The sequence below is a fragment of the Amycolatopsis sp. NPDC104587 genome (assembly GCF_055583645.1).
On the sequence record NZ_JBVJNO010000004.1, the window covers coordinates 142,630 to 197,554 of the forward strand.

60 protein-coding genes and 1 pseudogene (2 of these 61 running past the window's edge) are annotated in these 54,925 nt (G+C 72.9%); 33 read left to right on the top strand and 28 right to left on the bottom strand.

What is annotated here, in order from left to right; all coding sequences use genetic code 11:
* The 6 genes from ACZ61C_RS12510 to ACZ61C_RS12535 all read left to right on the top strand — a co-directional run.
* Positions 1-962 carry the 3' portion of a ThiF family adenylyltransferase gene (locus ACZ61C_RS12510; RefSeq protein WP_465305920.1) on the top strand. 898 nt of this gene lie to the left of the window's left edge, so 962 of the gene's 1,860 nt are visible here — the last part of the coding sequence; its start codon lies off the left edge, out of view; it ends in the stop codon at positions 960-962.
* Positions 959-1,954 carry a 3-oxoacyl-ACP synthase III family protein gene (locus ACZ61C_RS12515; protein WP_465305922.1) on the top strand — a complete coding sequence of 332 codons (996 nt, stop codon included), beginning with the start codon at positions 959-961 and terminating at the stop codon, positions 1,952-1,954. The genes ACZ61C_RS12510 and ACZ61C_RS12515 overlap by 4 nt, the downstream gene beginning before the upstream one ends.
* 71 nt (positions 1,955-2,025) lie before the next feature.
* Complete coding sequence (locus ACZ61C_RS12520) at positions 2,026-3,099, top strand: sensor histidine kinase (protein ID WP_465305924.1); 1,074 nt, start codon at positions 2,026-2,028, stop codon at positions 3,097-3,099.
* Positions 3,092-4,258: a hypothetical protein gene (locus ACZ61C_RS12525; RefSeq protein WP_465305926.1), complete on the top strand. Its 1,167-nt coding sequence runs from the start codon at positions 3,092-3,094 to the stop codon at positions 4,256-4,258. Before ACZ61C_RS12520 ends, ACZ61C_RS12525 begins: the two co-directional genes overlap by 8 nt.
* Positions 4,243-4,893, top strand: a complete 651-nt coding sequence (locus ACZ61C_RS12530; RefSeq protein WP_465305928.1) for a response regulator transcription factor — start codon at positions 4,243-4,245, stop codon at positions 4,891-4,893. Before ACZ61C_RS12525 ends, ACZ61C_RS12530 begins: the two co-directional genes overlap by 16 nt.
* Before the next feature lie 168 nt (positions 4,894-5,061).
* Positions 5,062-5,682, top strand: a complete 621-nt coding sequence (locus ACZ61C_RS12535) for a hypothetical protein (protein ID WP_465305930.1) — start codon at positions 5,062-5,064, stop codon at positions 5,680-5,682.
* Between the two features lie 78 nt (positions 5,683-5,760).
* Here the strand turns inward: ACZ61C_RS12535 and ACZ61C_RS12540 are convergent, their stop codons facing one another.
* The 3 genes from ACZ61C_RS12540 to ACZ61C_RS12550 form a co-directional block, all read right to left on the bottom strand.
* Positions 5,761-6,669, bottom strand: a complete 909-nt coding sequence (locus tag ACZ61C_RS12540) for a hypothetical protein (protein WP_465305932.1) — start codon at positions 6,667-6,669, stop codon at positions 5,761-5,763.
* A complete protein-coding gene (locus ACZ61C_RS12545; protein ID WP_465305934.1) occupies positions 6,635-6,916 on the bottom strand; it encodes a hypothetical protein in 282 nt (93 codons plus the stop codon). Before ACZ61C_RS12545 ends, ACZ61C_RS12540 begins: the two co-directional genes overlap by 35 nt.
* Positions 6,917-6,984: 68 nt before the next feature.
* Entirely contained in the window at positions 6,985-7,560 is a 576-nt protein-coding gene (locus ACZ61C_RS12550) for a helix-turn-helix domain-containing protein (protein WP_465305936.1), read from the bottom strand.
* 65 nt (positions 7,561-7,625) lie between these two features.
* Between ACZ61C_RS12550 and ACZ61C_RS12555 the strand changes: the two genes are divergently transcribed.
* The 6 genes from ACZ61C_RS12555 (at position 7,626) to ACZ61C_RS12580 (ending at position 11,159) form a co-directional block, all read left to right on the top strand.
* Entirely contained in the window at positions 7,626-8,180 is a 555-nt protein-coding gene (locus tag ACZ61C_RS12555) for a class I SAM-dependent methyltransferase (RefSeq protein ID WP_465305938.1), read from the top strand.
* Complete coding sequence (locus ACZ61C_RS12560) at positions 8,177-8,356, top strand: hypothetical protein (RefSeq protein ID WP_465305940.1); 180 nt, start codon at positions 8,177-8,179, stop codon at positions 8,354-8,356. The genes ACZ61C_RS12555 and ACZ61C_RS12560 overlap by 4 nt, the downstream gene beginning before the upstream one ends.
* Complete coding sequence (locus ACZ61C_RS12565) at positions 8,338-8,649, top strand: MFS transporter (RefSeq protein ID WP_465305942.1); 312 nt, start codon at positions 8,338-8,340, stop codon at positions 8,647-8,649. Before ACZ61C_RS12560 ends, ACZ61C_RS12565 begins: the two co-directional genes overlap by 19 nt.
* Positions 8,559-8,834 carry a hypothetical protein gene (locus ACZ61C_RS12570; RefSeq protein WP_465307063.1) on the top strand — a complete coding sequence of 92 codons (276 nt, stop codon included), beginning with the start codon at positions 8,559-8,561 and terminating at the stop codon, positions 8,832-8,834. The genes ACZ61C_RS12565 and ACZ61C_RS12570 overlap by 91 nt, the downstream gene beginning before the upstream one ends.
* 120 nt (positions 8,835-8,954) lie before the next feature.
* Entirely contained in the window at positions 8,955-9,299 is a 345-nt protein-coding gene (locus ACZ61C_RS12575; protein WP_465305944.1) for a hypothetical protein, read from the top strand.
* Between the two features lie 39 nt (positions 9,300-9,338).
* Entirely contained in the window at positions 9,339-11,159 is a 1,821-nt protein-coding gene (locus ACZ61C_RS12580; protein ID WP_465306996.1) for a glycoside hydrolase family 5 protein, read from the top strand.
* Here ACZ61C_RS12580 and ACZ61C_RS12585 read toward each other — a convergent pair.
* Positions 11,102-11,494 carry a LysR family transcriptional regulator substrate-binding protein gene (locus ACZ61C_RS12585; protein WP_465305946.1) on the bottom strand — a complete coding sequence of 131 codons (393 nt, stop codon included), beginning with the start codon at positions 11,492-11,494 and terminating at the stop codon, positions 11,102-11,104. The genes ACZ61C_RS12580 and ACZ61C_RS12585 overlap by 58 nt on opposite strands.
* 185 nt (positions 11,495-11,679) lie before the next feature.
* Here ACZ61C_RS12585 and ACZ61C_RS12590 point away from each other — a divergent pair, with 185 nt between their 5' ends.
* Positions 11,680-11,910, top strand: coding sequence for a hypothetical protein (locus ACZ61C_RS12590; RefSeq protein WP_465305948.1), 231 nt, complete (start codon positions 11,680-11,682; stop codon positions 11,908-11,910).
* Here the strand turns inward: ACZ61C_RS12590 and ACZ61C_RS12595 are convergent.
* Positions 11,856-11,990, bottom strand: a pseudogene (locus tag ACZ61C_RS12595) (LysR family transcriptional regulator); the annotation flags it as partial. The gene ACZ61C_RS12590 and the pseudogene ACZ61C_RS12595 sit on opposite strands and share 55 nt — an antisense overlap.
* Positions 11,991-12,060: 70 nt before the next feature.
* Between ACZ61C_RS12595 and ACZ61C_RS12600 the strand changes: the two are divergent.
* Entirely contained in the window at positions 12,061-12,861 is an 801-nt protein-coding gene (locus tag ACZ61C_RS12600) for an LLM class flavin-dependent oxidoreductase (RefSeq protein WP_465305950.1), read from the top strand.
* Here ACZ61C_RS12600 and ACZ61C_RS12605 read toward each other — a convergent pair.
* From ACZ61C_RS12605 to ACZ61C_RS12615, 3 genes are all read right to left on the bottom strand, one after another.
* Positions 12,858-14,432 (bottom strand): succinic semialdehyde dehydrogenase, encoded by a 1,575-nt coding sequence (locus ACZ61C_RS12605; RefSeq protein ID WP_465305952.1) that lies wholly within the window; start codon positions 14,430-14,432, stop codon positions 12,858-12,860. The genes ACZ61C_RS12600 and ACZ61C_RS12605 overlap by 4 nt on opposite strands.
* Positions 14,433-14,445: 13 nt before the next feature.
* Complete coding sequence (locus tag ACZ61C_RS12610; protein ID WP_465305954.1) at positions 14,446-16,071, bottom strand: GMC family oxidoreductase; 1,626 nt, start codon at positions 16,069-16,071, stop codon at positions 14,446-14,448.
* 284 nt (positions 16,072-16,355) lie between these two features.
* Positions 16,356-18,629, bottom strand: coding sequence for a glycoside hydrolase family 3 N-terminal domain-containing protein (locus ACZ61C_RS12615; RefSeq protein WP_465305956.1), 2,274 nt, complete (start codon positions 18,627-18,629; stop codon positions 16,356-16,358).
* A gap of 166 nt (positions 18,630-18,795) precedes the next feature.
* On the opposite strand from ACZ61C_RS12615, the gene ACZ61C_RS12620 reads away from it, so the two are divergent.
* Positions 18,796-20,175, top strand: coding sequence for an alpha/beta hydrolase (locus ACZ61C_RS12620; protein ID WP_465305958.1), 1,380 nt, complete (start codon positions 18,796-18,798; stop codon positions 20,173-20,175).
* Here ACZ61C_RS12620 and ACZ61C_RS12625 read toward each other — a convergent pair.
* The gene (locus ACZ61C_RS12625) at positions 20,159-20,617 is read right to left on the bottom strand and encodes a hypothetical protein (RefSeq protein WP_465305960.1); all 459 of its coding nucleotides are present in this window, start codon (positions 20,615-20,617) and stop codon (positions 20,159-20,161) included. The genes ACZ61C_RS12620 and ACZ61C_RS12625 overlap by 17 nt on opposite strands.
* Before the next feature lie 178 nt (positions 20,618-20,795).
* On the opposite strand from ACZ61C_RS12625, the gene ACZ61C_RS12630 reads away from it, so the two are divergent.
* Positions 20,796-21,965, top strand: coding sequence for a sensor histidine kinase (locus ACZ61C_RS12630; RefSeq protein WP_465305962.1), 1,170 nt, complete (start codon positions 20,796-20,798; stop codon positions 21,963-21,965).
* 21 nt (positions 21,966-21,986) lie between these two features.
* Positions 21,987-22,637 (top strand): response regulator, encoded by a 651-nt coding sequence (locus tag ACZ61C_RS12635; protein WP_465305964.1) that lies wholly within the window; start codon positions 21,987-21,989, stop codon positions 22,635-22,637.
* Here ACZ61C_RS12635 and ACZ61C_RS12640 read toward each other — a convergent pair.
* A complete protein-coding gene (locus ACZ61C_RS12640; protein ID WP_465305966.1) occupies positions 22,530-23,084 on the bottom strand; it encodes an RDD family protein in 555 nt (184 codons plus the stop codon). The genes ACZ61C_RS12635 and ACZ61C_RS12640 overlap by 108 nt on opposite strands.
* A 160-nt stretch (positions 23,085-23,244) precedes the next feature.
* Between ACZ61C_RS12640 and ACZ61C_RS12645 the strand changes: the two genes are divergently transcribed.
* Positions 23,245-24,921, top strand: a complete 1,677-nt coding sequence (locus tag ACZ61C_RS12645) for an alpha/beta fold hydrolase (protein ID WP_465305968.1) — start codon at positions 23,245-23,247, stop codon at positions 24,919-24,921.
* On the opposite strand, the gene ACZ61C_RS12650 is transcribed toward ACZ61C_RS12645, so the two are convergent.
* From ACZ61C_RS12650 to ACZ61C_RS12670, 5 genes are all read right to left on the bottom strand, one after another.
* Entirely contained in the window at positions 24,908-25,744 is an 837-nt protein-coding gene (locus ACZ61C_RS12650) for a sucrase ferredoxin (protein WP_465305970.1), read from the bottom strand. The genes ACZ61C_RS12645 and ACZ61C_RS12650 overlap by 14 nt on opposite strands.
* Positions 25,745-25,880: 136 nt before the next feature.
* The gene (locus tag ACZ61C_RS12655; protein ID WP_465305972.1) at positions 25,881-27,068 is read right to left on the bottom strand and encodes a cupin domain-containing protein; all 1,188 of its coding nucleotides are present in this window, start codon (positions 27,066-27,068) and stop codon (positions 25,881-25,883) included.
* A gap of 11 nt (positions 27,069-27,079) precedes the next feature.
* The gene (locus tag ACZ61C_RS12660) at positions 27,080-27,208 is read right to left on the bottom strand and encodes a hypothetical protein (RefSeq protein ID WP_465305974.1); all 129 of its coding nucleotides are present in this window, start codon (positions 27,206-27,208) and stop codon (positions 27,080-27,082) included.
* A 103-nt stretch (positions 27,209-27,311) separates the two neighbouring features.
* On the bottom strand, positions 27,312-28,544 hold the full coding sequence (locus ACZ61C_RS12665) for a cytochrome P450 family protein (protein WP_465305976.1): 1,233 nt from the start codon (positions 28,542-28,544) through the stop codon (positions 27,312-27,314).
* Between the two features lie 74 nt (positions 28,545-28,618).
* Positions 28,619-29,176, bottom strand: a complete 558-nt coding sequence (locus ACZ61C_RS12670) for a flavin reductase family protein (protein ID WP_465305977.1) — start codon at positions 29,174-29,176, stop codon at positions 28,619-28,621.
* A 173-nt stretch (positions 29,177-29,349) separates the two neighbouring features.
* Here ACZ61C_RS12670 and ACZ61C_RS12675 point away from each other — a divergent pair, with 173 nt between their 5' ends.
* On the top strand, positions 29,350-29,505 hold the full coding sequence (locus tag ACZ61C_RS12675) for a hypothetical protein (RefSeq protein ID WP_465305979.1): 156 nt from the start codon (positions 29,350-29,352) through the stop codon (positions 29,503-29,505).
* Positions 29,506-29,541: 36 nt separating this feature from the next.
* Here ACZ61C_RS12675 and ACZ61C_RS12680 read toward each other — a convergent pair whose 3' ends face one another.
* Complete coding sequence (locus ACZ61C_RS12680; RefSeq protein WP_465305981.1) at positions 29,542-30,441, bottom strand: aldo/keto reductase; 900 nt, start codon at positions 30,439-30,441, stop codon at positions 29,542-29,544.
* Between the two features lie 83 nt (positions 30,442-30,524).
* Here ACZ61C_RS12680 and ACZ61C_RS12685 point away from each other — a divergent pair, with 83 nt between their 5' ends.
* From ACZ61C_RS12685 to ACZ61C_RS12725, 9 genes are all read left to right on the top strand, one after another.
* Positions 30,525-31,091: a TetR/AcrR family transcriptional regulator gene (locus ACZ61C_RS12685; protein ID WP_465305983.1), complete on the top strand. Its 567-nt coding sequence runs from the start codon at positions 30,525-30,527 to the stop codon at positions 31,089-31,091.
* Between the two features lie 53 nt (positions 31,092-31,144).
* On the top strand, positions 31,145-31,999 hold the full coding sequence (locus tag ACZ61C_RS12690; RefSeq protein WP_465305985.1) for an STAS domain-containing protein: 855 nt from the start codon (positions 31,145-31,147) through the stop codon (positions 31,997-31,999).
* Positions 31,999-32,409, top strand: a complete 411-nt coding sequence (locus tag ACZ61C_RS12695; RefSeq protein ID WP_465305987.1) for an STAS domain-containing protein — start codon at positions 31,999-32,001, stop codon at positions 32,407-32,409. Before ACZ61C_RS12690 ends, ACZ61C_RS12695 begins: the two co-directional genes overlap by 1 nt.
* Positions 32,406-32,819 carry an anti-sigma regulatory factor gene (locus ACZ61C_RS12700; RefSeq protein WP_465305989.1) on the top strand — a complete coding sequence of 138 codons (414 nt, stop codon included), beginning with the start codon at positions 32,406-32,408 and terminating at the stop codon, positions 32,817-32,819. The genes ACZ61C_RS12695 and ACZ61C_RS12700 overlap by 4 nt, the downstream gene beginning before the upstream one ends.
* Positions 32,816-33,847 (top strand): SpoIIE family protein phosphatase, encoded by a 1,032-nt coding sequence (locus ACZ61C_RS12705; RefSeq protein ID WP_465306998.1) that lies wholly within the window; start codon positions 32,816-32,818, stop codon positions 33,845-33,847. The genes ACZ61C_RS12700 and ACZ61C_RS12705 overlap by 4 nt, the downstream gene beginning before the upstream one ends.
* On the top strand, positions 33,844-35,604 hold the full coding sequence (locus ACZ61C_RS12710; RefSeq protein WP_465305991.1) for an ATP-binding response regulator: 1,761 nt from the start codon (positions 33,844-33,846) through the stop codon (positions 35,602-35,604). The genes ACZ61C_RS12705 and ACZ61C_RS12710 overlap by 4 nt, the downstream gene beginning before the upstream one ends.
* The gene (locus ACZ61C_RS12715) at positions 35,601-37,160 is read left to right on the top strand and encodes a SpoIIE family protein phosphatase (protein ID WP_465305993.1); all 1,560 of its coding nucleotides are present in this window, start codon (positions 35,601-35,603) and stop codon (positions 37,158-37,160) included. The genes ACZ61C_RS12710 and ACZ61C_RS12715 overlap by 4 nt, the downstream gene beginning before the upstream one ends.
* A 116-nt stretch (positions 37,161-37,276) precedes the next feature.
* Positions 37,277-37,639 carry an STAS domain-containing protein gene (locus ACZ61C_RS12720; RefSeq protein WP_465305995.1) on the top strand — a complete coding sequence of 121 codons (363 nt, stop codon included), beginning with the start codon at positions 37,277-37,279 and terminating at the stop codon, positions 37,637-37,639.
* An 88-nt stretch (positions 37,640-37,727) separates the two neighbouring features.
* On the top strand, positions 37,728-38,162 hold the full coding sequence (locus ACZ61C_RS12725; RefSeq protein ID WP_465305997.1) for an ATP-binding protein: 435 nt from the start codon (positions 37,728-37,730) through the stop codon (positions 38,160-38,162).
* A gap of 33 nt (positions 38,163-38,195) precedes the next feature.
* Here ACZ61C_RS12725 and ACZ61C_RS12730 read toward each other — a convergent pair whose 3' ends face one another.
* The gene (locus ACZ61C_RS12730) at positions 38,196-39,005 is read right to left on the bottom strand and encodes a SigB/SigF/SigG family RNA polymerase sigma factor (protein WP_465305999.1); all 810 of its coding nucleotides are present in this window, start codon (positions 39,003-39,005) and stop codon (positions 38,196-38,198) included.
* 149 nt (positions 39,006-39,154) lie between these two features.
* Between ACZ61C_RS12730 and ACZ61C_RS12735 the strand changes: the two genes are divergently transcribed.
* Positions 39,155-39,532 (top strand): STAS domain-containing protein, encoded by a 378-nt coding sequence (locus ACZ61C_RS12735; RefSeq protein ID WP_465306001.1) that lies wholly within the window; start codon positions 39,155-39,157, stop codon positions 39,530-39,532.
* Between the two features lie 27 nt (positions 39,533-39,559).
* On the opposite strand, the gene ACZ61C_RS12740 is transcribed toward ACZ61C_RS12735, so the two are convergent.
* Positions 39,560-40,231, bottom strand: a complete 672-nt coding sequence (locus tag ACZ61C_RS12740; RefSeq protein ID WP_465306003.1) for a TetR/AcrR family transcriptional regulator — start codon at positions 40,229-40,231, stop codon at positions 39,560-39,562.
* A 130-nt stretch (positions 40,232-40,361) separates the two neighbouring features.
* Here ACZ61C_RS12740 and ACZ61C_RS12745 point away from each other — a divergent pair, with 130 nt between their 5' ends.
* Positions 40,362-41,264: an SDR family NAD(P)-dependent oxidoreductase gene (locus ACZ61C_RS12745; protein ID WP_465306005.1), complete on the top strand. Its 903-nt coding sequence runs from the start codon at positions 40,362-40,364 to the stop codon at positions 41,262-41,264.
* Between the two features lie 590 nt (positions 41,265-41,854).
* The gene (locus ACZ61C_RS12750) at positions 41,855-44,689 is read left to right on the top strand and encodes an AbfB domain-containing protein (protein WP_465306007.1); all 2,835 of its coding nucleotides are present in this window, start codon (positions 41,855-41,857) and stop codon (positions 44,687-44,689) included.
* A gap of 3 nt (positions 44,690-44,692) precedes the next feature.
* Here the strand turns inward: ACZ61C_RS12750 and ACZ61C_RS12755 are convergent, their stop codons facing one another.
* The 6 genes from ACZ61C_RS12755 to ACZ61C_RS12780 all read right to left on the bottom strand — a co-directional run bounded on the left by ACZ61C_RS12755 (position 44,693) and on the right by ACZ61C_RS12780 (position 48,725).
* On the bottom strand, positions 44,693-45,844 hold the full coding sequence (locus tag ACZ61C_RS12755; protein WP_465306009.1) for a cytochrome P450: 1,152 nt from the start codon (positions 45,842-45,844) through the stop codon (positions 44,693-44,695).
* Complete coding sequence (locus ACZ61C_RS12760) at positions 45,841-46,353, bottom strand: MarR family transcriptional regulator (RefSeq protein ID WP_465306011.1); 513 nt, start codon at positions 46,351-46,353, stop codon at positions 45,841-45,843. Before ACZ61C_RS12760 ends, ACZ61C_RS12755 begins: the two co-directional genes overlap by 4 nt.
* A 90-nt stretch (positions 46,354-46,443) precedes the next feature.
* Positions 46,444-47,283: a leishmanolysin-related zinc metalloendopeptidase gene (locus ACZ61C_RS12765; RefSeq protein WP_465306013.1), complete on the bottom strand. Its 840-nt coding sequence runs from the start codon at positions 47,281-47,283 to the stop codon at positions 46,444-46,446.
* Between the two features lie 64 nt (positions 47,284-47,347).
* On the bottom strand, positions 47,348-47,968 hold the full coding sequence (locus tag ACZ61C_RS12770) for a hypothetical protein (protein ID WP_465306015.1): 621 nt from the start codon (positions 47,966-47,968) through the stop codon (positions 47,348-47,350).
* A gap of 109 nt (positions 47,969-48,077) precedes the next feature.
* Positions 48,078-48,431: a hypothetical protein gene (locus ACZ61C_RS12775; RefSeq protein ID WP_465306017.1), complete on the bottom strand. Its 354-nt coding sequence runs from the start codon at positions 48,429-48,431 to the stop codon at positions 48,078-48,080.
* Between the two features lie 126 nt (positions 48,432-48,557).
* Positions 48,558-48,725 (bottom strand): hypothetical protein, encoded by a 168-nt coding sequence (locus ACZ61C_RS12780; protein WP_465306019.1) that lies wholly within the window; start codon positions 48,723-48,725, stop codon positions 48,558-48,560.
* A 17-nt stretch (positions 48,726-48,742) separates the two neighbouring features.
* Between ACZ61C_RS12780 and ACZ61C_RS12785 the strand changes: the two genes are divergently transcribed.
* Together ACZ61C_RS12785 and ACZ61C_RS12790 are read left to right on the top strand one after the other, a co-directional pair.
* On the top strand, positions 48,743-49,378 hold the full coding sequence (locus tag ACZ61C_RS12785) for a hypothetical protein (protein WP_465306021.1): 636 nt from the start codon (positions 48,743-48,745) through the stop codon (positions 49,376-49,378).
* Positions 49,379-49,527: 149 nt separating this feature from the next.
* The gene (locus tag ACZ61C_RS12790; protein ID WP_465306023.1) at positions 49,528-50,232 is read left to right on the top strand and encodes a DJ-1/PfpI family protein; all 705 of its coding nucleotides are present in this window, start codon (positions 49,528-49,530) and stop codon (positions 50,230-50,232) included.
* Here ACZ61C_RS12790 and ACZ61C_RS12795 read toward each other — a convergent pair.
* The 4 genes in view from ACZ61C_RS12795 to ACZ61C_RS12810 are tightly spaced (at most 10 nt apart) and all read right to left on the bottom strand, a layout consistent with a single transcriptional unit that may run on beyond the window.
* The gene (locus ACZ61C_RS12795) at positions 50,229-51,932 is read right to left on the bottom strand and encodes an ABC transporter ATP-binding protein (RefSeq protein WP_465306025.1); all 1,704 of its coding nucleotides are present in this window, start codon (positions 51,930-51,932) and stop codon (positions 50,229-50,231) included. The two genes, ACZ61C_RS12790 and ACZ61C_RS12795, sit on opposite strands and share 4 nt — an antisense overlap.
* On the bottom strand, positions 51,929-53,605 hold the full coding sequence (locus ACZ61C_RS12800; RefSeq protein ID WP_465306027.1) for an ABC transporter substrate-binding protein: 1,677 nt from the start codon (positions 53,603-53,605) through the stop codon (positions 51,929-51,931). Before ACZ61C_RS12800 ends, ACZ61C_RS12795 begins: the two co-directional genes overlap by 4 nt.
* A gap of 10 nt (positions 53,606-53,615) precedes the next feature.
* Complete coding sequence (locus ACZ61C_RS12805) at positions 53,616-54,611, bottom strand: ABC transporter permease (protein WP_465306029.1); 996 nt, start codon at positions 54,609-54,611, stop codon at positions 53,616-53,618.
* A protein-coding gene (locus ACZ61C_RS12810) for an ABC transporter permease (protein ID WP_465306031.1) crosses the window boundary here: on the bottom strand, positions 54,611-54,925 show its 3' portion. It continues 609 nt past the right edge of the window; 315 of the gene's 924 nt are visible here — the last part of the coding sequence; its start codon lies beyond the right edge, outside the window; it ends in the stop codon at positions 54,611-54,613. The genes ACZ61C_RS12805 and ACZ61C_RS12810 overlap by 1 nt, the downstream gene beginning before the upstream one ends.

Genomic DNA, 54,925 nt, shown 5'->3' on the forward strand with positions numbered 1-54,925 from the left:
AACTGGTCCGCAGCCGGGAGCCGGCCTGCCGGGACGCCGGTGAGCTCGCACGCAAGAAGCAGGACCAGCTGGCGGGTCTCGCGCCGTGGCAGTACGGCGCCTGGGCCTGGTACCCGTGGTCCGGCCGGCTCGTGCACCTCCTGCCGCGCGAAGAGTTCCGCCTGGTCCGCACCGACCGCAACCGCGGCCGGATCGAGCGGCCCGAGCAGCGCGGCCTGTTCGGCAAGCGGATCGGCGTCATCGGCCTGTCGGTCGGCAACAGCGCGGCGCTGACGTTCGCCCTGGAGGGCATCGGCGGGGCGTTCAAGCTCGCCGACTTCGACGCGTTCGGCCTGTCGAACCTCAACCGCCTGCGCGCCGGGGTGCACCACCTCGGGGTCAACAAGGCCGTGCTCTCGGCGCGGCAGATGTACGAGATCGACCCGTACCTCGACATCGAGATCCAGCGCGAGGGCCTGACCCCGGACACCATCGAGGAGTTCTTCCGCGGCGGGCTCGACCTGCTCGTCGAGGAGTGCGACACGCCGTGGGTCAAGATCGCGGCCCGCGAGTACGCCCGGGACCTCGGCATCCCGGTCGTCATGGACTGCAACGACCGCGGCATGCTCGACATCGAGCGCTTCGACCACGAACCCGACCGGCCGCTGTTGCACGGGCTGCTCGGCGACGTGAAGTCCGTCGACCTGCTCGAGCTGGGCCCCCGGGAGAAGGTCGACCTCGTCCTCGCCATGGTGGACGCCGAGCGGATCAGCCCGGAGCTGGCCGCGTCGTTCGGCGAGCTCGGGCGCACGCTCAGCAGCTGGCCGCAGCTGGCCTCCGGCGTTGCGCTCGGTGGCGCGCTGTGCGGAGAGGCGGCCCGGCGCGTCCTGCTCGGGCGGCCGTGCGGGTCGGGCCGGTTCTACACCGACCTCGAGCAGCAGCTGCACCCCGCTCGGGACGTGTACGCCGGGGGTGCGGTGTGACCGGCCTCGGCGTGCCCGTCACCATCGCCGGGACGGGCGTGCATCTGCCGCCGGACGTCGTCACCAACGCGGAGCTGGCCGAGACGCTCGACACCTCCGACGAGTGGATCACCACCCGCACGGGCATCCGGGCCCGGCGCCGGCTCGCGCCGGAGCGGGCGACGTCCGACATGTGCGTGCCGGCGGCCGGGGAAGCGCTGGCGGCGGCCGGGCTCACCGCCCGGGACGTCGACGTGCTCATCGTCGGGACCTACACCTACGACCAGCCGCTGCCGTCGACGGCGCTGATCGTCAAGGAGCTGCTCGGCGCCGACCGGGCGCTCACCCTGGACGTCACGCAGGCGGCGTGCGCCAACGGCGTGCAGGCGCTGTTCCTCGCGGCGCACCTGCTGCAGACGTCGGCGGCGTCGACGGTCCTGGTCGTCGCGGCCGACTGCGCGTCCCGCGTGACGGACCCGGAAGACCGCACGACGCGGGTGTTCTTCGGCGACGCGGCGGGCGCGGCCGTCCTCACCCGGGCCGCGGCGCCGGGCGCGGGCCTGCTCGGATGGGACTTCGGCAGCGAGCTGTCCCACGACGTGGAGATCCCGGCCGGTGGCTCGCGGCTCCCGGCGGGCGCCGGCACCGTCACCGAACGCCGGCACTACCTGAAGATGGACGGCCGAGCGGTCTGGAACACGGCGACCCGCTGCCTGCCGGACAGCATCCTGCGGGCCGCCGGCCACGCGGGGGTGCCGATCGAGGACGTCACGCACTTCTTCCTCCACCAGGCGAACTTGAACATCGTCACGGCGGCGCTCGACAAGCTGGGCATCCCCCGCGACCGCGCGCCGATCACGGTGGACCGGCTGGGCAACACCGGTTCGGCGGGGGTGTTCACGGCCCTGCACGAGCTGTTCGGCCGCGGCCGGGTCCGTCCGGGCGACACGTACGTGGTGTCGTCGATCGGGGCGGGGTTCCAGTGGGGCACGCTGTGCTTCCGGCACGCGTGAGCTGAGCCGTCCGGGGCCGGCCTGGTAGAAACGGCAGGTCCGATTCCACCGTTCGCCGTACCGGGGGTGTGATGACCGCCGGGCCGGTCGAGGCGCAGTTCCGGGCGGCCGTGACGCGGTTCGCCGGACCAGCGCGGGCGGGGGCGACGTCGGTGGTCGGGGTCTTCGGCGTCGTCGCGGCGCCGGTGAACGCGGTGCCGCTGGCGTTCGGGCTGCTGGCGCTCACGCTCGTGGCGAGTGCGGCGGACGTCTTCACGCGTCGTTCGTTCGTGCTGTCGGTGCTCCGGGCCGGCGCGGTGTGCGGGTGCCAGCCGTGGCTCACCTCGGTGCCCGGCGAGGCGAGCCTGTGGGCGCTCAACGTGCTGACGATCACCGCGATCACGTGGCAGTGGGAGCACCCGCCGCGCATGACCGGCCCGGCGCTGGCCGTGTTGCTGGCGACGGGGATCGTGGCCGGCCCCGGCGGGTGGCTGCCGGTGGTGCTGCGGGTGGTGGTGGAGTCCGTGCTGGCGCGGCTGGCGTTCGTCCTGCTCATCCGCTCGACGGCGCGCACGGACGCGGTCCGCGCCGAACAGGCGGCGCTCGTGCAGGCCGAGGCCCTGGACCGTGACCGCCGCCGCCGTGAGCGCGAGTACCTGGCCCTGCTGCACGACACGGCGTCGGCGACGTTCTTGGCGGTGGCCACGGGCACGGCCACCGACCCGGCGGCGGTGGCCGGCTACGCGGCCCGCGACCTGGCGATCCTGACGGACGACGCCGACCGCACCCCGGTGGACCTCGAAGCCGGCCTCCGCATGGTGCTGACCGGCCGCGCGCTGCCGGTGTCGGCGGTGTGGGAGCCGGTCCCCCGGATCCCGGCGGCCGCGGCGCTGGCCCTGGTGCGCGCGGCGGAGGAGGCACTGCGCAACGCGGAGCGTCACTCGGGGGCGGAGGCGGTTTTCGTGCGCCTGGCGGCGGGCCCGGGAGGGGTGACGGTGACGGTTGCGGACAACGGATCGGGCTTCGATCCGGCACAGGTCTCCCCGGCCCGCCGCGGCGTCCGCGGCTCGGTCGTGGAGCGCATGAGCGCGGTCGGCGGGACGGCGGAGGTCGAATCCCGGCCCGGGGCGGGGACGGCGGTGACGTTGAGGTGGTCGCGTGCCTGACTTCGCCCGTCTCGAGGCGGCTCCCGAGATGATCGGGTCCCGCTCCGCCGCCACCCCGAGCGGTCTTCTCACCGACCCCGCTGTCCGGCTGGCCGCCGCCATCCGGATCATGCTCGTCGGCGTCACCGTCTCCATCCAGTTCGGGCTCGGGCTCGTTCCGCTGCTCCGGCACCACTCCGCCTACCGGCCGCCGCTCGCCGCCGATCTCGCCTTCGTCGCCTTTGCCCTGGTCACCGGGGTGTGCGCCGGGTGGGTGCTGCGCCGCAAGGCGTTGCCCGTTGCCGTCGCCGCCGCCGGGACGCTCGTGGTGCTCGCCGCCTCCGGCGCCGCGACCGCCGCACTGCCGGCGGACACCTACTTCCGGGAGGCGCACTGGTCCTTCGGGCTCGCCGGCTGGCCGCTGCTGGTCCTGCTCGCCGACCGGACGCCCGCTCTGGTCACCGCGATCGGCGCGCACACCGCCTTCACCGTCGCCCAGTTCCTGCTCGACGGCACCCCGATCCGCACCGAGCTCGGTGACGCCGCCATCGTGCTCTTCGGCGTCACCACCTTCCAGCTCGCCATCGCCGCTCTCATCCGGCTGCTCGACCGACGCGCGGGCGAAGCCGCTGCGGCCGCCGCTGAAGGGGAACGCCTCGCCACGCGAGCCGCGCTCACCGCGCAAGCCGGGCACGAGCTGCGGATCGGGTTCGCCGAACAGCTCGGCGCCACCCTGCCGCTGCTGGCCGGCCTCGCCGACGGCACCGTCGACCCCCGCACACCCGAGGCCCGCGCCCGGTGCGCGCTCGCCGCCGCGCAGCTGCGACGGCTCTTCGCGGAGAACGACGACGTGCCCGACCCGCTGGTGCACGAGGTCGGCGCCTGCTTCGACGTCGCCGAGCGGCGCGGGGTCACCGTGGTGCTCGCCGTCAGCGGCGACCCCGTCGACGTCCCGCCCGCGGCGCGGCGTGAGCTGACCGGGCCCGTGCTCGCCGCCCTGACCGCGGCCCGCACCCGCGCGCGGGTGAGCGTGCTGCGCACCCCCGGCCTGGTCCGGGTCGCCGTCGTCGCGGACACTGCGGGCGGCGACCCCGGTTTCGCGGGATCGGCGGCGGTCCCCGTCACGTCCCGGTCCCGGGACGGTCAGCTCTGGATGGAGGCGCAGTGGCGACCCGAGTGACGGCGGTCGTCGTCGACGACCACCCGGCGGTGCGCGCCGGGGTCGCGTACTGGCTGGCGGCCGGCGCGCCGCCGATCGACGTCGTCGCCGAGGGCGAGGACGTCAAGGCCGCCTGGCTCGGCGCCGGCGCCACCGCCGACGTCGTGATCTTCGACCTGCACCTGGGTGGGCCGGCACCCGCGTTCGGCGACCTGCGGCGGCTCGCCGAGGCCGGCCGCCGGGTCGTCGTCTACTCGATGCGCGCCGACGACGACGTCGTCCTGCAGTGCCTCGAGCTGGGCGCGCTCAGCTACCTGACGAAGGCCGAAGGCGGGGAGCACCTCGTCGAGGCGACCCGGGCGGCCGCCGCGGACCGGCCCTACACGCCGCCGTCGCTGGCCGGCGCGCTCGCCGGGGACCGGTCGGAGACGCGGCCCGCGCTTTCGGCGCGGGAGGCCGAAGTGCTCGTCGAATGGTTCCAGTCGGAGTCGAAGGAGTTCGTCGCGCACCGGCTCGGGATCTCCGCGAGCACGGTGAACTCCCACCTCGAACGCATCCGCGTCAAGTACGCGCGCATCGGCCGCGAGGCGCCGACGAAGGCCGCGCTCGTCGCGCGCGCCATCCAGGACGGCCTGATCGGCGTGGACGACTTGTGACCCCGGTGTGGTGCGAACAGCCCACACCGCGGCCCGGCCGGCCGGGTTAGCGTCCCGCTACGGTGCCGCGCGGGCGCGCCCGCGAACACCCTGGGGGTGCGGTCGCGGGGCGCCGGCGCGGCGCTCTCCCCCGCCGGAACTCCTCCGGCGGGCAGCACGAGGAGATCCATGAAGCACGTCCGCACCACCCTGCTCGCCGCCTGCGCCGCCACGCTCCTGCTGTCCGCGTGCTCCGCCGAACCCGGTCAGGCGGCGCCCGCCGCGCCCCCGAGCGCCCCGGAGTCTTCCGCCCCGGCCGAGCCGAGCGAGTCCGCGACCGGCGCGGCCGCGCCCGCCGGCGACGTCACCAAGCCCGGTACCGAGCTGAAGCTCGGCGACCGCGCGGTCGTCCCGTTCAAGTACGGCACGAACAAGTCCGGCACGATCGCGATCACCGTCACCGCGATCGACAAGGGCGCCAACGCCGATCTCGCGAAGTACGGCGACAAGGCGAAGGGCATCACGCCCTACTATCTGCGCGCGACGATCGAAAACGTCGACGGCGCCGACCTTTCCTACTCCTCGGTGACCCTGCGGGCCCTCGGCGCCGACGGCCGGTCGACCGGCGTGATCATCACCGGCAGCACCGACCAGTGCAAGTCCGGCACGGCGGGCAAGGACTTCACGACCCCGGGCGCGAAGTTCGAAAGCTGCACGCTGCAGGGCGCACGCGAAGGGTCGGCCGTCGCGGCCGCGACGTTCGACAAGGGTGACGGTTACGACAAGTCGCCGCTGGTGTGGAAGAGCTGACCCGGCGTCGTACGCGGCCGAGTCGACAAACGGACTTTTCAGCCGATCCTGTGCTCGACCGCGTCGCGGCGGTCCTGCTCAACGACCGGTGACGTCCATCCGCACGTCGCCGGCCGGGACGACGTAGACCGAGTCGGAACCCTTGCGCCAGTGGTCCGAAACCAGCAGGTAGCGGTCCGGAAGCGGCCGCAGCAGCACCAGTCCCGTGTACCGGAACTTGTACTTCGTGTCCGGCTGCGCCAGCGCCACGACCGTCACCCCGGGCCCGGACACCGCGAGCCGGTCGACGCTGTAGAGCGTGATCGCCGGGCGGGCCGGCAGGCTCGTCGCCACCGCGACCGCCGCCTGCTCGCCCGTGCGGCGCGCGTAGTCCGCGACACTCCACAGTAGACCGATGAGTGCCAGCACCGCGAGGATCAGCGGCCGCAGTCCCGGTTTCGCCGGTTCCGCCGGCCGCGGGGCCGCCCGCAGCCGGTCCGCGTACGCGAGCAGGCCGGCCGCGGTCAGGAGGGTCAGCGGCAGCGCGATGTCCGGCGCCCAGGACACCGTCGCCGGCACCAGCATTCCCACCGCCAGCACGCCCAGCGCCACTCCGCCGAGGACGTACGCCGTGGTGATGCCCGCGTCCGCGAGCACCCGGCCGCGCGCCGGACGGCTGGTCAGCGCCGCCGGCAGCACCACCGTCCGGTGCACGGTGACCGCCAGCAGCGCGAGGATGCCGACGCCGATCAGCGGCAGGAAGGTCGCGTTGACGCTGCGCAGGGTGTAGTCGGCGGGGGAAAATCCCAGGAGGCTCACGTCGATCCCGAAGTACCCCCACGTCGCCTGCGTGCGCACCCAGCCGAAGTAGAACAGCACCGACGACAGCAGCACGGTCTGCGAAAGCACCGCCGTCGCGCGGGTCCACCACCCGGCCGGCCGCGCGACGGCGGCCGGGGCCGGGCGGCGGGAGTCACGGAGCCGAGCCGGTCGACGGCGCGGGCGCACCGCTGTCCTCGGGCTCCGTGGTGGTCGGCGGCTGCGACATGGTCGGCTCGGGCAGCGTCAGCGACGGCCCGGTCGGGTCCGCCGCCCGAGGGGACGGGCTGGCGCCGGGCGGCAGCGAGTCGCCACCCACCGGCGCGGTGTCCGACGACGTCGCCGGCGCGCCGGAGCCACCGCAGCTTTCGGCCGACACCAACGGAACCAACCCGAGCACGGCGACAACACCGGCCACGCGGATCAGGGATCTCATGCCCGGGACAGTCGCCGGAGCGCGAGCCGGCGTAACCGCACTCCCCCGGATTCCCCCCAACGGCCGAACTACCTGGGCGCGGCCCGGACGTGGGCACGTTCGCCCTGGCGGCCGATGAGGCTGAGGAACTCGACCGGCCCGTCGCCCGTCGCCCCGAACCAGTGCGGGGTGCGGGTGTCGAACTCCGCGGCCTCCCCCGGTTTGAGGACCAGGTCGTGCTCGCCGAGGACCAGGCGCAGCGTCCCGTTCAGCACGTAGACCCAGTCGTAGCCCTCGTGCGTGCGCGGGCTGGGCTCGGCGTCGCCGGCGGGCAGGACGAACTTGTACGCCTGGATGCCGCCCGGGCGGCGGGTCAGCGGCAGGATCGTCGAGCCGTCCTGGCCGGCGATCGGCCGCAGGTGCACCCGCGGGTCGCCGGTCGGGGGCGCGTCGACGAGCTCGTCGAGCGTGACCTCGTAGGCCCGCGCCAGTGGGAGCAGCTGTTCCAGCGTGGGACGGCGCAGGCCCGCTTCGAGCCGCGACAGCGTGCTGGCCGAAATCCCGGTCTGCTCCGCCAACGCCGTGAGCGTGGTTTCGCGCTGCAGCCGGAGCCGCTTCAGCCGTGGCCCGACGGCGTCGAGCGTCCGGTCGGTCGTTTCGTCCATCCGGCCATTTTGCCATTCGGCAAGAAACTTTGCCAGATAGCGCGGTCCGGGCGCACGGTGGCCCGGTGAACGCATTCGACCGGCCCTACTGGGAAGACCACTGGCGGCAGGCCCACCACGGCCCGGGCACGCCCAACCCCCACCTGCTCCGCGAAACCGGCGGCCTGACACCCGGCACGGCCCTGGACGCAGGCTGCGGCCAGGGCAGCGAAGCCCGCTGGCTCGCGGCCCGCGGCTGGGCCGTCACGGCGGTGGACATCGCCGCCGAAGCCCTCCCCGCCTCGGCGGGCGTCCGGTGGGTCCGCGCGGACCTGACCACCTGGGCGCCCGGCGAGCGGTTCGACCTCGTCGTGACGCACTACGCCCACCCCGCGATGCCGCAACTCGCCTTCTACCACCGCATTTCCGGCTGGGTGGCCCCCGGCGGCACGCTGCTAGTCGTCGGCCACCGGCACGGGCACCACCACCCCGACGAGGCGTCGGTGACCCCCGAGGCCATCACCGGAGCACTCGGCGACGGCTGGCGGACCACCACCGCCGAGACCCGCACCCGGACCGCGCCGAACGGCCGCGGCTCGCTGCACGACGTCGTCGTGCGCGCCACCCGGGAGGAGTCATGACCACCATCACCGACCCGCGCCGGCGGCGCACCGTCCTGGTCGGCGTCTGCCTCGCGCTGATGGCGGTGATCGCGTCGGTGTCCGGGCTCAACGACGCCCAGCCGGAGCTCGCGATCGAGTTCGGCGCGTCGCAGGGCACCGCTGGGGCCGGAAACCGGTGCTGCTGGGCGGGTTGACGCTCTTCGGGCTGGCGAACGTCGTCGCCGGTCTCGCGCCGTCGGCCGGGATCCTGATGTCCGCGCGGCTGCTGAGCGGGGTCGGCGCGGCGATGATCATGCCAGTCACGCTGGCCGTCATCACGGCGACCTTCCCGGACGAGGAGCGGTCCCGGGCGATCGGCGTGTGGACCGGTGTCGCCGGGGCGGCGGCATCCTCGGGATGTTCCTGTCGGCCGTGCTGGTGGACGTCGCGAGCTGGCGATGGCTGTTCGTCCTGCCGGTCGTGCTCGTCGTGGCCGCGGCGGCCGTGACGCTGCGGGCGGTGTTCGGGGTGCAGACGGGGATCTTCGTGGTGCTCTTCCCCTACTTCGAAGCAGTCCTCGGCTGGTCCGGCTTCCGCTCGACCCTGGCGCTCATGCCGACGGCGCTGCTGATGATGGTCGCGTCCGGGCTCGCGCCGGGGCGCGCGCGACGATGGCGGCCGGGATCGTCCTGAGCGCCGCGGGCCTGGTGCTCATGGCGGTCTTCGTCTCGGTCGGCGGCGGGTACCTTTCGGTGCTGCCCGGCATGCCGGCCACCGAAGCCATCACCGGCGCCCTGCCGCGGGAGCGCCAGGGTGGCGTCCGCGCTCAACGACGTCACCCGGGAGCAGGGCACCGCGCTCGGGGTCGCGCTGCTCGGCACGGTCCTGGCCGCCGGTTGCCGCGGTGCCCTCGGCTCCCGGCTCGACGGCGTTTCCCCGGAGCTCGCCGAGAACGCGCGCCGGGGTGTCGCGAACGCCGTCGCGGCCGGCTCGCCGGCGGTGGCCGACGCGGCGCGGCAGTCCTTCGTGGACGGCTGGCAGCAGGCGATGTGGGCCGGCGCCGGGGTGCTGGTGGTCGTGCTCGGCCACGTGCTCCTGCGCGGCCCGGGGCGAAAACCGTCTTTTCGCCGGTATACAACCAGCGGGAAGATCGGTTAGCGTCCGCTGGTGAAGTTCACGAGTGCGCTGCTCTCGACGATGCTGGCAGTAGGCGCTCTGGTCCCCCTCGCCCCGGCTCCGGCCCGGGCCGAGGCGGACCCGGCGCCCTGGGCCGGCCCGCTCAGCACGCGCGGCCGCTACATCGTCGACGCGAACGGCGACCGCTTCAAGCTGAAGGCCGCCAACTGGCACGGCGCGAGCGGCACGTGGACCGGCTCGGGCGACGTCGACGACCCCGCGAACCACCACGCCGGGGAGATCGCCTACCAGACCCCGCTCGGCCTGGACCGCGTCTCCGTCGACACGGTGATCGACGGGCTCGCGCGGCTGGGGCTCAACAGCGTGCGGCTGCAGTTCTCCAACGCGATGATCCACGACACCCGGCCGGTCCCCGACCTGCCGGCCAACCCGGACCTCCACGGCCTGACGCCGTTGCAGGTCTACGACCGCGTCGTCACCCGCCTCACCGCACGCGGGTTCGCCGTGATCCTCAACAACCACACCACGACTTCGCGCTGGTGCTGCGGGCTCGACGGCAACGAGCGCTGGAACACCGCGCAGACCGAGCAGCAGTGGCAGGACGACTGGCTGTTCATGGCCCGCCGGTACGCCGCGAACAAGCGCGTGGTCGGCGCGGACCTCTACAACGAGGTCCGCCGCAACACCTTCGACGACCCGAACTGGGGCTGGGGCAACGACAAGGACTGGCAGCGCGCGACCCAGCAGGTGGCCGACCGCATCCTGAGCGAGGCCGACCGGGACCTGCTGATCATCGTCGAAGGCATCAACTGGACCGGCCTGCCCATCGACGGCTTCGCCCACGGCCGCCCGACCCTCGAGCCCGCCCGCACGCTGTCCCACACGCTCGTCGAGTCCGGGAAGCTCGTCTATTCCGCGCACTTCTACGGCTACACCGGTCCGAACCACTCCGGCGCCACCGGCATCGGCGAGACCCACGACCCGCGCTACCGCGACCTCTCGCCGCAGGACCTGCGCGACACGCTGTACCGGCAGGCGTTCTTCGTCTCGGCCGACACCGGCAAGCACTACACCGCGCCGCTGTGGATCAGCGAGTTCGGCGAGGGCCGGAACACGACGGACCCGGCGTCGCGCGCGTTCTTCGAGAACTTCGTGAACTACCTCGCCGAGACCGACACCGACTTCGCCTACTGGCCGGCGGTCGGCTTCCAGACCAATGGGACCGGCGACGGCTGGTCGCTGCTCGCCTACGACACCGCCGGGCGGCGCATCGACGTCCTCGACGGCACGGACTGGCGCGGGGCCGCGTGGCAACGGCTGATCACCGCACCGTCGCGCACCGGCCGGATCCCGGCGGCCGACCACTGGTCGATGCTGAACCTCGACTACGCGGACTTCCCGGCGTCACTCACAGTCCGCGCCAAGCCCGACTGGGACCCGGGTGCCCGCAAGGGCGCCTGCCCCGACGGCCAGCGGCTGACGGGCCTGGCCCACACCGGCGGTCGCGGCCTGTGCACCGGCACGCTCGCGGTCCCGTCCGCCTACACGACGGTCCGCGACGAGTCCTTTGTGGACACCGACTGGGCGTCCGGGTACACGAAGGTGCAGTGCCCGGCCGACTCCGCCGTGGTCGGGTACAGCGTCAAGGGCGCGGCCTTCTCCGCCGTGCTGTGCGGCAAGTCCGCGACACCGCTGGGCCGCACCGGGCGCACGGTCTGGTTCGACCGCGGGGACAACCGGCCCGCCGGTGATCCCGGCGGCGACTTCGCCTCCGGCAGCTACAAGGGCCAGTGCGCGCCGAACGAGTACGTCGCCGGGGTCGCCTACACCGGCCGCATCGGCTCCGGCAAGACGCCGGACGCGCTGTTCTGCCGCTCCTGAGCCACCGCCAGGCTCAGCGCGACCGCCCGCTCGGCCAACGGGGACAGCGTCCGGTCCGCCGGCCACGCCAGCCAGATCTCCCGCGGCGCGAGCGCGGGCTCGAGCGGGTGCGTGACCAGCCCGTCGTCGTCCGGCCGGCCGTCGAGGGTCAGCAACGGCATCACGGCGACACCGAGGCCGGCGCGCACCATCGCCAGCACACCCTGGTTGTCCGCGGTGCGGAACACGATGAGTGGCGAGACCCCGGACTCGGCGTACACGCGTTCCACGCGCGCCTGGTCGCAGATCGGCGGCTGCGCGACCATCGGCGTCTCGTGCAACGCGGTGAGCGGCACCGGCCCCGGCGTACGGATCGGCCAGCACCCGGGTCTGCTCGACGTCCCGGCCGACCCGGCCGTCGAAGAACAGCAGGTCCAGCTCGCCGATCCGCGGCTCGTCCGTCTCCTCCTCGAAGAGGCGGACGTCGGCCGCCGGGTGCTCGTCCCGCAGCCGCCGGACCACCGCGGGCAGCAGGACGTTCGTGACGCTCTGGAAGGTGCCGATGTCGACCCGGCCGTCCCCGGCCTTGAACCGCTCGACGGCGTCCTCGGTCGCCGCGGCTCGGGCGAGGAGCTCCCGGCCGTGGGCCAGGACGACCTCGCCGAGCGGCGTCAGGCGCACCGCTTTCGGCCCGCCCGGGCGGTCGAACACCGCGCCGCCCACGGACTTCTCCAGCGCGGCGACCTGCTGGCTGACGGCGGACTGGGTGTAGCCGAGGCGCTCGGCGGCCCGGCCGAAGGTGCCTTCGGCCGCGACGGCGTCGAGTGTCGCGAGGTGACGCAGGTCCAGCATCAGCACAGCTTATCGAATCAGGCAGAATTCATCGCTTTTCGCGATCACTTGGTGCCCTTACGTTCCTTGCATGACTCCTCGGCATGCCCTCTGGCTCCCCTTGTTCGACGCCCTCGCCGACCCCGCGCTGATCGCCCGCCTCGCCGCCGAAGCCGAAGAAGCCGGCTGGGACGGCCTGTTCGTCTGGGACCACCTGCGCTGGCGCGAGCCGGTCACCGCCGTCGCCGACCCGTGGATCACCCTGGCCGCGGTCGCCACCGCCACCTCGAAACTCCGCTTCGGCCCGATGGTCAGCGCGATCACCCGCCGCCGCCCGGTCAAGCTCGCCCGCGAAACCGCCACCCTCGACCGCCTCGGCGGCGGCCGGCTCACCCTCGGGGTCGGCCTCGGCAGCGACCGGTTCGGCGAGGAGTTCTCCCGCACCGGCGAGGAAACCGACGACAAGGTGCGCGGCCGCATGCTGGACGAGGCCCTCGACGTCCTGGCCGCCGCCTGGTCCGGCGACGTCGTGCACCACCACGGTGTTCACTACACGGTGGACGACATCCGGTTCCTGCCCACGCCGGTGCGGCGGATCCCGGTGTGGGCGGCCGGGTTCCCGGGCAAGCTCCGCCCGATGCGCCGGGCCGCGCGCCTCGACGGCTTCTTCCCGGTGAACCTCACTTCACCGGACCAGTTCGCCGAAGTGGCCGCCCAGGTCGAGGCCCTGCGCACGACGACCGGGCCGTTCGACCACGTCGCCGAAGTCACGCCCGGCCAGGACAGCTCCCCGTACGCGCGGGCGGGCGCGACCTGGCTGCTGACCGCGTTCGACCCGGAGTCGCTGTCGGCCGACCACGTGCGCGGGGTGCTGCGCGACGGTCCGCGCTAGCGGATCCGCAGCTTCCGCATCAGCTTCAGCCCGGAAAGCATGCCCTCGACGTACTTTTCGTAGCTCTGCCCGGCCCGCGGCCCCATGACCTGCTTCTTGAGCACGGCCCGGTTCTGCACGTCGGTGTACTTGAGCAGCCCCTGGTCGCCGTGGCGGGCGCCGACCCCGGAGCTCTTGACCCCGCCGGACGGCGTTCCCTTGGCCGCGAACGCCGTGGCGAGGATGTCGTTGATGTTGACGTTGCCCGACTCGATGCGCGCGGCCACCGCGGCCGCGGCGTCGACGTCGCGGCCCCAGACCGAGGCGTTGAGGCCGTAGTCGGTGTCGTTGGCGAAGGCGACGGCCTCGTCGACGCTGCCGTACTTGTGCAGCGCCACCACGGGCCCGAAGGTTTCGGTGACCCCGCAGTCCATGTCCTTCGTGACGCCTTCGAGGATCGTCGGCTCGAAGAACGCCGGGCCGAGGTCGGGCCGGGGCTTGCCGCCGCAGAGCACGGTCGCGCCCTTCGCGACGGCGTCGTCGACGTGCGCCTTGACCCGGCGCATGTGGTCGACCGAGACGAGCGAGCCCATCTCGGGCCCGAAGTCGTAGGCAGCGCGGACGTCGAGCGCCTTCGCCTTGGCCACGAAGGCGTTCTTGAACTCGTCGTAGCGCGACCCGGGCAGGTAGATCCGCTCGATGTGCATGCAGATCTGGCCGGTGTTGCCGAACGCGCCGAAGATCGCGCCCTGCGCGGCTTCGGCGAAGTCGGCGTCTTCGAGCACGATCATCGGGTTCTTGCCGCCGAGCTCGAGGCAGCAGCCGATGAGGTTCCGGCCGGCCCGTTCGCCGATCACCCGGCCGGTGGCCGTGGAGCCGGTGAACATCACGTAGTCGGCGTGGTCGATCAGCGTCGGCCCGACGTCCGGGCCCTCGCCGCAGACCACCTGGAACAGGCCCGCGGGCAGGCCGGCCTCCTCCAGCAGCTGGATGCCGTAGAGCGGCGAGAGCGCCGTTTTGTTGTCGGGCTTGAGCACCACCGCGTTGCCGGCCATGAGCGCCGGGATCGCGTCGGAAATGCCGGTGGCGAACGGGAAGTTCCACGGCGCGATGACCCCGACGACCCCCTTGGGCCGCCGGATCTCGGTCGACGTCGTCAGCAGCGGCACCGGCCCGCCGCGCTTCGTCGGCGCCAGCAGTTTCGCGGCCCGCTTAAGGTAGTGGCTCATCACCATCGCCGGGTCGCAGGTCTCTTCGATCGCCATCCGGCGGTTCTTGCCGCTCTCGACCTGGATGAGGTCGGCGACATCGGTGGCGTGGGCGACGAAGAGCGCGTGCGCCCGCTTGAACACCGCCAGCCGCCGCTTGAGCGGGGTGGCGGCCCACTTCGCCTGCGCCGCGCGGGCGACGGCGAACGCCGCCTCGATGTCGGCCGGCGCCGACTGCGGCAGCTCGACGAGCGTCTCGCCGGTGTAGACCTCGGTGAGCGGCCAGGTCGCGCCGGCCGGGCCCGGCACCCGGGCGACGAGCCGCCGCAGGAGCGCGTCGGTCACCGACGCCGGACGGGTGAGCTGGAGCGGGGTGAGGGTCATGGCCGGCTTCCCGTCAGTGGTCCGCGAGCACGAGGTGCGCGCCCATCTCGCCGATCATGATGCTGGGCGCGTTGGTGTTGCCGCCGGTGATCGACGGCATGATCGAGGCGTCGCAGACCCGCAGGCCGTCGACCCCGCGGACCTTGAGGTCGGGTCCGACGACGGCGAGCTCGTCGACGCCCATCCGGCAGGTGCCGACGCCGTGGTAGACCGACGTCGCGCGGTTCAGGATCGCGTCGCGCAGCTCCTGGCCGCGCAGCCCGGTGCCCGGGTGGATCTCTTCCTTGACCGAGCCGTTGAACGCCTTCGACGCGAAGATCTCGCGCACCAGCTCCGAGCCCTCGCCGAGCACTTCGAGGTCGGCCGGGTCGGCCAGGTACTGGAAGTCGATGAGCGGCGCCGCCGTCGGGTCGCCCGACGCGAGCCGCAGGGTGCCCCGGCTCTTCGGGTAGATCAACGTCGTCAGCACGGTCAGCGCCGGGCGCTTGTCGACGTCGTGGCGGATCGGCGCGTCCTGGTTGGGCGAGACGTACGCCCACGGCAGCAGGTGCAGCTGGAGGTCGGGGACGGCCTCGGCCTGGGACGTCTTCAGGAACGCGACCGCTTCGAAGACCGAGTTCGCCAGGAAGGTCGTGCCGGGGCGCATCAGCTCCCGGGCCAGGCCGCGCGCGAAGTAGCCCGGCGTCCCGGAGTTGCGGCTCGACGAGACGTGGAAGGTCAGCGCGTGGAACATGTGGTCGTGCAGGTTGTCCCCGACCGGCAGGTCCGCGACGACGCCGATGCCGAGCTCCCGCAGGTGGGCCGCGTGGCCGATCCCGGAGAGCATGAGCAGCTGCGCGGAGCCGACGAACCCGGCCGAGAGGATGACTTCCTTGCCGGCGCGGACCGTGCGCCGGCGGCCGCGGTCGAGGACTTCGACCCCGGCGGCGCGGCCGTTCTCGATGAGCACCTTCGTCGCCAGCACCCCGGGCTGCACCTGGAGCGTCGCGGGCGCGAGACCGTGGACGTAACCACGCGACGCGCTGTAGCGCAGGCCGTCGGCGGCGTTCTGCTGCATCCGGCTGACGCCCTCTTGGGACTCGGCGTTGTAGTCGTCGAGGATCTTGCAGCCGACGGCGTCCGCGGTGGCCTGGATGAACTGCAGGGTCCCCTCTTCGGGGCGCTTGTTGCGGGTGACGCGGATCGGGCCGCCCGCGCCGCGGAAGGCGTTCTCGCCGTCCTCGAAGTCCTCCATCCGCTTGTACGCGGCGTTCACGCTGTCGGCGTCCCAGCCGGTGTTGCCCTCGGCGGCCCAGGAGTCGAAGTTGGCGCGGTTGCCGCGGACGTAGACCATGCCGTTGATGGAGCTGGACCCGCCGACGACCTTGCCGCGCGGCACCGGCATCCGTCGATCTAGAACGTGTTTCTGCGGGACGGAGTAGTAACCCCAGTCGAAGGGCTTCTTGAGCTGGGGCACGGCGTGCATGGGGCCGACCAGCCCGGGCTTCTTGATCATCATCTTCTGGTCGGACTTGCCGGCTTCGAGGACGATGACACTGGCTCCCGCGGCAGCCAGCCGCCCGGCGACCGCGGCACCCGAACTCCCCGACCCGACGACCACGTAGTCGGCCTCATCGCCGCGCGGCGCCCTGTTCGCCATTTCCGCTCCTCGGTCGGCCCGCCCCAGAACTGTAACCTGTTCTAGTTCGGTCAACCGTATAGCGTCCCGGCCGGGTTCCGCAATGGCGGACACCGGCGAGGCGGAGAGCCCGCCGGCGCGCGTCGCTCAGCCCCGGGCGTCCGGATCGATCACGTCACCGGCCAGGCCGGTGGCGGTCCCGCCGCGGTAGGAGCACCGCTTTCATTCGCGCTCGGAGCGGCAGCGGCGAGCCCGGCCTCGCCGTGTCCCGGTGGCGATCGGAGCACCGGGACACGGTCGAGGGGCTAACCGACCGTGAAGCTCGCCGTCAACGTCGCCGCCGAGCTCGTGCCCACGTAGACCTCGATCTTCCCCGGCTCCACCCGGAACTTCGCGCCGTTGTCGTAGAAGCCCACGTCGTCCGGGGTGAGCGTGAACGACACCGTCTTCGACGCGCCCGCGGCCAGCGTCACCCGCTCGAAGCCGCGAAGGCGACGCACCGGCTGAACGATCGAGGCGACCGGATCACGCAGATACAGCTGCACGACCTCATCGCCCGCGCGGCCGCCGGTGTTGGTCAGCCGCACGCTCACCTGGACCCGGCCTCCCCGCGCCGGCATGCGGGTGTCCGAGAGACGCAGGCTGTCGACCCGGAACGTCGTGTACGACAAGCCGTGGCCGAACTCGTAGAGCGGGCCGGACTCCAGGTCGAGGTACTTGGACGTGTACTTGTTGGCCGGGTCGGCCGGGCGGCCGGTGTTCTCGTGGTTGTAGTAGATCGGGACCTGCCCGACCGCACGCGGGAAGCTCACCGGCAGCTTGCCGCCCGGGTTGACCACGCCGAACAGGACGTCCGCGACAGCGTGGCCGCCCTGCACCCCGGGCGCCCACGCCTCGAGGATCGCCGGCGCGTTGTCGTGCAGGTACGGGATCGTCAGCGGCCGGCCGTTGACCAGGACCACCACGAACGGCTTCCCGGTCGCCTTGATCGCGGCCACCAGCTGCTGCTGCACCCCGGGCAGGTCGATGACGCTGCGCGCCGCCGCCTCGCCGCTCATCGCGGCGGTTTCGCCGACCACCACGACCGTCACCTCGGCCGCGCGGGCCGCCTGCTGCGCGGCGGCGAACCCGCTCGTGTCGGCGCCCTCGACGGCGCAGCCGGCGGTGTAGGTCACCGTGGCCCCGGGCGCCGCCGCCTTGATGCCGTCGACCACCGTCACCGGCGGGGTCGTGCTCGCGCCGGTGCCGAGGCCCGACCAGGTGCCGTTCAGGTCGTAGGTCGCGGTGCCGAGCGGGCCGACGACCGCCACCGAGCGCACGGTCTTCGCCAGCGGCAGCAGTCCCTCGTTCTTCAGCAGCACCATGGACCGCCCGGCGGCCTGGCGCGACGCGGCGAGCGCGGCCGGGGAAGGCGCTTTCACCTCGCCCGGCTCGTCGACGTACGGGCGCTCGAACAGCCCCAGCCGGACCTTCACCAGCAGGATCCGGCGAACGGCGTCGTCGATCTGGTCGCGGGTGATGCGCCGCTGGTTCAGCAGCTGCTCGCCGTACTTGACGTAGTTGGTGCTGACCATCTCCATGTCCACGCCCGCGGGCAGCGCCGCCGCCGCGGCGTCCGCGCCGTCGCCGGCGAGCCCGTGGTTGATCAGCTCCTCGATCCCGGTGTAGTCGCTGACGACGAACCCGCGGAAGCCGTAGGTGCCCTTGAGCACGTCGTGCAGGACGTAGCCGTTGCCGTGCGCGGGCACGCCGCTGATGGTGTTGAAGCTGGCCATCACGGTCGCCGCACCGGCCTCGACGCTCGCCTTGAACGGCGGCAGGTAGAGGTTGTGCAGCCGCTGCAGCGAGACGTCGACGGTGTTGTAGTCCCGGCCGCCTTCGGCTCCGCCGTAGGCGACGAAGTGCTTGGCGCACGCGGCGAGGCGGTCCGGCGACGAGTAGTCGTCACCCTGGTACCCGCTGACCTTCGCCACGGCCATCTTCGAAGCCAGGTAAGGATCTTCGCCGTACCCCTCGGCGATGCGCCCCCAGCGCGGCTCGTGGGTGACGTCCATCATCGGCGCGTAGGTCCAGTGGATGCCGCTGCGCCGGGCCTCCTTCGCCGACACCGTCGCGTCGGCGCCCGCCACGGCCGGGTCGAAGCTCGACCCCTGGGCGAGCGGGATCGGGAAGTTGGTCGTGTACCCGTGGATGACGTCGAGACCGAAGATCAGCGGGATCCGCAGCCGGGTCCGCTCGACGGCGATCTTCTGCAGCGCGTTCAGCTTCGCGGCGCCCACCACGGAGAACACCCCGCCGAGCTGCCCGGTCGCCAGCGACGTCCGCGCGAGGTCTTCGGTGCCGACCAGCTGGAGCTGCCCGAGCTTCTCGGCGAGGGTCATCTTCCGCAGCAGGGACTCGACCCGTTCGTCGCGGTCCGGCCGGCCGGCGGGCCCCGCCGGGTCCGCGGCGGCGGCGCCCGGGGCGAGCAGGCCGACCCCGCCCGCGGTGAGGATCCCGCCGACCCCGGCGAGCAGGCTCCGCCGGTTCACACCGTCGGCGGCCGGGCGATCGGCAGCGTGGCTCTCGGACTGCTCCATGGCGGGGACCCTTTCGCGAGAGAACTCGGGGCGCACAGGATAGGCGCGAAAGGCCGCCAACAGCAGCACGAATGTCGCCCGGTGTTCGGCCCTTCGGCGGGTTGTGGTCCGGGCTGGGCAGGCCCTACGGTCGGAAATTCGCGAGCCACTGGGGGAAGCCGTGCGGATGTCCGGAGCCGCTCTCGCGAGTGTGCTGCTGCTGACCGGCGCCACCCCGGCGACCGCCGGCACGGAGTGGGCGCCGTCGCCGATCACCTGGACGGCCTGCCCGGACGAGCCGGACGGCGAGTGCGGCACGCTGCGGGTGCCGCTGGACTGGGACCGGCCCCGCGGGCCGGAGATCACCCTCGCGGTGGCGCGGCACCGCGCCACCGATCCCGCGCACCGCATCGGCGTGCTGCTGGCCGACGCCGGCGGCCCCGGTTCGTCGGGCGCGGAGTTCGCGCTGGCGCCGGGCTACTTCAGCCCCGACGTGCGGGCCCGGTTCGACGTCGTCGGCTTCGACCTGCGGGGCACCGGGAACAGCGAGTTCATCCGGTGCGAGCCCGAGCCGGGCGGTCCGGACGACACCCCCGCCACCCCGGCCGAGTTCGACGCTTTCCGGCGGTACAACCGGCAGGCGGTCGCGGACTGCCGGGCGCGGAACCTGCCGGTGTTCGACCACGCCGACACCGCCGTCAACGCCCAGGACCTGGACGCACTGCGGCGGGCCCTCGGCGAAGAGAAGATCAGCTTCCAGGGCATCTCCTACGGCACCCTGCTCGGGCAGCAGTACGCCGAGGCGCACGGCGACCGCGTCCGCGCGATGGTGCTGGACGGCACCATCGACCACAGCGTCGACACCCGGCACTTCGTCGGCGACCGCGCCACCGCCGCCGACGAGCTGTTCGGGCAGTTCACCGCGTGGTGCGGCCAGACCCCTTCGTGCGCGCTGCACGGCCAGGACGTCCGGGCCGTGTGGGAGCGGGCGCTCGTCGCGGCCGACGGGATGCCGTTGCCACCCGGCTGGCTGCCGGAATGGGCGTTCTCGGACATATACACCCCCGACTGGGACGCCCTCGCGACGCTGGTCGCCGACACCGCCGCCGGCCGGCCGCCGGTGCGCGCGCAGTTCGAATACAACTACTATTCGATCCGCCTGGCCGTCGTCTGCCAGGACTTCGACCTCCGGATCGGCACTTTCGCGCAGTACTCCGCGATGCGCGCCGAGGAGCTGCGCCGGGCGCCGATCATGCGGGGCAGTGTGCTGGGGCACGGTGAGGTGATGGCCTGCACCGGCATCCCCGGCCCGCCCGCGAACCCGCCGCACCGGCTCGACCTCGCGCGGGCGCCGCGGATCCTGCTGCTGAGCTCGCGCCACGACCCGGCGACGCCGTACGCGTGGGCGCTGAACATCCACCACCAGGCGCCGGCGAACACCACGCTGCTGACCTACGAGGGCTCGGGCCACGCCGTCTACCAGCGCACCCCGTGCACCCGGGCGGCGGTCGACGGCTACCTGCTGACCGGCCGGGCGCCCCGGCACGACCTCAGCTGCCCGGGCTGACCCGCGCGTCGCGGTTCACCACCCGCAGGATCAGCCACTGGTCGAACCACGCGCCGGCCGTCGTGACGACCAGCATCACCAGGCCGATGACCAGGTGCGTGTAGCTGTGCAGCGGCGCGGCGCTGTCGGTCAGCTTCGTGAGCCCGAACTGCAGTCCCAGCCGCAGGACGAACAGGACCGCGACCAGGCCGAGCGCCTGCTTGCTGCGCCACACCGCGCGCAAGTACTTGCGGCGGCGGGAAAGCAGCGTGAACCACAGCGTCAGGTGCACCGCGACGAGCACCAGCGGCAGCAGGGAGACCCACGAGTAGCGGTCGCTGAACTGCCGGGTGAGGTCGTTGCTGGCGACGAGCAGCCCGACGAGCACGAAGTACCAGCCCGGCAACCCCTCGACCGGCCCCTGGACGGGTCGTGCGCCGGTGATGAACTCTGCCTCCCGCATGGGAAACCTCCGTCTGTCGTCGTCTTGTCCCGAGTCTCACGGGAACCACGGGCGGCGCGATCAACCGGCGGTACGAGATCGGCCGGCGGTCTCGTACCCCGGTATGAGTTCCGGCCGCGGAGGCGGCGCGGGCGCGTCTCGTGAGGCACCATCGGCAGATGACCTTCGAAGGCCGTCCGTGATCACGCGGATCCCGTGGAGCGGCCGCCGGGGCCCGCTCGTGGCCGAGGCGGTTGTGCTCGCCGTGCTGGTGGTGCTCGACATGGTGCTCGCGATCCGGGCGGGTCCGGTGCGGGGCGAGCTCTCCACCGTCGCCCTCGAGTTCGCGCCCGGGGTCGGCCCGGTCGTCGCGCTGCTGGCCGTCCTGCGCCGCCGGTTCCCCGGCCACATCGCCGTCCTCGCCACCGCCGTCTCGGGGCTTTCCTTGCTGGGCACGGTGATCACGGCCGCCGTCGCCGCGGCGGGCTCGCGGCTCCCGCCGCAGCCCGGTGCGGCCGAGACCCTGGCGATCGCGCTCGTGGTCGGCGCCTGCTGCCACCGGCTCTCCCCGCGTTCCGCCACCGCGCAGGCGGTTCTCGGTGGCTGCGCGGTGACGCTCGCCCCGATCCTGCGCTACGGCACGGACACCCCGGCCGCGCTCTACTCCGCCGGGGCCGCCGTGGTCTGGGGCGCCGCGCTGGCCGGCGGCCTGGTGCTGCGCGACGCCGAAGTCCGCGCCCGCGTGGAAGTCCTGGAGGTCCGCACCACCGAACGGCTGCGCCTGGCCCGCGAGCTGCACGACCTGGTCGCCCACCAGGTCACCGGGATCGTCGTGCGGGTGCAGGCCGCACACCGCGTCGCCGAACGCACCGGAGGCGACACCTCGACGTTCGCCGAGCTCGAAACCGCGGGCGCCACGGCCCTCGCGGCCATGCGTCGCCTGGTGGGCGCGCTGCGGACCGGCGAGGAAGACCTGTTCGTGCCGCCGACCGATCTCGCCACCGCGGTGGACCGCGCGGTCGGCGACGACGAGCGCATCCACCTCGACGTCGGTCCCGGTCTCGCCGGGGTCCCGGTCGCGCCCGAGGTCGTGACGACCGCCCACCGGCTGCTCACCGAGTCGCTCACCAACGTCCGCCGGCACGCGCCCGGCGCGGCCGAGGTGCGGGTGCTCGTGCGGCACGAACCGGACGGCGCGCTGCGGATCGAGGTGGTCAACGACGGCGCCGCGAAACCCGCCCGGCGGGGTGGCTACGGCCTGCTCGGGATGGCCGAGCGGGTGGCCGCGGTGGGCGGTACGGTGCAGGCGGGACCGGCGGACGGGCAGCGCTGGCGCGTCGTCGCGCGGCTGCCGCTCGAACCGGGCTGACCGCCGACGAGGGGAAACCGGGTGCCGACGCGAGTGCTGATCGCCGACGACCAGGCGATGGTCCGCGCGGGGTTCCGGCTGATCCTCGAGGGCGAACCGGACATCGAGGTGGTCGGTGAGGCCGCCGACGGCGACCAGGCGGTGCGGCTGGCCCGCGAGCTGCGGCCCGACGTCACGCTGATGGACATCCGGATGCCCGGCGTCGACGGGCTGCGGGCGACCGAGCTGCTCGCCGGCCCGGACGTCCCGGAGCCGCTGCACGTCGTGATGGTCACGACGTTCGGGCTGGACGAGAACGTGCACGCGGCCCTGCGCGCCGGCGCGTGCGGGTTCCTGCTCAAGGACGCGGGGCCGAACCTGCTCATCGAAGCCGTGCACGCCGCCGCCCACGGCGAAACGCTCGTCTCCCCCGCGATCACGACCCGGCTGCTGGCGCACTTCGCGCGCCGCGACCCCGGGCGCGCGACGGAGCCGGCGAGCCCGCTGACCCCGCGCGAGCTCGACGTCGTCCGCGCGGTCGCCCGCGGTGAGACGAACGACGAGATCTGCCGCTCGCTGGTGGTGTCACTGCCCACCGTCAAGACGCACATCGGCGCGGCCAAGCGCAAGCTCGGGGCGCGCAACCGCACCGAAATCGCCATCTGGGCCTGGGAAAGCGGCCTGGTCCGCTGACCGCGGCACCCGCTCGACGACCGTGCGCGCGACGACGTCGCCGAACCGCTGACGGCGGCGGGTCACCAGCATCACGACGATCCCGACCAGCCCCCAGGCGAAGCCGTCGACCATCATCAGCAGCTGCCGCACGACGAACACCGACAGCGGCGGGTGGCCGCCGTCGAGCGTCACGACCCGCAGCCGCAGCCACCGCATCGCCGGGGTCTGGCCGCCGTGCCGCCACGGCCACCAGGTGGTGACGAACCAGAAGCCGGCGAAGTCGAGCGCCAGCATCGTGTAGACGACCGCTTTGAGGAACCCGAGCAGCGCGGGCCCGTGCGGGTGGAAGAGCCAGATGACGGCGATGGCGAGCAGCAGCATGGGGAGGAAGACGAGCATCTCGTCGAGCAGGAACTGCACGAGCCGCCGCCCGACGATGCCGCGTCCGGTCCGGGAACCGCTCATCAGCCCATGATCTCCGCCCGGCGGCCCCGGCGCGCGCTGAGCGCGTGTCTCATACCCCGGGCCGAGGCGGAACCGGCGAGTTCGTCCTCCGGGCTGATCACCGGCGCGCGCGGCGAGGCCAGGCTCGGCGCGGACGACCCCGCCGACGGAAGGACTCCCGGTGCGCACCACCCGGACAGGATTGGCCGCCCTGGCGGCCCTGCTCGTCGCGACCACGGCCACCACGGCCGCGGCCGCCGATCCGCTCACGCCCTACACGACCCAAAAGCTCACCTGGGGCGACTGCCCGTTCAAGCCCGCCGCGAACGACGCGCCCGTGCAGTGCGCCCGCGTCGTCGTCCCGCGGGACTGGGCCGACCCGGCGTCGGGGCACGACCTCGAGGTGTCGATCAGCCGGGCCGCGGCCACCGGGGAGCGGCGCGGCGCCCTCCTGCTCAACCCCGGCGGGCCCGGCGGCCAGGGCACCACGCTGGCGGGACCGCTCGCGGCGCTGGAGCCGTCGGTGCACGCGCTCTACGACTTCGTCGGCATGGATCCGCGCGGGACCGGGCAGGCCGGGACCGACGACCACGGCTTCCAGTGCCAGGTCCCGGCCGGCCGGCTGCCGCAAGGCACCCTCGACGCCCGGGACCGCTCGGCCGCAAGCATCGCGCAGCACCAGCAGGTTCCGCGTGCCATCGCCGAGGCGTGCCAGAGCGACGCGCTCGCGCCGTTCGTCACCACCTGGCAGACGGCGCACGACATGGACCTGGTGCGCGGCCTGCTCGGTGACGAGAAGCTCAACTACCTCGGCTACTCCTACGGCACCTGGCTCGGCGCGAAGTACGCGTCGCTGTTCCCGGAGCACACCGGCAAGACCGTGCTCGACTCCAGCGTCGACTTCGAGGGCCGGCTGCAGGCCGACTTCGAAGCCTTCCCGGTCATCGACCAGCGGCAGTTCGACGACGTCTACCTGCCGTGGCTGGCCCGCACGTTCCCGGACCAGCTGGGCCGGACGGCCGCCGAGGTCAAGGCGAAGTGGGAAAGCGTGCGCGCTTACTACGGCACCCAGGGTGTCTCCCCCGACACCTTCGACGGCGTCTTCGTCGGCAACGGCAGCCCGATCCAGTGGCTGCTCGGCGCGCTGGTTTTCCTCCAGGGCGCGGCCGCGCTCGACGGGACGTCCGCCACGCCGCCGCCCGCGCTGGCCGGGCCGCTGGACGCCGCGTCGCGCGCGAAGTTCGGCGTGCCCGCGGCCGAGCTGACCCCGGCGCGGGTCGTCGCGCTCGCGCCCGACTACACGCAGGTTCCCGGCACGCGCTACGCCGTCGCCTGCGGTGACCAGCCCACCCGCAGCTCGGCCTGGTACCGGCGGCTCAGCGACCGGCAAGGCCCGCAGTACCCGCTGTTCGGCTGGGCGTACGGCCTCGGCGAAGCGTGCGGCTTCTGGTCGGACGCGCCCCGGCACGAGCTCCCGGACGTGCCCGCGGAAGTGGCGGCGAACATCCTGGTGGTGCAGGGCGAGTTCGACCCGCAGACCGGCTACGAGCAGGCGAAGTCGGGGGCGCGGGCGGCGGGTGTCCCGCTGGTCTCGGTGGACGACTCGCCGTTCCACGGTCAGTACGCGCTGGCCGGCAACCCGTGCGTCGACGGGCTGGTGAACGTGTTCCTCACCAAGAACTCCCGGCCCGGCGCGACGACCTGTCCCGGCGTGCCGCTGCCCGGCGAGGACCAGGTGTACCCGGTGGCCGGGCCGGTGCGCAGCGGGCCGCCGTCCGTCCAAACGCGACTCGCGGACGGGACTTCGGCACTGCGCGGCCGGCTCCAGGACGAGGTCAGCGCGCTCAACCGGCGGTGAGCTCGCGGCTCTGCTCGCGGACGGACTCCACCGTGAACCCGGAGAGCACCACCCGGGCGGAGCACCGGCTCACGCCGGACCCGGCCGAGGGCACCCGGCGGAGCACCACCTCGTAGCGACGGTCCCGGGCGGCCACGACCACCGTCCGGGAGTCGCCGTGCGGGTGCTCTTCGAGCGCCAGCACGGCGTCGAGGCTCCGGAGCCCCGTGCGGGTGCGGACCGCGATCTCCGCGTACTGCGCCCACGGGGTTTCCGCCGAGGTGCGGCCGCGCAGGTGGTCCAGGCGGACGTTGCCGTGCAACGCCTCCTTGGCCACCAGCTCGGCCTCCGGCATGCCGAGGCCGCCATGGATGAAACCGTCCGGGACCGTCAGGAGGTTGCCCGCCCAACGGTCGCCGCCGACGTGGCTGACCTCCCAGACCAGGCCGGGGTGGTTCTGGGCCAGGCCGGTCGCCACCGGGCGGCCGAAGACCGCGCAGCACATGTCCTTGCTGCCGTGCGTGCAGACCAGGAACAGCGGCCCGGCCACCGGGGCGCCGTGCCCACGGCGGCCCGCGGCCACCGCTTCGAGGTCGACGTCGGGCAGCTCGTCCAGGGACAGGCGTTCCAGCCAGCGCTTTCCCGGCCGGCCGCTGGCGACGAAGACGGTGCGCGACGATCCCGGCACGCGCGCGTGGCGGCCCGGTTTCCGGATGAGCAGCGGGCGCAGGCCGGCCTCCCGGGCGGCGTCGAGCCGCCGCCCGGGGAACAGTTCGTCCAGCGTGGTTTCGAGGGCGTCGGGCGCCCAGGCGCCGGGCTGCTCGATGAGCAGCCAGGAGGTCATGTGGCCAGCGGTGCCGGCGGGCTCACCCCCGAGGGCTCGGGTGAGCGCGGCGCACCCCGGCGCCGCACCTGCGTGTCCGGCGCAAGCTCCCCCTGGTGCCTCGGAGCTCGACTTAGGCATGCCTAAGCGTACCTGATTAAGCGGGCGCCAGCAGCCCCTGTGTGACCAACTCACCGAGGAACGCCCGCAGCGTCGCCCGGCCGAGTGCCGGCGCGGCCTCGGCGAGCGCCCCGAACGAGCGGGGTGAGCCGCTCACCAAAGCGTCGAGCACCGGCCGGGCGGCCGCGGCGAAGACCAGCCGTTTTCCCGCCGCGAGCAGGGCGATCGTGCCGTCGCCGTCCTCCAGCGCGGCCCGCGGGGTGAGCATCCGGACCTCGAAGTCGTCATCGGGCGGGAGCCGCTCGCCGGTCGCGGCCCACGGCAGGCCGACCCGCGGGTGTGCGGGCGCCTGGGCGTCGCGGTCGGCGAGGAACCGGTCGACGAGCTCGTCGGTCATCAGCTCGGTGATCCGCTGCCGCAGCTCCGCCGCCCGTTTCGTCCGGTCTTCCGGCGCGGCGAACCGCGGCAGGTCGGCGCGGAACAGCTCGTCCGCGCGCACCTGGTCGGCGAGCCACGCCACGAGGTCGACGCCGTTGGCCGCGTTGAAGCCGATGGTCAGGTGCAGGGACTCCTCGCCGACGGCGGAGACGTCGTGCCAGTGCCCGCGCGGCACGTAGAGCACGTCGCCCTCTTCCAGCAGGAAGTCCTCGAGGGGCTCGCCCTCCGGCTTCGGCGGGAGCTCGACGTCGCGCTGCAGCGGCGAGGGGCGGGTGAGGCCGTGCAGCCGCCAGCGCTTCCGGCCGGAAATCTGGATGATGAACGCGTCGTGGTCGTCCCAGTGCACGTCGAAGCCGTGCGTGGTCCCCCACCCGGCGTAGAGGTTGACCTGGACGCGCTCGCGCAGGTCGTGTTCGAGCCGGGCCGCGAGGTCGCCGACCTGGTCGACGAGCTCGTTGACCGAGTCGAGCACGAGGGTCGCGCCGGCGCGCAGGTGCTCGGCGAAGGGCGCGGACAGCACGCGCGGCACCAGGCCGGTGCGGCGGGTCGGCACCATCTCCGTGTAGGTGTGCGCCGGCACGACCTCGCCGTCGAGGGCGAGGCGCAGGCGCGGGAAGTCCAGGCGGTGCTGCCGCAGCACGCGGTCGATCTCCCGCCACGGGAGCAGGGCGGCGAAGCGCCCCTTCTCCCCCCGGAACCGCCGCGGGGACTTCCCCAGCACGTCGTCGAAGAACTGGCCGGCCTCGAGGGGTGCCACGAGGTCGGCCAGTCCGGGAATCTCCGTCACGACGGCTTCGGCTAGTCGTTGCCGTCGTTGTCGGCGACCGCGCCGTTGGCCTTGCCGCGGTCGACGGCCGTCGGCAGCGGCTCGACACTGAGCAGCAGACCGCTGGCCTGGTTGTCGCTGACCGTGTTTTCCTGCGCCATCCGGGACCTCCCAAACGTCGACGACTGGATTTCCCACGCTACGTGAGAGAAGCGTGACGGTCATCGATCATTTGAGTAGTCCCGTTCCCCCGTCCGGCGAAGATCAGCGCGGGGTGACCAGCGCCGGGATCGAGGTGTGGCCGTTGGAGAGGAACGACGGGACGCCGGTCAGCTCGCCCGGATCGACCGCCAGCCGCAGGCCGGGGAACCGGTCGAACAGCGCCGGCAGCGCGATGGCGGCTTCGAGCCGGGCCAGGGGCGCGCCGAGGCAGAAGTGGACGCCGTGGCCGAAGGCCAGGTGCTGCTTGACTTCGCGCGTGAGGTCGAAGCTGTCGGCGGTGGCGCCGTGCTCGGCCGGGTCGCGCCCGGCGGCCGCGTAGGCGGCGAGGATCGCCTCACCGGCACTGATGACCACCCCGCCGCCGAGCGTGATGTCCTCGACGGCGTATCGCAGCGGCAGGTACGGCACCGGCGCCTGCCAGCGCAAGGTCTCCTCGATCACGTCACTCCACGTGTGCTCGCCGCGCCGGACGGCGGCCAGCTGCTCCGGATGGGTGAGCATCGCGGTGACGGCGTGGTCGAGCAGGTTCACCGTCGTCTCGTGGCCCGCGGTCAGCATCAGGATCAGGGTGTCGACCAGCTCGCCGGCCTCGAGCCGGCCGGTGTCCCCGGCGCGGGCCGCGACCAGCCCGCTGGTGAGGTCGTCGCCCGGGTCGGCGGTCTTCTCGGCGACGAGCCCGCGCATGATCTCGTACAGCTCCAGCGCGTTCGCCTGCGCCCGGGCCGGGGTCACCGTGGTGTCGAAGATCGTGTCGACGACCGCGCGCAGGGCCTCGCGCCGCCCGGCCGGCACCCCGAACAGCCGGCAGATCACCTCGACCGGCAGCGGGTAGGCGTACCTCTCCCGCAGGTCGACCGGATCGCCGCCGGCGCCCGCGCGCTCGATCTTCTCGAGCAGCCCGGCCGTGATCGTGGTGATGTCCGGGCGCATCGCCTCGACCTGGCGCGGGGTGAACGCCTTGGCCACCAGCGTCCGCAGCCGGCGGTGGTCGGGGCCGTAGGTGGTGAACATGTTGCGCACCGAAACCCAGATGCGCAGCGGCCAGTCTTCGGAGATGCGGCCTTCGCGCCAGGCCGTCCAATGCCGGTTCGGGTCCTTCGAAACCCGGGGATCGCTAAGGAGTTTCCGCAGGACCGCCGCGTCGGGAACGGCCCAGGCCCGGACGCCGCCGGGCAGTTCCACGAGCTGGGCCGGCCCCGCGGCCCGCAGCCGCGCTCCCTCCCCGTGGACGTCGTGACCGAAGGTGTCGAGGACCAGCGCGTCGCCGTTTGTCATTCACCCGACGATATTCAGTTCCCGGTGACGCGCGGGCGCCGCGGGAAAACCTGTCACAGCAACGTAAGACTCGCTCAGGCGGCGCGGGCCCGCCGGTCGACGCCGTGGCGGTGGCCGCCGTGGAAGACGAGCGGCTGCTTCCCGGCGCCGCGGCCGGCGGCGACCACGCGGCCCAGGAAGATCGAGTGGTCGCCGCCCGCGCTCGCCTGTTCGAGCTCGCACTCCAGCCACGCCAGCGCCCCGGTGAACAGCGGCGCGCCGGTCTTCGGCCCGATGCGGTGGCCGACCGGGCCGAACTGGGCCATCCCGCCGGGACGGCGCCAGTCGGCGAAGTAGCCGGCCAGCTCGTGCTGGTCCGCCGCCAGGACGTTCACCCCGAACGAGCCCGCGGTGACGATCGCGGTGTGCATCCGCGCCGCCTTCGCCACGCAGCACAACACCATCGGCGGCTCCGGCGACACCGGCGCGAACGCGCTCGCGGTCATCCCGTGCGCGTCCTCTCCGCCGACGGTCAGGACCGTGACGCCGGTCGCGAACTGGGCCATCACCTGACGGAACCCGGGTTGCGGCGCGAGGCCGCGGCGAGCCCGCGCCGCCGGCACCCGCTTCGGCGCCCGAACCGGTCCGGACATGGCACACCTCTTTCTCCGCCGTCGAAACCCTCGCCTCCAGTGCAGCCCGCGCGCCGCACACCCGCTACTCGTGCGCTGCGCATCCCCGGGGCGTGAGCGCTTCACATCCGTTCCTCGACCCGCGGGGCGGATCGTGGTCGGCACACAAGAACGGCAGCGGAACGGAGGAACCCATGGAAACGACCGCGACCACGGCCGACCGGCGCACGGAGGCCGTGCCCGTCCAGCGGGGCGAGCACCGGCGGATCGACATCCCGGCGCAGCGGACCGGCGCGCCGCCGGCGGAACGCGAGTACGTCCGCGAGCACATCGTCCTCGGGTACAACTGAGCCGCGCGGCCCCGGCGGCGCCACCGGGGCCGGCGCTCAGCCGAGCGCGACGTCCGTCGACCGCACCGGGACCGCGTCCAGCGCGGCGAGGGCCTGCTCGTCGAGCTTGATCCCGCCCGCGGCGACGTTCGCCTCGAGGTGCGCGGTGTCCGCCGTGCCCGGGATGAGGTGCACGTTGGGCGCGTGGTGCAGCAGCCACGCGAGACCGACCTGCGAAGGCGTGCAGCCGAGCGACTCCGCCGCCGTGTGCACGGCCGGCTCGTCGGTCACCTTCGGCAGGCCGGGGAAGGCGCCGCCGAGCGGAAAGAACGGCACCCACGCGATGCCTTCGGCGACGCACAGCGCGAGCATGTCCTCGTCGGCGCGCCCGACGAGGCTGTAGGCGTTCTGCACGCAGGCGATGCCCGCCGGGAGCGCCCGGCGCAGGATCTCCGTGGTCACGGCGCTGAGCCCGATCGCGCCGATCTTGCCCTCGTCGCGCAGGGCCGTCATCACCTCGAGCTGGTCGTCGAGGTCCACCACCTGGTCCCCCTCGGCCGTGACGCCCGGCCGGGTGTCCGCACGGCGCAGGTTGACCAGCGGGATCCGGTCCGTGCCGAGGCTGACGAGGTTCTGCTCGACGCTCGCCCGCAGCTGTTCCGGCCGCTGCGCCAGCCGCAGCGGGATCGGGCCGTCCGGGTCGGGGTCGGCGCCGACCTTGGTGGCGACCAGGACGTCTTCGCCGGACTCGAGCGCCTCGCGGATGACGCCGTTGACAAAGCCGTTCCCGTAGAACTCGGCGGTGTCGACGTGGTCGACGCCGAGCTCGAAAGCCCGGCGCAGCAAGGAGACGGCGGCCGCGCGGTCGCCGCGGAGGCGTTCGAGCTGCATCGCCCCGTAGCCGACCCGCGAGACGGTGCGGCCGGCGAGCGGGCCGGTGGGTGCGTTCGAGGTCATGGTGATCCCGCCTTCGTGCGATGATGGAGAAGCGGAGGGACCTCCGCTAAGCCGAAGGTAGCACAACCGGAGGGGCCTCCGTTTTGACTTCGCCCGATCGAGCCGTCCGCGCCGACGCGCGCCGCAACCGCGAGAAGCTCGTCACCGTGGCGCGCGACGCCTTCGCGGCGGCCGACGGCGCCGTCTCGCTGGAAGCCGTCGCGCGCGAGGCCGGCGTCGGGATCGGCACCCTCTACCGGCACTTCCCCACCCGCGAGGCGCTCGTCGAAGCCGTCTACGCCGCCGAGCTCGACGACGTCGCCACCAGCGCCGCGACGTTCCTCGCCGAGCTCCCGCCCGAAGCCGCCCTCCGCGCGTGGATGAACCGCTACGCGGCGTTCGTCGAAACCAAGCGCGGGATGGCCGACGTCCTGCGCGCCGGCTGGGCGTCCGGCCGGATCGCGACGCCGGTGACGCGGCAGCGCATCACCGCGGCGATCGGCTCGATCCTCACCGCCGGCGCCGAAGCGGGTGTCTTCCGCGCCGGCCACGACCCCGAGGACGTCACGACGCTGCTGCTCGGGATCTTCCTGGCCACCTCGCCCGGGCCCGAGCCGGAGCGGATCGGCCGGCTGCTCGACCTCGTCGTCGACGCCCTGCGCCCCCACTGAACCCGGCCGCCACGCTAGGGTCAGTCCCACCTTTGACCGTTGAGGAGACATCAGTGGTAGCCGAAAGCGAGCGGCCCCATCGGCTGGCCGGATTGCTCGAAACCGAGCGTGAGCGGCTGATCACCCGGTGGACTGAACTGGCGGGCTCGGCGTTGCGTGGCCGGCTGACCACGGTCGAGCTCGAGCGCGACCTCCGCGACCTGTACGGCTCGCTCGTCCCCGTCGTCACGCTGGACGGCGGGCTGGGCCGGGCCGAGTTCGGCGAGATCAAGGCGCAGCTGGCCGATCTTTCCCGCCTGCGCGCCCGCCAGGGCTTCAGCCCGTCCGAGACCGCTTCGGGCGTCTTCGCGCTCAAGCAGGCCGTCTCCGAGCTGACCGAGAACGAAGACAGCGCCGAGGTGTTCCGGGAGGTGCTCGCCTTCTCCGGCCTGCTCGACACGCTCGGGCTCTGGACGTTCGAGACCTACGCCGCCGCCCGCGAGGAGATCATCAAGGAACAGTCCGAGCAGCTGCTCGAGCTGACGACCCCGGTCGTGAAGCTCTGGGAAGGCGTGCTCGCGGTGCCGCTGGTGGGCACCCTCGACTCGGCGCGCACGCAGGTCGTCATGGAGAAGCTGCTGGAGTCGCTGGTCGAGACCGGCTCCGAGCACGCGATCATCGACATCACCGGCGTGCTGGCCGTCGACACGCAGGTCGCGCAGCACCTGCTCAAGACCGTCGTCGCGGCGCGGCTGATGGGCGCCGAGTGCACCATCTCCGGCATCCGGCCGCAGATCGCGCAGACCATCGTCGCGCTCGGGATCGAGTTCGGCGACATCGCCACCAAGGCGACCCTGGCCGACGCGCTGCGGCACGCGCTGCACCGCGAAGGCGTGGTCGTGACCGGCACCCGCGATCGGACCCGCTGATGGACCGCGTCCCCATCCTCAAGATCGGCGACATGCTGCTCGTGTCGATCCAGATCGACCTGCAGGACCAGAGCGTGCTGGCCCTGCAGGAGGACCTCGCCGACAAGATCAGCACGACCGGCGCGTCCGGCGTGGTCATCGACATCTCCGCGGTGGAGATCGTCGACTCGTTCATCGGGCGCATGTTCGCGACCATCGCGTCGCTGTCGAAGCTGTTCGACGCGGAGACGGTCGTCGTCGGCATGCGGCCCGCGGTGGCGATCACGCTGGTCGAGCTCGGCCTGACCCTCGGCGACGTGCACACGGCCCTGGACCTGGACCGCGGGATCTCGGTCCTGCAGAAGCTCACCGCGCGAAGGAGGGGTGCGTCGGTCGAGCGGGACGATGAATCCGTCCGGGTCACCGGATGACCGCCGCCGCGGACGGACCCGACGAGATCGTGATCCGCGCCGACGAGGACGTCGTCCGGGTCCGGCAGCTGGTCCGCGCCTACGCCCTGCGGCTCAAGCTGTCGCTGGTGGACCAGACCAAGCTGGTCACCGCGACCAGTGAGCTCGCCCGCAACACGCTCATCTACGGCGGCGGCGGGTCGGCCCGTGTCGAAGAGGTGGACAACGGCCGCCGCAAGGGCGTGCGCGCCACCTTCCACGACGACGGCCCGGGCATCCCGGACGTCACCGTCGCCCTGGCCGACGGCTGGAGCAGCGGCACCGGCCTCGGGCTCGGCCTGGGCGGCGCCAAGCGGCTGGTGGACCAGTTCGACCTGGACACCGAGGTCGGGCGCGGCACCGAGATCACCGTCGTGAAGTGGGCCCGATGATCGACGGCGCCTGCCTGCCGGTCACCGAGGACCTCGCCTGGGTCCGGGTGGAGGGCGACACCGCGCACGGCCGGGCCCGCCGTGCCGCGGCGGGGCTCGCCACCCGGCTCGGGTTCGACGAGGTCCGCGCGGCCGAGGTCGGCCTCGCGGTCACCGAACTGGAGACGAACCTCGCCAAGCACGCCGTCGAAGGCATGCTGGTCGTGCGGGCCGTCCGGGCGGTGACCGAGGCCGCCGTCGAGGTCGTCGCGATCGACCGCGGCCCCGGGATGGCCGATGTCGTCGTCTCCGGCCAGGACGGCGAATCGACCACCGGGACGCTCGGTCTCGGCATGGGGACGGTGCGCCGGCTCGCCGACACGACCGCCGTGCTCTCCGAACCCGGCCGCGGCACGGTCGTCACCGCGCGCTTCCACTCCCGGCTCACGGCACCGGCCGAGCTGTCCGGGGAGACCGCCACAGGCCTCACCCGGCCGATCGGCGGGGAAGACGTCTGCGGCGACGCCTACGCCGTGCACCAGGAACCCGGGCGGCTGCGCCTGATGATGTGCGACGGGTCGGGGCACGGCCCGCTGGCGGCCGCGGCGGCCCGCGCCGCGGTCGAAACGTTCTGCGCCCACGCGACCGAACGCCCAGAGGCGGTGGTGAAGCGCATCCACGAGGCCCTGCGCGGAACCCGCGGCGGCGCGATCGCGATCGCCGACGTCGACGTGGCCGCGGGGACGGTCCGGTACGCCGGTCTGGGCAACATCGCCGGCAGTGTGGTGGCCGACGGCCGCAAGCAGGGCATGGTCTCGGTGCCGGGTGTCGCGGGTTACCAGGCCCGCACGATCCGCGCCTTCGACTACGCCCTCCCGCCCGGCGCGACCGTGGTCCTGCACTCGGACGGCCTCACCGAGCGCTGGAGCGCCGAAGGCCGCGAGCGGCAGTTCGCGGCCGGCCCGCTCGAGATCGCGGCCTGCCTGCTGCGCGACGCCGGCACCCGCAACGACGACGCCGGCGTCCTCGTCGGCAAACCACGGCCGTGACCGCCCGGCAGCGCGACGAGCTCATCCGCCTGCCGATCGCGGCGGAGCCGGACGTGTTCACCGTGCGCCGCTGCGGCCGGGAGGTCGCCGCGGCCGTCGGCCTGGAGAGCCAGGACCAGGTCCGCGTCGCCACCGTGCTCAGCGACGTCGGCCGCGACCTGGTCGCCGCCGGAGTGCCGGCCACCGTGCGGTTCGTGCTCGCCGACGCACCGGCCGCGCTCGTCGCCGAGTTCAGCTGGCGCGGCCGGGCGGCCGAAGCGGTCCTCGACGCCGGCCGCGCCACCGCGGAACGGCTGATGGACGGCCTGGACGTCACCTGTGAGGCGGGGCAGAACGTGGTCTCCCTGCGCAAGCTGCGCTCCCCCGGGCTCCGCCCGCCCGGGCCCGCCGACCTCGCGCGGCTGCGCGAAGTCCTGGCGCGGCAGGGCATGAGCACGCCGATGGACGAGCTGCGGGCCCAGAACCAGGACCTGCTGGAAACCTTGGAAAGCCTCGAAGCGAAGAGCCGGGAACTGACTCGGCTCAACGAAGAGCTGGAGGAGACCAACCATGGTGTGGTCGCCCTCTACAAGGAGCTCTCCGAAGAGCTCGAAGAAACCAACCGCGGGGTGGTCGCGCTCTACGCCGAGCTGAACGAGAAGTCCAGTCAGCTCAAGGCGGCCAGCGAGGCGAAGACCCGGTTCTGGTCGAACATCAGCCACGAGCTGCGCGCGCCGATCAACTCCGTCATCGGCCTCGCCCGGCTGCTGAGCGGCCCGGGCGCCGACCCGCTCACCGACGACCAGCGGCGCCAGGTGGGGTTGGTCAACGACGCCGGTTCGACGCTGCTGTCGCTGGTCAACGAGCTGCTCGACACCGCGAAGGCCGAGTCCGGCCACCTGGTCGCGCAACCGTCCCAGGTCGACCTGGTAGCCGTCTGCCTCCAGCTGCGCGGCGCCCTGCGGTCCACAGTGGCCTCGCCGGCGGTCGAGCTGGTGATCGAGGTCCCCGAACCGGCGCCGCCGCTGATCACCGACGAGACGATGCTGGTGCGCATCCTGCGCAACCTGCTGTCCAACAGCCTCAAGTTCACCGAGCGCGGCGAGGTCCGGCTGACCGTCGGCACGGACGACGACGACGTCCGCTTCACCGTGTCCGACACCGGCATTGGCATCCCGGCCGACCAGCAGGACCGGGTGTTCGAAGAGTTCCACCAGGTGCACAACGATTTGCAGGCCCGGGTGCCGGGCACCGGGCTCGGCCTGCCCTACGCGCGGCGGCTCGCGGAGATCCTGGGCGGCAGCCTGGAGCTGTCCAGCGAGCACGGCACGGGCACGACCGTCGTGCTCCGCCTGCCACGCCCCGACCCGCGCCGGGCGACCCCGGTCCGCGTCGGCTCGCTGCTCATCGTCGACGACGACGCCGAGTTCCGCGACCGGCTCGCCCGGCTGGTCCACGACCTCGCCACCGACGTCCGGCACGCCGCGGACGGGCGGGAGGCGATCGAGGTGTTCGACCGGCACCGGCCGAACCTGGTCTTCCTCGACCTGCTCATGCCGGGCATGAACGGCCGCGAAGTGCTGCAGGTGCTGCGCGAAAAGCCCGGCCTGCGGGACATCCCGGTGGTCGTGGTCTCCTCGGCCGCGCCGGAGGGGCTGGACCTCACCGGCGCCGGGCTCCGGGCGGGTCTGCTGCTCAAGTCGCAGGTCTCCCCCGAAACCCTCAGACTGGCAGTCGGTGAAGCCTTCGCGGTCGTGGCCAGGACGGTGCCCAGATGAGTGATCCCGGCGAGCGCGCGAGAGCGAACATCCTGGTCGTCGACGACCTCGAGGCGAGCCGGTACCTGACCAGCAGCTGGTTGCGCCGCAACGGTTACCGCGTCACCGAGGCCAAGACCGGCCGGGAGGCACTGGCCGCACTGGACGGCGAGCCGCTCGACCTCGTCCTGCTGGACGTCAACCTGCCGGACATGAGCGGTTTCGACGTCTGCGACCGGGTCAAGGGCGACCCGCGCACCGCGGCGATGCCGGTCATCCACATCTCCGCCACCGCCATCGAGGTCGAGGACCGCACCACCGGGCTCGACCGCGGCGCGGACGGCTACCTCGTCGAGCCGGTCGATCCGGGCGAGCTGGTGGCCACCGTCGAGGCCGCCCTGCGGTACTACCGGGCCCGGACGCGGGCCGAGCGGCTGGCGGTGCGGCTGGACCGGCTGACCCGCGCCACCCGCGCCATGAACAGCGCCACCACGTTCGACGACGTGCTCGTCGCGGCCGCCGCGGGCGCCGCGGCCGTCTTCGAGGGCCCGGCCACGGTCCTCAGTTCGAGTCACCACGGCGTGGTCCGCTCGGCCGCCACGGACGGGCCGGGCCGGACGCCGCTCGTGCGCTCGGACACGTTCCGCGCGTTGGCGGAGGTCACCAGGTCGGTGAGCGCGGCGAACCCGGGCACGGAGGCTTCCTTCGCCCAGCTGGTCACCTCCCCGGACGGGACCACCCTCGCGTTCGCCCAGGCGAACCCGTCGCTGGTCCCCCTCGTCCTGACCGTCGAGCCGGGTGCGATCCGGTCCGACGACGACCGCAACCTCCTGGTGCAGCTGGGCCAGGCGACGGCGCTGGCGTGCGAGGCGATGCGGTCGTTCACCGAGGAGCACCAGCTCGCCCTCACCCTGCAACGCAGCCTGCTGCCGCGGGAGCTGCCGGTGCGACCCGGCCTGGAGATGTCCGCCCGGTACGCCCCGGCGAGCGACAACGCCGAGATCGGCGGCGACTTCTACGAGGTGTCCGACCTCGGCGGGCGGCTGCTCATCGCCGTCGGCGACGTCGTCGGGCACTCCCTCGAAGCCGCCACGGTGATGGGTGAGGTCCGCCACGCCCTGCGCGCCTACGCCGTCGAAGGGCACGGGCCGGTCGAGATCCTCGAGCGGCTGGACGCCATGCTGCGCCGCTACCACCCGCGCGGGCTCACCACCGTCAGCCTCGTCGCGCTCGACCCGGCGACGGGCGCCGCGGAGGTCGCGAACGCCGGGCACATCCCGCCGTTGCTCGCCGACGCGTCCGGAGCGCGTTACCTCGGCATCAAGGGGCCGCTGCTCGGCATCGGCCTGCCGCGGCCCGCGGCGACGTCGCTCACGCTCGACCCCGGCACGCTGCTGCTGCTCGTCACCGACGGCCTGGTCGAGCGGCGGGGCAGCGTCGTCGACGACGGCATGGAGCTGCTGCGCACGGCGGTCACCCACGACGCCGATCTGGAAATCCTGTGCGACACCCTGCTCGCCCGCTTCGGCGCGGCCGCGGAGGACGACATCGCGCTCCTGGCGCTGCGGCGCCGCTGAGCGGTGGCGCCCCGGCCCGGCTGCTACCGTCTCCCGCAGACGCGGTTGAGGACCCAGCCGCGGTGCTCTAGCCGTGTGCTCCCTGCCGGCGCACGCCGATCCGGAGGAGCTCACCCTTGGCGGCCCCGCCCGACTTCGCCATCGCCATCACCTCGACTGACCACGAGACGCTGCTCCGCGCGGTCGGGGAGATCGACTCGGCGGTTTCCGAAGACCTGCGCACCCAGCTGACGACCGCGATCGGCGACGGGCGTCCCGTCATCGCCGACCTGACGGACGTGACCTTCTGCGACTCCAGCGGACTGACCGCGTTGATCCACGGCCACACCACCGCCGAAGAGGCGGGCACGGAGTTCGTGATCGTCACCGCGCAGCGCGCCATCCTCCGGCCCGTCGCCCTGCTGGGGCTCGCCGACCTCCTGCGCATCCACCCGGACGTCGAGACGGCCCGGGCCGCGCTGGGCCCGAAACGCGAGTAAACGTCGCGAACATGGGTATTCTCGGCGCGGAGACGATCACATCCCGGCGGTTTTGTGCCGCCGGCTGGTCGTCGAGAGGAGTTCCACCGTGCCGGTAGCCTGGGATCGCGACGACCAGGCCGACTGGCAAAGCCTGGACCTCACGGGCGCCGACCTGACGGACCTGACCGCCGCCCGGCACTGGGCCGGGGCCCGGCTCGCCACGCTCGGCGAAGCGCACCGGATAGACACTCTGCTGGTGGTGGCCGAACTGCTGGACAACGCCTACCGGCACGCCCATGGCCCGGTGCAGCTGCGGATGCTGCACAGCCAAGACCCGTGCGAGATCACCGTGGCGGTCGCGGACACCGTGACCGAAGCGCCGCACCTGCGCACCCCCGACAGCGAGGGCGGCCGCGGGCTGCGGCTGGTCGACCAGATCTGTTCCGCCTGGGGCGTGAGCCACCACGACGAGGGCAAGATCGTGTGGGGCCGGCTGGGCTGCGCGAACTCCGGTCTCGCCTGCCCGCCGGTTCCGGAGTAGCACTCTCCTTTGTGGACGGCGGCCACGGGGTGTCTAGTCGCCGATCTGAGCGCGCAGCTGGTGCAGGGTCTTGGTGAGCAGCCGGGAAATCTGCATCTGGGACAAACCGACGCGGGCAGCGATCTGCGACTGCGACAACCCCTCGAAGAACCGCATCTCGAGGATCGCCCGCTCGCGTTCCGGCAGCCGTTTCAGCAGCGGGGCCAGGGATTGGCGGTCCTCGACGAGCTCCATCCGGGCGTCCGGCTCGCCCACCGTGTCGGCCAGCGACAGCCCGCCTTCGTCGAGCGGGCGGTCCAGGGACGACGTCTCGTAGCAGTTCGCGGCGAGCAGACCCTCGCGCACCGTCTCGACGTCGAGGCCGAGGTGGCTCGCGAGCTCGCTGGGCGTCGGCGCCCGGCCCAGCTGCTGCGCGAGGTGCGTCGTGCCGCGGGAAAGCCGGCCCTGCAGCTCCTGCAGGCCGCGGGGCACCCGCACCGCCCAGCCGCTGTCGCGGAAGAAGCGGCGTACCTCACCCATCACCGTCGGCACCGCGAAGGACAGGAAGTCCGCGCCCTTCGCGGGCTCGAACCGGTCGACGGCCTTGACCAGGCCGATCCGGGCCACCTGCACGAGATCGTCGCGGGACTGCCCGCGCCCGCTGAACCGCACCGCGACGTGTTCGGCGAGCGGGAGGAACTCGATGATCAGCCGCTCGCGAAGGGGTTCGCGGGCGGGGTCACCGTCGGGCAGCGCGGCCAGCCGGTCGAACAGCGGGCGGCAGTGGGAGTAGTCGTCCCGCTTGCGCTGGCGGGGAGTGTCCACAGTGACCGGCGCGCGGGGCAGGACCGCGGGAGCGCTCATCGAACGCACACCCCGCCGGGCCGGGTGGCACTGACACGCACCGCCATGCGATCCTCCTTCGTCGCGCGAGGAAGTACCCACGACGGGGAACCGGCAAACCACGTACCCACCACACTGCGGACATCGCCCGTTCCGGGGAAAATGGACCGGTGTCCGGCAACGAAACCCCCGAAGTCCCCCACGACCCGTCGATCTTCCGGTGCACTGTCAGCCGGCGCGGCGACGCGGTGGTGCTCGCCGTGCTGGACGAGCTCGACCTGTTGACCGTCCCCGAGTTCGGCCGCACCCTGACCGCCGTCCAAGCCGCCGCGACCGGCCCCGTCGTGCTCGACCTCACCGGTGTGACGTTCCTCGACTCGAGTGGCATCAACGCCATCGTGCTCGCGGGCCGTCCCCCCGAAGACTCGTCGCACCGGCTGCGGGTTGTCGCCACCGGTCCCACGGTCCTGCGGACCATCCGGCTCGCCGGCGCCCACGAGCTGCTCGTGCTAGCCCCGACCGTGGACGAGGCGCTCGCCATGCGGTGACCACCGCCCGCTTCGGTGCGTGCCGGTTCACGGCCTGACGCGCGCCATCGCGCCCGCGATCAGCGTCGCGAGCGCGTGCTCCAGCGCGGGCGCCATGTCCAGGCGGAACCCGGCCAGGCACGGGTCCGCCTCGTAGGCGGCGAGCGCGCTGGCCGAGGGCTGGGTGTGCGTCCAGAGTCCGCCGGTCAGGATCATCGCCAGCAGGCAGACCGACTCCGCTTCGGCGCCGACCTCCGGCAGGTAGCGGCGCATCAGGCCGACCATCGTGTCGAGGCCGGCGAGCGCGGACCGCTTGTAGCGCACGACGACGTCCACCGACACGTTGTGCTCCAGGACCGCGGCCTGCGCGGCGACGAGGTCGCACAGCACCGTCCGCCGGGCCAGCGTGCGCGCGACGATAGCGGCGAACGCGTCGGCCCGCGCGCCCGCCGGCAGGCTCGGGTCGACGCCGTCGGCCAGCTCGCCTGCCGCCTCGGCCAGCCAGTCGTCCAGTGCCTGCTGCAGCAGTTCGAGCAGCACCGCTTCCCGGGATTCGAAGTAGCGCAGCACGTTCGACTTGGCCAGGCCGACCCGGCGGCTCAGCTCGGTGAGGCTCACGTCGGCCACCGGCATCTCGTCGAGCATCACCAGCGCGGTGCCGAGGATCTTGCGGCGCCGCTCCTCCCGCTGCTCGGCGCTGCGCGCCCGCTGGAACGTCATGCGACCCAGCGTAACCCCACCGGGGCGGATTACGGACTGGCGGTCTCTTGACAACAGACCGACGGTTCCTTAACGTCGGTCATAACAGACCGACGGTCCGCAAAGACCGGCAACGAGTAGGGGAACCGCCATGAGCAAGCAGTGGAGCGACCAGGACGTCCCGGACCAGAAGGGCCGCGTGGTCGTCGTGACCGGCGCCAACACCGGCCTCGGCTTCGACACCGCGAAGGTGCTCGCCGAGCGCGGCGCGTCGGTGGTGCTGGCCGTCCGCGACGTCGAGAAGGGCAAGCAGGCGGCCGCGCGCCTCGGCGGCGACGTGTCCGTGCAGGAGCTGGACCTGGCCTCGCTGGACTCCGTCCGCGCCGCGGCGGCCGACCTGCACACGACGGTGCCGAAGATCGACCTGCTGATCAACAACGCCGGCGTGATGTACCCGCCGCGGCAGACCACGCGCGACGGGTTCGAGCTGCAGTTCGGCACCAACCACCTCGGCCACTTCGCGTTCACCGGCCTGCTCCTGGACCTGCTCCTGCCGGTGGCCGGCTCCCGCGTGGTGACGGTCGCGAGCATCGCCCACCGCATCCGCGCGGCGATCCACTTCGACGACCTGCAGTGGGAGAGCTCCTACGACCGCGTCGCGGCGTACGGGCAGGCGAAGCTGGCCAACCTGATGTTCAGCTACGAGCTGCAGCGCCGCCTCGCCCCGCACGGGACCACGGCGGCGGTGGCGGCGCACCCGGGCGTGGCCCGCACCGAGCTGATGCGCAACTCCCCCGCGATCACCCGCGCGCTGTTCCCGGTGGTGGCCCCGCTGATCAGCCAGAGCTCGGCGATGGGCACCCTCCCGATCCTCCGGGCGGCCACGGACCCGGCCGCCCTCGGCGGCCAGTACTACGGCCCGGCGGCCCCGGGCGGCTACCGCGGACGGCCGGAGGTGGTGGCCTCCAGCCCCCAGTCCTACGACCTGGCGACCCAGCGGCGGCTGTGGGCGGTTTCGGAGGACCTGACCGGGGTGAAGTACCCCCTCGCCTGACGCGGAGCAGCCGACGGTGCCGGCGGTGCCGGTGCCACCGCCGCTGTCGCCGCCGCCGAGCGCTGAGCGCCGCCACTGCCGCTACCGCCGAGCGCCGCTGCTGAGCGCCGCTGCTGAGCGCTACCGGCGCGGCCGCGGGCGCCGGTGCCGCCGCCGGTGCCAATGCCGCCGCCGATGCCATGAGTGACTCATTCACCTCGCCGGAACGCCATGAATGAGTCATTCATGGCGTTCCGGCCGAGCCAAGCCGAGCCGAGCCGCACTCGGGCATCCCGCAGCCGGATCCGGACACCGGACTCCCGCCCCCGCGACCAGTTCCGGACATTCCCGCCCCATTCCCGGCGAACCTCCCACACCTGCGGGCACGATCGAACCGAACCCCACCAGGCGGCAACAGCCACCCGTGTTGATTGTCTGGTGGTTTCTGAGTTGTTCCGTTTGTCCTTGTCTCGTGTTATGTTCGGTTCGACGAGCCCGCCGTAGTGCTCCGGGCTCCGCGTGCACCCCCGTTCGCCGTCCCGCCCGGAGTTCTCCGCCGTCCCCGCCAGGGCGGTTCACGGCTTCCGTGCGCATTCCGTCCGAGGAGTCCGATGCGCCGCCTCGTCACCCTGGTTCTCGCGCTGCTCTGCGCGATTGTCGTGAGCCCCGCGCTGTCGGCCGCGAACGCAAAACCGGCCGCCGTCGTGCCGAAGACGCCGCCGCTCACCACGCCGTGGACCTCGCAGGTGAGCACCACCAACCCGCTGCCCGAGTACCCGCGGCCGCAGATGACGCGGCCCGAGTGGCAGTCGCTCAACGGCGAATGGGAGTTCCTCAACCCCGCCGCCGGGCCGAACAACAGCGTCGACCGGTACGCCACGCCGCCGTTCGGGCAGACCCTGCCCGAACGGATCCTCGTGCCCTACCCGGTCGAGTCCGCGCTGTCGGGCATCATGCGCAACGACAACCGTGACGTGATGTTCTACCGCCGCACCTTCACCGTCCCCGCGGCCTGGGCGGGCCGGCACGTCCAGCTGCACTTCGGCGCCGTCGACTACGAGTCCACGGTGTGGGTCAACGGTGTCCAGGTGGCCACGCACAAGGGCGGCTACGACCGGTTCGAGGCCGACGTCACCGCCCAGCTCACCGGGGGCACGAACGAGATCTTCGTCCGCGTCTACGACCCGACCGACGGCCGCGGCGAGAAGCAGCCGCTCGGCAAGCAGGTCACCAACCCCTCGGGCATCTTCTACACGCCCAGCTCGGGCATCTGGCAGACCGTCTGGCTCGAGCCGACCGCCGCGTCGTCCATTTTCTCCGTCGACGTCTACCCGAACCTGGCGAACAACACCGCGCGGGTGCGCGTCTTCGGGCGCGGTGACGTCAGCGGGTACTCCGTGCTCGCCGAGTCGATGACCGGCGGCGCCGTCGTGGGCAGCGCGACCGGCGGGTTCACCGAGTTCTCCGTGCCGGTGCCGAACGCGCGGCGGTGGTCACCCGACGACCCGTTCCTCTACGACCTGCGCGTGTCCCTGCGCAACGCCGCGGGCACCACGGTCGACCAGGTCGTCAGCTACTTCGGCATGCGCGAGGTCGGCACGAAGACGATCAACGGCGTGGTGCGCCCGACGCTCAACGGCGAGTTCGTCTTCCAGATCGGCACCCTCGACCAGGGGTTCTGGCCGGACGGCCTGTACACCGCGCCGACCGACGAGGCGCTCGCGTCGGACCTCCGGAAGCACAAGGACCTCGGCTTCACTATGGTCCGCAAGCACATCAAGGTCGAGCCCGCGCGCTGGTACTACTGGGCCGACCGGCTCGGGTTGCTGGTGTGGCAGGACATCCCGTCGACCACGGCCGCCGAGTCGAACCGGACACCGGCGCAGATCGCCGAGTTCGAGACCGAGGCCCGCGAGATCGTCGACGAACACCGCTTCTCCCCCGCCGTCGTGACCTACGTGCCGTTCAACGAAGGCTGGGGCGAGTGGAACTTCGAGGACACCAAGCGCGTCACGAGCAGCCTGGAGAGCTACGACCCGACCCGGCTGATGAACCCGCACAGCGGCATCAACTGCTGTGCCGCCAAGGGTGACCCGGGCACCGGCGACCTCATCGACTGGCACGTCTACACCGGACCGGACGCGGCCCCGCCGTCGGCGACCCGTGCGTCGGTGCTCGGCGAGTTCGGCGGTCTCGGGCTGCGCAACCCCGGTCACGAATACAGTCCGGACGGCCGGTTCTTCGCCTACGAGCAGATGTCGAGCGCCGACCAGCTCAACGACCGCTACACCGGCATGGTCCGCGACGTCCGGCAGCTGATGACCACCAAGGGGGTCTCGGCGTCGGTCTACACCGAGATCACCGACGTCGAAGGCGAATACAACGGCCTCTACACCTACGACCGGCGGGTCCAGAAGGTCGACACCGCCCGCGTCCGCGCGGCGCACGCCGACCTGATCGCCGCGTCGAAGAACCTGAACGCCGCCGTGCCGCTGACCCTGGGGCACCTCCGGTCGTTCAAGGTGACCACCCCCGGGTTCACCGACCGGTACCTTCGGCACGCCGATTCCTCGGCCCGCACCGATATCCTGACGACGGCGAGCCCGGACGCCGCCCGGCAGGACGCGTCGTTCCGCACCGTGGCGGGGCTGGCGAACCCGAAGTGCTTCTCGTTCGAATCGGTCAACTTCCCCGGGAAGTACCTGCGGCACAGCGAAAACCGCGTCCGGATCGACAGCGACACCGGCGGCACCTTCGCCGCGGACGCCACCTGGTGCAGCCGGCCGGGCCTCGCGGCCGGCGGGACGTCGTTCGAGTCGCTGAACCTGCCGGGCCGCTACCTGCGGCGCTACAACGACAACGTCTACCTGGCCGTCAGCGGCGGCCCGAACCCGTGGGACACGGCGACGAGCTTCGCCGCGGACGCGACCTGGAACGTGGCCGCGCCGGCGTTGTGGCGCAGCTCGGCGCCGCTCGCGGTGAACGCGCGGCAGTCCCTGCGCGTGACGACGTGGGGCTACACCGATCGCTACCTGCGGCACGCCGGCGGCCTGGCCTACACCGAGGTGGTCGACGGCGGCAGCAGCGCGCTGCTCAAGCAGGACGCCACCTACACCGTCCGGCGCGGGCTCGGCGAGTCGTCGTGCTACTCCTTCGAGTCGGTGAACTTCCCCGGCCAGTTCCTGCGCCACCAGGACGGCCGGGTCCGCAACTCACCGGACGACGGCTCGGCCCTGATGCGCGCGGACGCGACGTTCTGCACCCGGCCGGGGATCGGCGGCACGGGGGTGACGTTCGAGTCGCTCAACATCCCGGGTGCGTTCCTGCGGCACTACGACTCCCAGGTCTACATCGCCTCGGGGGCGGGGGCGAGCACGGGCTCCGACCGGCCGCAGACGCTGACGGCGGACAGCAGCTGGGCCGTCTCCCCGCCTTGGGCCCCGTGAGCGTCACCAGCTGACCGGGACGGCGGCGGGACCTTGCAGCGTCAGGAACATCCGCCGCCACGGGAGCTCCTCGACCGGCGTCGCGAGCCGCAGCCCGGGTGCCGCGGCCAGCAGCGCGGTCACGCCGGCCGTGAGCTCGAGCCGGGCCAGCGCCGCGCCGAGGCAGTGGTGCGGCCCGTGGCCGAAGGTGAGGTGCCCCGGCGCCCGGCTCGTGTCCACTGTGGCCGGTCGGGGAAACCGCCGGGCGTCGTGGTTGCCCGCCCGCAGGGCGGCGAGGACGAACTCGCCCGCGCGGACCGGCACCCCGCCGACGGTCGTGTCCTCGAGCGCCACCCGGCCCTGGTCGGCGGCCGAACCCTGGTCCTGCCGCAGCAGTTCCTCGACCAGCGCGGGCACCGACGCGGGGTCGCGAGGCAGGTCCGGCTCGGCCGCCAGCCGCAGCACGGCCACGGCCAGCGCGTTCGCGGGCGGGACGTACCCGGCGATGAGGATCGCGAAGGCGAGCTGGGTGACCTCTTCCGGGCTCAGCGCGTCGCCGGCGTCGTCGCGCGCCCGCAGCAGCCCGGTCAGCAGGTCGTCGCCGGGTGTCCGCCGTTTCTCTTCGACGAGCCGGGCGAGGTACCCGCCCAGCTTTTGCGCTGCCTCGGCCATTTCCGCGTAGCTCGGCGCGGTGAACACCGCCAGCACGCCGTCGAGCCAGCCCCGCAGCTCCTCCCGCGCCGACGGCGGGATCCCCAGCAGCTCGTCGAGCACCGCGAGCGCGAGCGGGATCGAGTACCCGGCCAGCACGTCCGCCGACGGACCCGCCGCGACGAGCCGGGCGGCGAGGTCCGCGGCGAGCCGTTCCACGCGCGGGCGCAAGGCTTCCACCCGCCTCGGGGTGAGCGCCTGGGCGGCGATGCGCCGGAGCCGGGTGTGTTCCGGGCCGGCCATGGTGAAGAGCAGACCGCCGGCGCCGGTGTCCGGCGTGCCGGGCAGCCACGGCCGGAACCGCGGATCGGCCAGCAGGGCGCGGATGTCGTCGTAGCGGGTGACGAGCCAGGCGTCCTCGCCGGTCGCGAGGCGCACCCGCGCGACGGGTTCCTCGTCCTGCCGCCGCGCGAACTCGGGCGAGCAGCGCAACGGTTCCTCGCCGGGGAACGGGTAGTCGGTCAAGTTCTCCCCCTCGGTTTGCCGGTCGCCCGCTCGGCCAGGGAGTGCAGCGGCATCAGGGCGGCTTCCCCGCCGACGCCGAGCGCTCGCGCGGTGAGCAGGCGGTACAGCTCCTCGGCGGCTTCGGCCAGCTGCGCGGCGTGGTCCGCGTCCGAGCCGCACTCGGCCAGCGCCGCGGCCAGGATCTGCCCCGCGTCCCGCTGCTGGCGGCCGGCGACCGCGGTGACCAGCCCCTCGACCGGGCTGACGAGGGTGCGGCGGCGGTCGGCGGGGTCCGGGCGCGTGCGCAGCGCCCCCTCCTCCCGCAGTTTCGCGACGGCCGCGGAGACGTGGCTCTGCGCGAACCCGGTGCGCGCGGTGAGCTCGCTGATCGAGATGTCCGGCACCTCGACGAGCACCGAGATGAGCACCAGGTAGATCTCCGGCACGTCGGGATCCGCTTCGTCGCGCATCCCGCGGGCCGCGAGCTCCATCAGGTGCTTGCCGAGCAGGTACAGCTCACCGGCTTTCACATCGGAAACGATACATCTGTAACGATGCATTTGGCCAGCGCCCGTGCCAGTGGCCGGTTCCGGAGCTCCGGAACCGGCCACGGCAATGCGTCAGCGAAGGTCCGCACGGGACAGTTCGACCGGCGCGGGCCGCACCGCGAGCGCGTGCACCGCCAGCCGTTCGGCCGGCTGCACCGACTCGGTCGACGCCGGCAGCCCGTACGGGTCGGCGGCTTCGAGGTCGACCTGGTAGCCGAGGTCGTCCAGCGACGCGGCGGTGAGCCGGCTCAGCGGGTTCGGCGCCGGGTTCACGAAGCCCGTCATCAGCTCGTTGCCGAAGGTGCGGTCCCGCCAGTGGACGTCGCGCGTGCCCGGCTGGCCGGTGTTCTCGACCGGCACCCGCACCGGGTCGCCGGAACCGTTGCGCAGCTTGTGGTACTCCGCCATCGCGGCCGGCCCGGAGAACGCCGGGTCCGTCGTGCCCTTGCCGACCAGCAGGCCCTTGGCCTCCCAGAGCGAGCCGACCCCGACGACGTGGCCCATCTCGTGGGTGATCACGTCGCCGAGGATGCCCTCGGCCTCCATCTTGGCCAGGTCGACCTTGTCGAAGGTCATCTCGCCGCGCGCCGGCAGCAGCGCCGTCCGCTCGCCGCCCGCCGGGCGCACGTGGGTGATGTGCGCCTGGCCGAGGATGTGGCCCTCGCCGTCGATGTCGGCTCCGCGCGCGATGATGAGCACGTCGTCGACCGCCTCGTCGCCGATGACGACGTCCGGCAGGTCACCGACGATCACCTTGGCCCACCGGTCGGCGGCCGCGGCGAAAGCGTCCATCTGCGACTGGGTCAGGCCGCCCGCGAAGCGGACCGTGATGGTGAACGGCGACGTGGTGCCCGCGAGCAGCAGCGCGCGTTCGGCGTCGGCCCGGGCGTGGTAGAGCTGGGGTTCCGGCATGGTCGTTCCTTCCCGATGGTGGGCATACCAGTCGGATCCGGGAACGGCCGGGGAAATACACCCCTCAGTACGTCGGGGCCGCGGAGCTCTCACACCACCGCGCGGTCGGCTTGACGATCGCGAGGGTCAGCGTCGCGCCCGCCGGCAGCAGGACCAGCAGCAGCCCGAAGACAGCGCCGCCCAGGTAGGCGCCGCTGACGCCGCTGGCGAGCAGGCCCACGCCGATCGCGCTCAGCACCAGCGAAACGAGCGCCGTCAGGATGGCGACGCCGCTGCCGATGATCGTGAGCAGCCGGCCCAGCGGCTTGCGCAGGAACAGGAGGATGCCGCCGGGGATCAGCGTGCCCACGAGCACCAGGTCCTCGACCACGGACAGGACGAACACCCAGTGCACAAAACCCCGGCTCAGCGTGATCACGCCGCCGATCAGGCCGATCGCGCTGAACAGGCCGCCGAGGATCGCGAGCACCCCCGCGGTGATCGCAGTGGCGCCGCTCGGCTTCGGCGGCTGCATCCCGTAGCCCGGGTACGGGGCCTGCGGGTACGGCTGACCGTAGGGCTGCGCCGGGAAACCGCCCGTGGGCGACGGGTACGGCGGCTGCCCCGGATACGGCTGCTGGGCGGGGTACGGCGGCTGCGGCTGGCCAGGGTACGGCGGCTGGCCGGGGTTCGGCGGATACGTCATGGCGTCCTCGGTCTCGCTGACCGCCCCCCTGCGGTGCGCCACCTCGCTCCGGCGGCTACGGCCGAGGTCAAGCCTCTCACGAACGGCCCCGCCGTGGCGCCCGCAGGGCCTACCGCGCGCCGGGACCGCGCTCGGACAGCTCGACAACGCGGCCGTCACCCTCGGACGGCGCGTGCTCGGAAGCCGGCTCGTCCGGCGGCCGGGCGTCGAGGATGTCGGTCGCCCGCACCAGTCTCGACGGGGTGTCCGGCGCCGCGCTGCGGGGCCGCACCGGCACCCAGGTGGTGCTGGTGTGCTCGTCGCGCAGGCTGGGGCCGGCGATGGTGCCGGTCCGTTCCGGCGCGGCCGCGCCGGAACGCTGCCCCGGCTCCCGGCGTCCGCGGTACCGCACCTGCCAGCCCGGCGGGTACCCGCCGCCGTGCCGCGCCGGCCAGTGCCGGCCGGCCTCGGTGCCCTCGGCCATGCGTCCACCCCGCTCGCTCGAAGATCGTCCAGGGGCGCCGGAGCGCGGCCCCAGCTTAGGCCAACCGGAGGAGTGCGGCCGTCATCCGGCCGGGTGGTTCCGCCCCGCGGGGTCCATTGAGGACGGCTACTTCTCCGCGTCTCCGGCGGGCCCGGCCTCGAGGCGGGCGTGCAGCCGCTCCCGGATCTCCTCCGGGGTGTAGGCCCGCCGCCGGCGCTCCTGCCGGGCGATCACCACCCCGGTCGCCGCCACTCCGACCAGCCCGGCCAGGCCCACTGTCTTCCACCAGCGCATCGGCCTAGGCTACTGCCGTGCCGGGCACCGAGGTCGAACTGGACGAAGCCGTGGCCGTGACGCGCACCGGCGACCTGTGGCTGTTCCGGGGGCGCTCCGCGGCCGACCGGACCATCCGCGTCGTGACGAACAGCCCGGTCAACCACGTCGGCATGGCCGTGGTGATCGAGGACCTCCCGCCGCTGCTGTGGCACGCCGAGCTGGGGCGCGCCCTGCCGGACGTCTGGTCGGGCACGCACCAGCGGGGCGCCCAGCTGCACGACCTGCGGCGCGCCGTGCTGGTCTGGGCCGAGAAGTACCACCAGCAGGTGTGGCTGCGGCAGCTCGACCACCCGGTCGGCCGGGAGCTGGAGGACGCCGCCCTGCGCACGGTCGCCCGGCTCGACGGCACGCCGTTCCCCTCGACCGCCCGCCTGGCAGCCCGCTGGCTCGGCGGGCGGCTGCCGTCACGCAAGCGCGACAACCGGGACGTCGCGCTCGAAGCCGCCTACTGCGCCGAGATCGTCGCGCTCACCTACGAAGCGATGGGCCTGCTCCCGGCCGGCCGCCGGCCGAACTGGTACGACGCCGGCCGCTTCTGGAGCGGCGACGAGCTCGAGCTCACCGGCGGCGCCGAGCTGGGCGCCGAAATCGCGGTGCGCCTCCCCGGCTGATCCTTCGGTCCACAGTGGACGATCACTTGCGCGGCAGCCCCGGCGGGTCGGCTTCGGACGCGGCCGGCCTCAATCGACGCCGGCGGGAACCACGGCCCCGCCGTGTACGACCTGTGGGAGGGAGAAACGCCGACCACAGGGAGACGGAAATGGAACGCAGGGACTTCCTCCGGGTGTCCGCGGCCTCGACCGGGGCCGCAGCGCTGGGCAGTTTGGCCACGGCGGGGACGGCGTCGGCCCGCTCCGGGCCGCTGGCGGTCCGGATCCTGATGTACGACGGTGTCGAGGAGCAGGACGTCATCGGGCCCGTCGCGGTGTTCGGTCACGCCGGCCACACGGGCGGCGACGTCCGGCTGACCCTGGTCAAGCCCGGCGGCCCCGGCGAGGTCGCAGGCACGTTCGGCACCCGGTTCGCGGTGCCCGCCGCCTGGGACCCGGCCGAGGGCGACATCCTCGTCGTCCCCGGCGGCGGTTACGCGGCGAAGAACGGCCCCGGCGTGAACACGCTGGTCAAGGATCCGGCCGTGCTGCGCGGCCTGGTGCGCGCGCACCGGTCGGGCGTCCTGGTGGCGGGCGTCTGCACCGGCGTCATGGCGCTCAGCGCGGCCGGCCTGACGCGCGGACGTCCGTGCACGACCCACCACCTCGCGAAGACGGACCTCGCCGCCCAGGGCGCCCAAGTGGTCGACGCCCGCGTGGTCGACGACGGCGACCTGGTCACCGCGGGCGGCGTCACGTCCGGGTTGGATCTCGCGCTTTGGCTGGTCACGCGGTATCTGGGCGCCGCGGTGGCCGTGGGTGTCGAGTCGGTGCTGGAGTACGAGCAGCGGGGCGCGGTCTGGCGCCGCCCTTAGTGCAGCAGCCGCCAGGCTTCCCGACGGCGGCGCTGGGCATCAGGATCCGCGACCGGCGCCGCCGACAACAACCGGCGCGTATACGCATGTGCCGGTGCCGTCAGCACCTCCTTGGTCGGGCCCTGCTCGACCACGTGGCCGCGGTGCATCACCGCCACCCGGTCGGCCAGCTGCTCGATCACCGCCAAGTCGTGGCTGATGAACAGGCACGCGAACCCGAACTCGTGCCGCAGCTCGCGCAGCAGGTCGAGGATGCGGGCCTGGATCGTCACGTCGAGGGCGCTCGTCGGCTCGTCGGCGACCAGCAGGTCCGGGCGCAGCGCCAGGGCGCGCGCGATGCAGGCGCGCTGCCGCTGGCCGCCGGACAGCTCGTGCGGGTAACGCGTCCGCAGTGACGGCGAGAGCTGGACCGCCGACAGCAGCCCGGCGACCCGTCCGTCCACTTCGGACGAACGAACGGCCTTGTGCAGCCGCAGCGGTGTCGCGACGCTCTCCCCCACCGTCGTCCGCGGGTTGAGGGACGACAGCGGGTCCTGGAACACCACGCCGATGCGCCGTCGCAACGCCTTCGCCGCGCGGCCGCGGACCCGGGTGATGTCCGCGTCGCCGATGTGGACCGAGCCCGCCGTCGGGGCGAGCAGCCCCGTGACCGCCCGGGCCACCGTGCTCTTGCCCGAGCCCGACTCGCCGACCAGGCCGAGGATCTCCCCCGGCTCGACGTGCAGGCTCACGCCCTCCGCGGCCCGCACCGCGTGGGCCCGGAACCGGCCGCGGTAGGTGACCGAAAGGTCCGCCACCCGCAGCAGCGGCGCTTCGGCAGGAACGTCCGCGACCGACTCGGCGGCGGGGTGCTCGGCGGCGGCCACGTGCCCCGGCGCCACCTCGATGTCCGCGGAGAGGGCCCGTTCGAGCCCGGTCGTGGCCGCGCTGCTCAGCGACACCACTGAACCGAGCAGCTGCCGCGTGTAGTCCTCGACGGGCGTGGTGAAGACCGAGCGGACGTCGCCGTGTTCGACCACCCGGCCTTCGTGCATCACCACGACCCGGTCGGCGAGGTCGGCGACCACGCCCATGTCGTGCGTGATCAGCAGGATCGCCGTGCCCAGCCGCGCCCGCAGGTCCCGCAGCAGCTCGAGGATCTCGGCCTGCACGGTGACGTCCAGGGCGGTGGTCGGCTCGTCGGCGACCAGCAGCTTCGGCTCGTTCGCCACCGCCATCGCGATCACGACGCGCTGCAGCTGGCCGCCGGACAGCTCGTGCGGGTACGACCGGAACCGCTCACCCGGCGAAGGCAGCCCGACGAGGCCGAGCAGCCCGACCGCCTTCTCCCGGGCAGCGGCGGCGGACAGCTCCTGGTGCGTCCGGATCGCCTCGACGAGCTGGTCGCCGATGGTGAACACCGGGTTCAGCGCGCTCATCGGCTCCTGGAACACCATGCCGACCTCGCCGCCGCGGACCTCCCGCAGCTCGGCCGGCGTCATCGTGTAGAGGTCCCGCCCGGCCAGCTCCGCCCGCCCGGAAACCCGGGCCGTGGGCGGGAGCAGGCCGAGCAGGGACATCGCGGTGACCGTCTTGCCCGAGCCGGACTCCCCGACCACCGCGACGACCTCGCCCGCGTGGACCTCGTAGCCGACCCCGCGGACGGCTTCGACGTCCCCGAAGGAAACCGTCACGTCGTGCAGGCCGAGGAGTCCGGTCACTGGACGATCCCGAACTTGCGGTAGTCGACGTAGGCCGGGAACTTCCCGATCTGCACGTCACCGACGTTCGACCCGTGCAGGAACGAGTTGCGCGTGTAGATCAGCGGCACGACCGGCGAGTCGGCGAGGATCTTCTTGTCCAGCGCGGCCCACTTCTTCCCGGCTTCGGCCGGGTCGACGGTGGCCTGGGCTTCACCGATCAGCCTGTCGACGTCGGGGTTGCTGTAGCGCGACTCGTTGTACCCGCCGTTGCCGATCTCGGTCGACTGGAACAGCGGCTGGATGTTCGCGTTGGCCGACGGGATGTCCGGCTGCCAGGAGGTGAGCGTCAGGTCGTAGTCCGACAGGCCCTTGGTGTCCACTTCGGACGTGTAGGTGTCCTGGTCGAGCGGCTTGATGGTGATCTTGATGTTCGCCCGCGCGAGCGCGGCCTGGATCGCCGCGGCCTTCTCCGGGTAGCCGTTTTCGTTGTGGGTGGCCAGGACCAGGCCGTCGAGTCCGTTCGGCAAGCCCGCCTCGGCGAGCAGCTGCTTGGCCTTGGCCGGGTCACCGGACGGCGGCGCCGGGAAGAGGTCGTACTGCTCGCGGCCCTGCAGGCCCGGGGTGATCAACGTGGTGGCGACGTCGCCGGCCAGCTGGGCGCTGCCCGCGCTGGCGACCTGGTAGGCGGCCTTGTCGACGGCGTACTGGAACGCCTCGCGCACCTTCGGGTTCGTCAGCTTGCCCCGCTGGACGTTGAGCGAAAGGTAGGCCAGCGCCCCGGATTCCGACGTCACGAGCCGGGACTTCGCCGACGCGCTGCCCTGGATCTGCGCCAGCTGGGCCGGCGAGGCGAAGGACATGCCGAAGGCGTCGCGGTCGTTGCCGGTGTCGTCGATCAGGCGCTTGGAGATGACGCTGGTGTCCTGGCCGAGCTCGAAGGTGATGGTGTCGGCGTTGGCGCTGCGCGTCGGGTCGGTCGCGCGGTCCCAGTTCGGGTTGCGGACCAGCTTCGCGGACTTGCCGCGCTCGTAGCTCTGGATCTGGTACGGGCCGGTCGCGACCGAGTGGTCACCGTAGTTCGCCTCCGCGCCCTTGCCCTTGGGCACCGGGGTGAACGCCGGCGTGCTGGCGACCCAGTTCCAGTCGCCGTACGCGCGCGCCAGGTGGAAGACGATCGTCTTCGCGTCCGGCGTCTGGATGGAGTCGAGCTCCTTGTTGCCGTCGTACGGGCCCTTGTACGCCAGGCCCGGCGAGAGCAGGTCCTTGTGGTAGGCCAGGCCGCCGGAGAACGCGGGTGCGAACGAGCGTTCCAGGCCCCACTTGACGTCCGCCGCCGTGATCGGCGTGCCGTCGCTGTACTTCAGGCCGTCCTTCAGCGTGAAGGTCCAGGTCTTGCCGCCGTCGCTCGGGCGGCCGGTGTCGGTGGCCAGGTCCGGCACGACCGTGGTGTCCTTGCCCGGCGCGACGTCCCACGACGTGAGGCGGCGGTGGACCAGCCCGAGGGTGGTCACGACGAGGTTGGAGCTCTTCGCCGGGTCCCAGGTGATCGACGGCGAGTCGTTGAGCAGGACCAGGTTTCCGCCGGGCTTGACCGTGCCGCCTTGCGACGTCGGCGCGTCGTTGGCCCCGCACGCCGTCAGCAGCATGACGGCGGCGGTCACCCCGGCGCCGAACCCGAGCCAGCGTTTCATCGTTACCCCTTCAGACAAGGCGGGCTCGCGGATCGAGCGCGCCGTAGCAGAGATCGACCAGGAAGTTCAGGAGCGTGACCAGCAAAGCCGAGAACAGCGTCACGCCGAGCAGGACCGGGAGGTTGAGCGAGGAGATCGCGTCGACGAGCAGCCGCCCGACCCCGGCCATGCCGAAGATCCGTTCGGTGATCACCGTGCCGGCCAGCAGCGACCCGAGGTCGACGCCGAACACCGTGACCACCGGCAGCAGGACGTTGCGCAGCGCGTGCCGGCCCACCACCTTTCGCTCGGTGAGCCCCTTCGCCCGTGCGGTGCGGATGTAGTCCTCACCGAGGGTCTCCAGCATCTGCCCGCGGGTGAGCCGCGCGTAGATCGCGGCGTGCAGGAACGCCAGCACCAGCCACGGCAGCACGAGGTGCCACGCCCACTGCGCGGGATCCTCGGTCAGCGGCACGTACCCGTTCTTCGGCACGACGTCGAGGGCGAACGCGAAGATCGTGATCCCGATCATCCCGGCCAGGTAGGCGGGCATCGACACCCCGGCCATCGCGGCGGCCATGGTGATCCGGTCGACGGCGGAACCGCGGCGCAGCGCGGAAAGCACACCGAGCCCGACACCGAGGACGATCCAGATCACCGCCGCGCCCAGCGCCACCGAGAAGCTGACCCCGATCCGGCCGCCGATCTCGCTGAGGACGTCGACGTTGTTCTGGAAGTCGTACCCGAAACACGGCGCGGTGCAGTGGATCGCGGTGACGCCGACGCCGAACGTGCGGCCGCCGAAGATGCCGCCGAGGAACTCGAAGAACTGCTGGTACCAGGGACTGTTGTACCCCATGAACTCCCGCGCCAGCTCGAGGCTTTCCGGCGAGCACGGGCGGCCGCAGGCCATCCGCGCCGGGTCGGCGGGCAGGACGTAGAAGACGACGAACGTCACGAAGGCGACGACCAGCAGGACCAGCAGCATCCCGGCGAACCGGGTCGCGACGAAGCGGGCGGTGCGCATCAGGCCGTGCCCCCGGACCGCGGGTCGAGCGTGTCGCGGATCGCGTCGCCGACGACGTTGAACGCCAGGGTGACGAGGAACAGCAGCGCCCCGGGGAAGACCAGGTACATCGGGTCCGTCTCGAAGAAGTCGATGGCCGCGCTGATCGTGCGGCCCCAGCTCGGGGTGGGCGGCAGCACGCCGACGCCCAGGAACGACAACGCGGCTTCGCTGCCGATCATCGACGGGATGCCGAGGCTCGCGACGACGATGATCGGCGCCCAGAGGTTCGGCAGCAGCTCCTTGGTGAACACGTGCCTCGGCCCGCCGCCCAT

Coding starts and splice junctions, on each gene's coding strand:
- ACZ61C_RS12520 (WP_465305924.1), top strand. CDS start 2,026: ATGACCGCCGGGCCGGTCGAGGCGCAGTTCCGGGCGGCCGTGACGCGG.
- ACZ61C_RS12535 (WP_465305930.1), top strand. CDS start 5,062: ATGAAGCACGTCCGCACCACCCTGCTCGCCGCCTGCGCCGCCACGCTC.
- ACZ61C_RS12545 (WP_465305934.1), bottom strand. CDS start 6,916: ATGAGATCCCTGATCCGCGTGGCCGGTGTTGTCGCCGTGCTCGGGTTG.
- ACZ61C_RS12550 (WP_465305936.1), bottom strand. CDS start 7,560: ATGGACGAAACGACCGACCGGACGCTCGACGCCGTCGGGCCACGGCTG.
- ACZ61C_RS12560 (WP_465305940.1), top strand. CDS start 8,177: ATGACCACCATCACCGACCCGCGCCGGCGGCGCACCGTCCTGGTCGGC.
- ACZ61C_RS12570 (WP_465307063.1), top strand. CDS start 8,559: ATGTTCCTGTCGGCCGTGCTGGTGGACGTCGCGAGCTGGCGATGGCTG.
- ACZ61C_RS12580 (WP_465306996.1), top strand. CDS start 9,339: ATGCTGGCAGTAGGCGCTCTGGTCCCCCTCGCCCCGGCTCCGGCCCGG.
- ACZ61C_RS12600 (WP_465305950.1), top strand. CDS start 12,061: ATGACTCCTCGGCATGCCCTCTGGCTCCCCTTGTTCGACGCCCTCGCC.
- ACZ61C_RS12605 (WP_465305952.1), bottom strand. CDS start 14,432: ATGACCCTCACCCCGCTCCAGCTCACCCGTCCGGCGTCGGTGACCGAC.
- ACZ61C_RS12610 (WP_465305954.1), bottom strand. CDS start 16,071: ATGGCGAACAGGGCGCCGCGCGGCGATGAGGCCGACTACGTGGTCGTC.
- ACZ61C_RS12615 (WP_465305956.1), bottom strand. CDS start 18,629: ATGGAGCAGTCCGAGAGCCACGCTGCCGATCGCCCGGCCGCCGACGGT.
- ACZ61C_RS12620 (WP_465305958.1), top strand. CDS start 18,796: ATGTCCGGAGCCGCTCTCGCGAGTGTGCTGCTGCTGACCGGCGCCACC.
- ACZ61C_RS12625 (WP_465305960.1), bottom strand. CDS start 20,617: ATGCGGGAGGCAGAGTTCATCACCGGCGCACGACCCGTCCAGGGGCCG.
- ACZ61C_RS12640 (WP_465305966.1), bottom strand. CDS start 23,084: ATGAGCGGTTCCCGGACCGGACGCGGCATCGTCGGGCGGCGGCTCGTG.
- ACZ61C_RS12650 (WP_465305970.1), bottom strand. CDS start 25,744: ATGACCTCCTGGCTGCTCATCGAGCAGCCCGGCGCCTGGGCGCCCGAC.
- ACZ61C_RS12660 (WP_465305974.1), bottom strand. CDS start 27,208: ATGGCGCAGGAAAACACGGTCAGCGACAACCAGGCCAGCGGTCTGCTG.
- ACZ61C_RS12665 (WP_465305976.1), bottom strand. CDS start 28,544: ATGACAAACGGCGACGCGCTGGTCCTCGACACCTTCGGTCACGACGTC.
- ACZ61C_RS12670 (WP_465305977.1), bottom strand. CDS start 29,176: ATGTCCGGACCGGTTCGGGCGCCGAAGCGGGTGCCGGCGGCGCGGGCT.
- ACZ61C_RS12675 (WP_465305979.1), top strand. CDS start 29,350: ATGGAAACGACCGCGACCACGGCCGACCGGCGCACGGAGGCCGTGCCC.
- ACZ61C_RS12680 (WP_465305981.1), bottom strand. CDS start 30,441: ATGACCTCGAACGCACCCACCGGCCCGCTCGCCGGCCGCACCGTCTCG.
- ACZ61C_RS12695 (WP_465305987.1), top strand. CDS start 31,999: ATGGACCGCGTCCCCATCCTCAAGATCGGCGACATGCTGCTCGTGTCG.
- ACZ61C_RS12700 (WP_465305989.1), top strand. CDS start 32,406: ATGACCGCCGCCGCGGACGGACCCGACGAGATCGTGATCCGCGCCGAC.
- ACZ61C_RS12705 (WP_465306998.1), top strand. CDS start 32,816: ATGATCGACGGCGCCTGCCTGCCGGTCACCGAGGACCTCGCCTGGGTC.
- ACZ61C_RS12715 (WP_465305993.1), top strand. CDS start 35,601: ATGAGTGATCCCGGCGAGCGCGCGAGAGCGAACATCCTGGTCGTCGAC.
- ACZ61C_RS12730 (WP_465305999.1), bottom strand. CDS start 39,005: ATGAGCGCTCCCGCGGTCCTGCCCCGCGCGCCGGTCACTGTGGACACT.
- ACZ61C_RS12740 (WP_465306003.1), bottom strand. CDS start 40,231: ATGACGTTCCAGCGGGCGCGCAGCGCCGAGCAGCGGGAGGAGCGGCGC.
- ACZ61C_RS12745 (WP_465306005.1), top strand. CDS start 40,362: ATGAGCAAGCAGTGGAGCGACCAGGACGTCCCGGACCAGAAGGGCCGC.
- ACZ61C_RS12750 (WP_465306007.1), top strand. CDS start 41,855: ATGCGCCGCCTCGTCACCCTGGTTCTCGCGCTGCTCTGCGCGATTGTC.
- ACZ61C_RS12765 (WP_465306013.1), bottom strand. CDS start 47,283: ATGCCGGAACCCCAGCTCTACCACGCCCGGGCCGACGCCGAACGCGCG.
- ACZ61C_RS12770 (WP_465306015.1), bottom strand. CDS start 47,968: ATGACGTATCCGCCGAACCCCGGCCAGCCGCCGTACCCTGGCCAGCCG.
- ACZ61C_RS12775 (WP_465306017.1), bottom strand. CDS start 48,431: ATGGCCGAGGGCACCGAGGCCGGCCGGCACTGGCCGGCGCGGCACGGC.
- ACZ61C_RS12780 (WP_465306019.1), bottom strand. CDS start 48,725: ATGCGCTGGTGGAAGACAGTGGGCCTGGCCGGGCTGGTCGGAGTGGCG.
- ACZ61C_RS12790 (WP_465306023.1), top strand. CDS start 49,528: ATGGAACGCAGGGACTTCCTCCGGGTGTCCGCGGCCTCGACCGGGGCC.
- ACZ61C_RS12800 (WP_465306027.1), bottom strand. CDS start 53,605: ATGAAACGCTGGCTCGGGTTCGGCGCCGGGGTGACCGCCGCCGTCATG.
- ACZ61C_RS12805 (WP_465306029.1), bottom strand. CDS start 54,611: ATGCGCACCGCCCGCTTCGTCGCGACCCGGTTCGCCGGGATGCTGCTG.